Here is a 53,842-nt window from a genome sequence, read left to right as displayed (position 1 = left end):
ATACCCTAGAGGCTGCCTAATGAAACGACCTGTCTAACTTTCGGGGGTCACTTCAAAAGTTATGCTGACTGTTTTTTTAGCTCTTTCACATATGAATCTACACTTTGAAAAGGCACTGTAATTTTAAAAGCATCTTTTTGCTCGTAAAATTGTTTTTCATTATAAGGACCAAATCGTTTATTATGCTTTACATCGATAATCCAATAATGTTCACTTTTTTTATTTGTAATTGCTGCGTCAGGATTATTTGGATCTGATTTTTCCTCAATTTGCTTTGTGATAATGTATTTATCGTCCCAAGCAATTTCTGTAATTTTTGCAGGGATGTATTGTGTAGCATATACAGCATCCTGCGATGGGAAAAGTTCAAATGCATCTCCAGAAGTATGTATGAGTTCATATTCATCGTTAATTGTATAGGTTAAATGGTTTGTATTGCCTGTGCAACCTGTTAATAAGAGTGCGGCAAATAGGATTATCCATCTTTTCAATATGGGAACCTCCTTTATAATGCTGTTGTAACACATTGTACAAGAAAAGTAAGCGAAACGCCAGTTTACAATGTTTTTTAGAAGTGGTACGATGAAACGGGTAAAGAAGGATATGAAGGAGTCGACACAAAATGAAGTTAAAGATGCATCGTCCAGCGCTTGTAATGAATCGCATAGGTGCTTCCCTTATTGACATGTTTTTAATCTCGGTTACGTACGGTGCAGTAGTAGCTATTATTACAGGAAACTATAGTGCTATTTTTAATCGTTTTAATATAAGTTTAGGTGACTATAGATATGACCTTACACTTGTTTTCGTATTAATGGCTATAAATTTTATTCTGTTACCTTTTCTTTGGAACGGTTCTACACTTGGTAAAAAGGTAACAAGAACAAAAATAATCTCGTTAACAAGTGAAAAACTAACGTTACAAACATTAATAATACGATTTTTGGTATTATTATTACCAAGCATATTATTACTTGGAGTTCCATTAATATGCAATGTATATATGATGTTATTCCGCAAAGATAATTGTGGCTTCCATGATTTAATTGCAAAGACAAAAGTGATGAGTCTTGTATAATTAATATTTAGAGTATACGTGCTACTAATGAAATAAGACTTTTTATTGTTTGTATATAAAAAGTCTTATTTTTAATTTCATGAAAAATTCCATCATTATCTTATTTTTTGGAAAATTAGATAAATGGAATTGATATAGGGCGGATATTTCCTATATAATACCCTCCATATTATTGATGGATGTTTAAAGAAGCTGTAGCTAATTCAAACATCCTATTTTCGTTTTAAATAGATTGAAAATTAAGAGAATGTTATAATGGGTATAAATAATATCGTTATATAACAAAGGGGGATTTGGAATGACTGGAGGTAGCTTAATATTTTGGGGAATTCTTATTTTTATTGGTTTAACCTTCGATCAATATAATAGTAAGAAAAAAAAAGAAATAAAAAAGTAATCGCTTACAAGATGTAGAGTGAACTTTTCCTGCTTGCAGACTAATCTAATAAAGGAGTATACTGAATGACGGTAAGACTTATAGAAGGGGTAATGAAAATGAAGCTTGCAGGAAAGGTTGCCATTGTAACTGGTGGTGGCATCGGTATTGGACGTAGTACAGCTCTTTTGTTGGCTAAGCAAGGCGCAAAAGTAATTGTGACGGACATTGATCAAGAAAGTGGACAAGCAACAGCTGAGGAAATTACGGATTTAGGCGGAGAAGCACTTTTTGTATCCTACGATATGGGGAAACAAGGAGATTGGCAACGTGTTATTAGTTTTGCTATGGAGGCATATAGTCGTATTGATATGCTTTTTCAAAATGCTGGTCTATATAAAATAGATTCTATTTTTTCTCGCCAACAAGAGAACGATTCCAATGTACTTTGTATTAATGACGTTTGGATAGAGATAAAACAATTAACGTCATCTTTTATGAAACAGCAAGAAGAAGTGGTGCTTAGTGATTTACCTGTTTTTGGTATTATTAGCACGAGAGGACAATCATTTCATACAATAGAAGCCCTAGTATAATAATGGAAAACCGCCCCCAGTATATATGTGGACGGTTTTTTTGTATGTTCTATTATAGAACTTTATTTTTTAACGAATACGTTGTTCGGTTTGGCTATCAAAGAAATGTGCTTTATTCATATCAAAAGCAAGTTTAATTTGGTCACCAGGTGAAAAAGTATGTCTTGCATCAACACGTGCTGCAAAATCTTGATTTCCAAGTTTCATATATAAAATGGATTCAGCCCCTAACAACTCTGCAACTTCAATTTTCGTTGTGAAAGTAGTAGCTTGTGAAGCTTCTAAAAATAATAGTTCATCATGAATATCTTCTGGACGAATACCTAAAACAATTTCTTTATTTACATAGCCTTGTTCGCGTAATAACTTCATTTTTCCTTCAGATACTTTAAACTTTAGTGAACTGTCTATAACGAAATCGGTTTCAGTTAATTTTCCACGGAAAAAATTCATTGCGGGTGAACCGATAAAACCACCAACGAAAATATTTTCAGGTGTTTCATATACTTCTTTTGGAGTTCCAATTTGTTGGATTTTGCCGTCTTTCATAACAACAAGGCGTGAAGCCATTGTCATTGCCTCAGTTTGATCATGTGTTACATAAATTGTCGTTGTGCCAAGGCGGTGGTGTAATTTAGAAATTTCTGATCGCATTGCAACACGTAGTTTAGCGTCTAAGTTTGATAATGGTTCATCCATTAAGAAGACTTTTGCGTCTCGAACAATTGCTCTACCTAATGCAACACGTTGACGTTGTCCACCTGATAAAGCTTTCGGTTTTCTATCTAAATATTGTTCAAGTCCTAAAATTTGAGCTGCATGTTTCACTCGACGGTCGATTTCATCTTTCGGTATTTTTCGAAGTTTTAATCCAAATGCCATATTATCATACACACTCATATGTGGATAAAGAGCGTAGTTTTGGAAGACCATTGCGATATCTCGATCTTTTGGAGGAACATCGTTCATTAGCTTACCATCAATTGAAAATTCTCCTTTTGAAATATCTTCAAGTCCAGCTACCATTCGTAGTGTTGTAGATTTTCCGCATCCAGAAGGACCAACGAATACGATAAATTCTTTATCTTGAATGTGTAAGTTAAAATCTGTTACGGCTGTTACATTATTATCATATATTTTATAAATATTTTCTAATTTAAGTTCTGCCATGATATTTCCCCCTAGAAAGTTTATGCAAACGTTTTCTTTGAATTTATTATAAACGAATAGATTCAAAAAAGAAATAAAAACACTATAAAAAAATAAAACGTTTTCATTATTCCTATGAATATATAATAAGTTTCACATGTTTTATTAGAAAAGAAAATAAATATTGTAAGCGCTATTTTAAATTTGGATAGAATCTGTTATCATTCAGTAATGAAAACGTTTGCGCCTTAAAAAAAGAAAAAAATCAATAGTATAGATGAAATGGGGTAGCATAATGGGAAAACAATGGTGGAAAGAAAGTGTAGTATATCAAATTTATCCTCGTAGTTTTATGGATAGTAATGGTGATGGTATAGGTGACCTTCGTGGTATTCTTGCGAAGCTAGACTACTTAAAAGAATTAGGTATTGATGTAATTTGGTTATCACCAGTCTATGAATCTCCAAACGATGATAATGGTTACGATATAAGTGATTATTGTAAAATTATGAACGAGTTCGGAACAATGGAAGATTGGGATGAACTATTACATGAAATGCATAAACGTAATATGAAACTTATGATGGACTTAGTTGTTAATCATACTTCAGATGAACATAATTGGTTTATTGAATCATGTAAATCGAAAGATAATAAATATAGAGACTATTATATATGGCGCCCTGGAAAAGAAGGGAAAGAGCCGAATAACTGGGGAGCAGCATTTAGTGGATCTGCATGGCAATATGATGAGATGACAGATGAATATTATTTACATTTGTTTTCTAAAAAACAGCCAGATTTAAACTGGGATAATGAAAAGGTAAGACAAGATGTTTATGACATGATGAAGTTTTGGTTAGAAAAAGGAATTGATGGGTTCCGTATGGATGTTATTAATTTTATTTCTAAAGAAGATGGCTTACCAGCTGTTGAAACGGATGAAGAAGGATATGTTTCAGGGCATAAACATTTTATGAACGGTCCGAATATTCATAAGTATTTGCATGAAATGAATGAAGACGTATTGTCTCAGTATGACATTATGACGGTTGGGGAAATGCCTGGTGTAACGACAGAAGAGGCTAAATTGTATACAGGGGAAGCTAGAAAAGAACTACAAATGGTATTCCAATTTGAACATATGGATTTAGATTCCGGAGAAGGTGGGAAATGGGATGTAAAACCATGCTCACTTCTTACTTTGAAACAAAATTTAACAAAGTGGCAAAAAGCATTAGAACAAACAGGATGGAATAGCCTTTATTGGAATAACCATGACCAGCCTCGCGTTGTATCTCGTTTTGGTAATGATGGAGCTTATCATACTGAATCAGCGAAAATGTTAGCGACAGTACTTCATATGATGAAAGGGACACCATATATTTATCAAGGAGAAGAAATCGGAATGACAAATGTTCGATTTGAATCAATTGATGAATACCGAGATATTGAAACACTAAATATGTATAAAGAGAAAGTTATAGAGCGCGGCGAAGATATAGATAAAGTGATGCAGTCTATATATATAAAGGGCCGAGATAATGCTAGAACTCCGATGCAGTGGGATGATAGAGAACATGCTGGATTCACAACGGGTGAGCCTTGGATTGCGGTAAATCCTAACTACAAAGAGATTAATGTGAAACAGGCAATCCAAGATGAAGAATCAATTTTTTATTACTATAAAAAATTGATTGAATTACGTAAAAACAATGAAATAGTTGTGTATGGAACATATGATTTAATATTAGAAAATCACCCTTCTATTTTTGCTTATGTAAGAACATATGGAGAAGAAAAGCTTCTGGTGATTGCAAACTTTACTGCAGATGAATGTGTATTTGAATTGCCTGAGGACATTATTTATAGTGAAGCAGAGTTATTAATACACAATTATGATGTAGAAAATGTATTGATAGAAAACATTACATTACGACCATATGAAGCAATGGTATTTAAATTGAAATAAGAAAAGCCTTATGCCACCCTGGCATAAGGCTTTTACTATTACCATTTTAAAATAGAGAATCCATACGGTGGAAGTGTAACTTGTAATACACTTGCTTCCGCTGAAAATTCTTCGTTTGTATAAATGTTAATTATTTTCTTCCTGGTAATATGAAGAGGGAGTGAAGTTGTAACTTCACTGTTAGTAGGATTTAAAACGAAAAAGATAGTTTCATCTTCATATGTTTTTGTATAAGAAATATAATTATGTTCATCATTTGCCTCAATGAATTGAAAAGTACCATTTCCTCCAAATGCTTTATGTTGTTTCCGTAATGAAATTAATGTTTGTATATGTGTAAATAAAAGAGTATCTTGTTCTTTTTCATCCCATATCATACATTTGCGGCAGTCAGGGTCCATTCCACCATCCATACCGATTTCATCGCCGTAATAAATACAAGGAGAACCGATGAAAGAAAGGTGAAATACATAGAGTAACTTTAACTTATTTTTATCCCCGTTACATGTTGCTAAAATTCTAGGTGTGTCATGACTGTCTAATAAATGAAATGCCGCTTCATTTACATTCATAGAGTAGGAATGTAGAGAATCGGTAATTTGTTTCATAAATTCACTTGCATGAATGGATTCGTTAGCAAAGTAAGAAAGCAGAGCGTTTGTAACAGGATAGCTCATTACAGCATCAAATTGGTCACCTTGTAGCCATGGGAGTGCATCGTGCCAAATTTCACCTAAAATATATACTTCAGGATTTAATGCTTTTATTTCACTTCGGAATTCTCTCCAAAAACTGTGATCGACTTCATTTGCTACATCAAGGCGCCAACCGTCTATATTGAATTCTCTTACCCAATAACGCCCTACTTCAAGTAAATATTCTTTTACATCTGGGTGTGCTGTATTTAATTTAGGCATATACGGTGTAAATGCGAAAGTATCATAATTAGGAAGTGGTTCGGTTATAATTGGAAATTCATGAATATGGAACCAATCTTTATAGGCGGAATTTTCACCTTGTTCCAGCACGTCTTGAAATTTATCAAAGAAGTACCCGCTATGATTAAAAACAGCATCGAGCATTACTTTTATACCACGTTTATGACACGCTTCAATGAGTTCTTTGAAAGTTTCTTTCGTCCCAAATTGTGGATCGATTTCCATGTAATCAATTGTGTCATATTTATGATTCGAATGAGCTTTGAAAATAGGAGTGAAATATATTCCGGAAATTCCAAGCTTCACAAGGTAATCAAGGTTTTGAATAATACCAGCAAAATCTCCGCCGAAAAAATTAGTTGGAGTTGGTTCGGTACTTCCCCAAGGAAGGGTGTTTGCAGGATTTAATGTGCTATCCCCGTTAGCGAATCGTTCCGGGAAAATTTGATACCATACTGTGTCTTTAATCCAGGATGGTGCTCTGAAAACGTCTTTTGCATGAATGAATGGAAAGCAGAAAAAGTTACCGACATCGTCATTTGGAATATTAGAAAAAAATCCTCTTTCTGTATAAATAAGAGTTTCTACGTCGTTTTTTAATTCGAATCCATAACGTAAGCGTTTAAATTTCGGTTTGATTGAAACCGACCAATAATCAAATAACTCAGTAGATCCGGTTTTTTTCATTGGTGTACTTGCTGTAATCCATTTCCCGTCCTGCCATTCGTACGGATCCCCGTAGATGAGAGCGGCGCTGTGAACATCATCTCTTTTTGTGTGTATTCGGATGTGAATTGTTTTTTCGTCGTAAGCGTATGCATAATTATCTTTTGGCCTATGATAGATCGCTTCTTTAAGCATATAGAAAATCCCCCTTTAATATCTCTATACATATAGTTCCCGTAAATGAAATAATAAAGATTATGTTGCAAACGATTGCCTTCCACATAACTTTAATATTGCTTATAAGAGTAGTATTCATTTTATGTAAAGTCAATGAATAAAGAGTGTGATAAGATTATTTTGAAAATTAATATTTGCAAAATGAATAAAAGGATGTATAATGATAGACAAATAGCGCAAACGTTTTCATAGATTTAGATATTGTTTGCGCTTCTATTAAACAATTAAATGCAAACGTTTTCAATTAAAGAGGTACATAGACAATTTAGGGAGGTTTTTGGGATGAAGAAAGCATTATCACTATTAACGATTTCAGCATTGTCAATTGGCATGTTATCTGCATGTGGACCGAAAGATTCAGGAAAAAAAGAGGAAAGTAAAGCGAAGAAAGACTATGATCTTCTCGTTTGGGAAGATGATAAAAAAGGTGTTGGTTTAGAACCAGCAGTGAAAAGCTTTGAGGAAAAATATAAAGTAAAAGTAAAAGTTGTTGAAATGCAAATGACAGATCAAGTGAAGAAGTTACGTCTTGATGGACCAGCGGGGACGGGACCAGATGTTGTAACATTGCCACACGATCAAATCGGAAATGCAGTAACAGAAGGCTTACTTTCTGAAGTAAAAGCAGATGATGCTGTGAAGAGTAAATTTACTGACTTATCAATAAAGGCACAAACATACAACGGGAAATTATATGGTTTACCAAAAGCAATTGAAACACCAATTTTTATTTACAATAAAAAATTAATGCAAAAAGCTCCAGAAACGATGGACGAGCTATTTAACTTCTCAAAAGACTTTACGAAGGATGGCAAGTACGGATTTTTAACATTAGGAGATAACTTCTACTTTGCTAACGCGTTTATGGCAGGTATGGGCGGATATGTATTTGGTGAGAAAGACGGAAAGCCAAATGCAAGTGATGTTGGATTAAATAATAGCGGAGCAGTACAAGGTGCTGAATATCTTCAAAAATGGTACAAAGAAAAGTTATTCCCGAAAGGTATTATCGGTGAATCTGGTGGACCTGCTGCTGATGGATTATTCAATGAAGGAAAAGCAGCATCTATTATGAACGGACCGTGGGCGTTCCAAGCGATGGAAAAGAACGGAATTGATTATGGTGTTGCTCCAATGCCAAAATTACCAAATGGTCAACCGATGAAAACATTTGTTGGGGTAAAAGGATGGCATGTAACAAGCTTCTCTAAACAAAATGATTTAGCTACAAAATTCACTGAGTGGGTAACAAATGAAGAAAACGCAAAAATTAGATTTGAGAAGACAAAAGAGATTCCTCCAGTAAAATCAGTAATGGAAGATCCAATTATTAAAGATAATGAAGCTGCAAAAGCAGTTGCAACTCAATCAGAAAATGGAATTCCAATGCCGAATATTCCAGAAATGCAAGAAGTATGGAAACCAGCTGGAGACGCGCTTCAGTTAGTAGTTACAGATAAAGAGGCACCAAAATCCGCGCTTGATAGTGCAGTGAAACAAATTAAAGGAAATATTGAGGCAAATCATAGTAAGAAAAAATAAGGTGAAATTCGTGCCTCTATAGGAGAGGCACGAATTCTCTCCCTTCCAAGTAGGAAGAAAAAAGGGGGAAGGAACATGCAAACATCTATGGAACCAATGAAAGATATGAACGGTTCGAAACATAGGAAAATGGCGACCATGTTATCTATTATTCCAGGCATGGGCCAAATATATAATAAACAATTTGTAAAAGGCCTTATTTTTCTAGTATTAACAGGTTCATTTATTGTAGCATTTGCTGATTTGTTAAATATGGGATTATGGGGAATTGTAACGCTCGGTACAGAAGTTCCACGTGACCATTCTGTCTTTCTATTAGTAGAAGGGATTTTGGCACTTATCGTCATAGTGTTTGGACTCGGAATATATGGATTTAACTTATATGATGCATACCAAAATGGGAAGAAACGTGATATAGGAACACCATTAAATTCAGTAAAAGAGCAATACCGTAACTTATTAGATCAAGGTTTTCCATATTTAATGGTTTCACCAGGATTTCTATTACTAATCTTTGTAGTTGTATTTCCAATCATTTTTGTAATTTTAATTGGATTTACGAACTATGACTTATATCACTCTCCTCCAGCTAAATTAGTAGATTGGGTGGGCTTTAAAAACTTTATTGATATTTTCACATTACCAATGTGGAGAGAGACATTTTTAAGTGTATTTTCTTGGACTGTCATTTGGACATTTGTTGCAACAACATTACAAGTTGCACTTGGTATTTTCTTAGCAATTATCGTAAATCAGCCTGGTATTAAAGGTAAGGCAATTATTCGAACAATCTTCATTTTACCGTGGGCTGTTCCAGCATTCGTATCTATTCTTGTCTTCTCGGGTATGTTTAATGAAACATTTGGAGCAATTAATAATCAAGTATTAGCTTTATTCGGGATTGAAAAGATTGCTTGGATGACAGATCCGTTTTGGGCGAAGATTGCTTTAATTATGATCCAAACGTGGCTCGGTTTCCCATTCGTCTTTGCAATGACAACAGGTATATTGCAATCGATTCCAGGAGAATTATATGAAGCTGCTACAGTAGATGGAGCAACTGCTTGGCAACAGTTCCGCAAAATTACATTGCCACTTGTTTTATACGCAACAGCACCAATTTTAATTACACAATATACGTTTAACTTTAATAACTTTAGTATCATTTATCTATTTAACGGCGGAGGTCCTGCTGTAGCGGGGCAAGATGCAGGTGGAACGGATATTTTAATTTCATGGATTTATAAGTTAACGATGACTTCAGCGCAGTACGGAAAAGCAGCAGCTCTTACAATGATTTTATCGTTAATCGTTATTACAGTTGCATTATGGCAATTTAAGAGAACAAAATCATTCCAAGAAGAGGATATGATGTAAATGAATATTAAACGACAAAAGATGTTACGTCTTTCATTAAGTTATTTAGTTATCTTCATAATGTGTGCGATTATTTTCTATCCATTACTATGGATTATTGGTTCATCGTTTAATCCAGGAGATAGTTTGTCTGGTTCTAGCATTATTCCAAAAAATGCTACGTTAGATCATTATCGTAAGCTACTTGATCTTGATTCAAGTAAGTACTTACTTTGGTATAAAAATACGTTAAAAGTTAGTGTTATGACGATGATTTTTTCGGTGTTAGCAATTAGCTTTACTGCTTATGCATTTTCGAGATATCGTTTTGTCGGAAGAAAAAATGGTTTATTAACATTTTTAATTCTACAAATGATTCCGAACTTTGCAGCGTTAATCGCACTATATGTATTAGCGCAGTTAACAGGATTAATTGATACACATCTTGCATTAATTTTAATTTATGTAGGTGGAGCAATTCCAATGAATACTTGGCTTATGAAAGGGTATTTTGATACGATTCCGAAAGAGTTGGATGAGTCAGCCCGCATGGATGGAGCAGGACACTTCCGTATTTTTTGGCAAATCATTATGCCGCTTGCAAAGCCAATCGTAGCGGTTGTAGCATTATTCACTTTCATCGGTCCATTTACAGATTTCATTTTAGCAAGTATTATTTTACGCACGCCGGAAAATTACACTTTAGCAGTTGGACTCTATGAAATGGTAGCGAAGAAATTTGGTAATGAATTTACGACGTTTGCGGCTGGTTCCGTATTAATTGCAATCCCGATTTCGATTTTATTCTTATCACTACAAAAATACTTTATTTCTGGTTTAACAGCTGGAGGTACGAAAGGATGAGAAATGGGACATTATGTCCCATTTTTCTTTTCATCTCTCTATAAAAAAATTATAGAGAGATGAAAAGAGATTTGACATCGCATATGAAAAGAAGTGAAATAAATAGTATATTATAGTATAGGAAAAAAGAGCTATATCCCTTACAATACATGGAGAGGGAGAATATGATAAGTTTTGCAAGATAGAATAAATAAATGACAGTTTATGACTTCTCCTATGACTTGCAACGGGTGCAAGATAAAATATATGAAAAATGGCAGAGAAGTGAGAGGAGGGGATTTTTATGACAGTTACAATTAAAGATGTGGCGAAGCAGGCAAATGTTGCACCATCAACAGTTTCTCGTGTAATTGCTGATAATCCAAGTATAAGTGAAAAGACAAAGCGCCGTGTTCGAAAAGTGATGAGTGAACTGGGATATCATCCTAATTTAAATGCAAGAAATCTTGCGAACCAAACGACGAAGACACTTGGTCTTGTTATGCCGAGTTCTGCAAGTAAAGCTTTTCAAAATCCATTTTTCCCAGAAGTTATAAGAGGAATTAGTTCATTTGCACATGTGGAAGGGTATGCGCTTTATATGTCGACTGGTGAAACGGAAGATGAAATTTTTAATGGTGTTGTAAAAATGGTACAAGGGCGTCAAATCGGTGGTATTATTCTTTTATATTCAAGAGAGAACGATCGGATTATTCAATACTTGCATGACCAAAACTTCCCGTTTGTTTTAATTGGAAAACCATATGATCGAAAAGATGAAATTACATATGTAGATAATGACAATTATACAGCTGCAAGAGAAGTAGCGGAATATTTAATTTCATTAGGCCATAAACAAATCGCATTCATCGGCGGTGGATCAGATTTACTTGTAACGAGAGATCGTTTGGCGGGGATGAGTGATGCTTTGAAACTAGCAGATATTCTATTGCCGAAAGAGTATATTTTACACTTTGATTTTTCAAGAGAGAGTGGTCAACAGGCTGTTGAGGAATTAATGGGACTAAAGCAACCACCGACGGCAATTATGGCAACGGATGATTTAATTGGACTTGGCGTGTTAAGTGCGCTTTCTAAAAAAGGATTTGTTGTACCGAAAGATGTTTCGATTGTAAGCTTTAACAATGCTTTATTATCAGAAATTGCTAGTCCACCACTTTCGACAGTTGATGTGAATATTTATCAATTAGGTTATGAAGCGGCAAAAGCTTTAGTTGATAAGGTGGAGCATTCTGAATCTACTTCAAAATGCATTATTATTCCGCATAAATTATTGAAGCGTCAAACTTGTGATCATTATGCAACAAAAAGCTAAGAGTTTAACTCTTAGCTTTTTTCTTTAGAAAGGCTTCTAAACGGTCACAGCCTTCTTTTAAAGTTTCAATATTGTAAGCATAGGAAAGGCGAAGGTAGCCTTCACCGTATTCGGAAAATGCGGTTCCAGGAACAACGGCTAGCCCAGCTTCTTTTACAAGATCAAGTGCAAAATCAAATGATGAAGATGTTAAATGTCCAACATATGGGAATAAATAAAATGCACCTGTTGGCTTCTCAACCGTTAAACCCATTTGAATGAGTCTATTATATACGTAATCACGGCGTTTTTTGTATTGATAGCGCATCATCTTCGGGGCATCTTTAGCAGCTGTTAAAGCTTCGATTGCAGCATATTGAGCAATTGAAGTAGCACATGTAACATTGTATTGATGAACTTTTAATACGTGTTTTGCTAAATATTCTGGAGCAAATAAAAGTCCGATACGCCAGCCGGTCATAGAATGTGATTTTGATAAGCCGTTAATGACAATCGTCTTATCACGCATTTCTGGGAAATGAGCGATAGATGTGTGTTTTTCTTCATATACAAGTTCACTATAAATTTCATCAGAAAGAACGAAAATATTTTTATCTTTTAAGATAGATACAATATCTTCTAATTCTTCTTTTGATAAGGTAACACCAGTTGGATTAGAAGGATACGGTAAAACGACGCATCTTGTTCGTTCTGTAATTGCATGTTGCAATGCTTCAGCTGTTAAACGAAATTCAGTTTCGCGAACATCTATAAAAATAGGCGTTGCACCACATAGTCGAATAATCGGCTCGTAACCAGGGTAAATAGGAGCAGGCAAAATTACTTCCGTTCCTGGTTCTAAAATAGTTCGGAATGCAACATCGATCGCTTCACTAGCACCGATTGTAACAATGGTTTCGTTTTCAGGTGAATAATGTAAATTGTAGTTGTCCTTTACAAAGTTACAAGCTGCCTTGCGTAATTCTAGTAAACCAGCGTTATGTGTATAGCTTGTATAATTTTCTGTAATGGCCCGTTTAGCTGCTTCTTTTACTAGAGAAGGTGTAGGGAAATCGGGTTGCCCAATTGTTAAAGAGATAAGATTATCATAGTTTTGAATCATATTAGAGAACTGACGGATTCCAGAAATTTGGATGTCCTTCACTCTAGGGTTAATGAATTGTTCCATTGTATCTCCCTTTCTTCCGTTTGAAAATTAAGTCCATTTTATCATATTTTCTATGATTACGCTTTGCATATGTTATTTAGAAAGAGAGAAAAGAAAAAAGCCGCTGCAAGCGACTTTTTAATAACCGTATTCCCAATCTATTTCATCTTCGTTCCAAAGTACGGAAGATACTTTGCCAAGATGGACAACGGATTCATTTACAGCACATGTACAGTCTTCGTCCCCTGCTTTATGTTGCAATTCTTCGTATACTGATTTTTCAACGTTTTCTAGCACAACCAAATTTTCTTCTTTTAAAACAAGCGTAGTACCCGCCATATTTATCTTCCTCCTACTAAAGTAATGATCACTTATTTGTAAACATAGATAGTATGGATTATATGCTGTATTTTGCGATAGTTGTCCGTTTAGTGAAGTGTTTTTTATTTTCTTTGTAATCCGTATTCATTGTATACTGCACGAAGGAAATTTGGTACAGGATTTACAATCATTTCGGAAATTTGTAACATTTATTATTAGTTGTTAACAAATAATTAACAAAGATGTTAAGAAAAATCAAAATTTTAAAACAAATAGACTTATAAAATGATATAATCATATCAAAATACATATAGGGGATGAGAGGCTATGGAGCTGATTCGTGATTTAATGATCCAAATTGCCATCATTATTTTACCACTATTTTTATATGAAGCGATTCGTTTAAATCGTTATCAAGGAATGCTTCCGAAGCCTAATCGCTACTTTATTATGTTTTTATCTAGCGTTACACTCGTTCTCTCCATGACATACTCTATTTGTTTTGGTAGCGTTTGCGGATACAATTTTCATCCAGTCCCAATTGTTAGTGGTTTTTTATATGGTGGGATTGTTGGGCTCATCCCTGCCATTATTTATGTTGCCTATGAATGGATTTTTAAGGGGCTTAGTTGGTTGCCTATGGTAGAAGTTATATTTCTTTCGATAATTCCATTATTTTTGTCAAAGAAATGGTCTCTTTTTTCAAGAGATAAGAAGCTAATATTAGCTTTTATGATTGCATCATTTTATGTTCTTGTTTCATTAGTAGCCGGGATGTTGAATGTCCTTTTAGAAACAGGTTTTACACCGTACATATCTAATCTATATAGTGGGTATATATTTGCATCACTTATTATGGTTATGACAATGGTATTTCAAGTGTATTTGACTGAGTATTTAAACGAAAATGCATTATTGCGTACAGAAATGCAAAAATCAGAAAAACTTAATATTGTAAGTGAGTTAGCTGCAAGTGTTGCACATGAAGTTCGAAACCCTCTCACTGTTGTACGAGGGTTTATTCAATTGCTAGAGAGTACGGAAGACGTAAAAAACAAAGATTATATGCGTCTCGTATTAGCTGAACTGGATCGTGCTGAACAAATTATTTCAGATTATTTAAATTTAGCAAGGCCTCAAATTGAAAAAAAAGAACATATTTGTTTATCAGCACAATTAATTGAAATGACAACTCTTATGTCATCATTTGCAGCGATGCAGGGCGTTTATTTGCAAGTTGAGATTTCTGAGAGCCTTTATACTATCGGCGATAAGACGAAATTGAAGCAAGCTATTATGAATGTTGTTAAAAACGGTATTGAAGCAATTCAAGGAAACAAAGGGTATTTAAAAGTAACAGCTATTCAAAAAGATGAATTGATAATAATAAGAGTTAAAGATAGTGGTGTTGGAATGACAAAAGAACAGTTAGTAAGGCTTGGACAACCGTATTATTCTTTAAAAGAAAAAGGAACAGGATTAGGCCTTATGGTAACATTTAGTATTTTACAAGCGCATAATGGCACATTGGAATATAAAAGTGAAAGCGGAAAAGGAACTGAAGCTATTATTATATTGCCAGCTGTACGATATAAGGAATAAAAGTTACCGATAGAAGGTAACTTTTTATTTTTCGTGCATTAGAAAAAGTTACAAAATTTCATTCATTTATTTTTTCTTGTTTTGTTCGAACGAATAAACTTTTAAATGATTGAAAGAAGCTTTGCTCTTTTGAGGCGGCGACTAATCTTTTTGTTTCTTGAATTTCACGAATAACTTGCATAAGTTGTGTATCACGGTTGCTGTCTTTATTGTAAATTTGATTGACAAGTTTATTCATTTTTTCTTCTTGTTTGGATTCTCGCTTATACATATGATTCATTAATAAGTCCATCTTTTCTTTTTGGAGTGCATCTGTTTGAGCGGCGTGAACAACTAGATCTTGTAACATTTTTTCTTGTGAGCCTTCTTTTACATAAACTTGTTGCATTAGTTCATCTAATTTCTCGTCTTTTAAACGATTTTGTGTAATGAGAGTAGAGTTTTGATGAATAATTGCTTCATTCAATTGAGCAAGCATTTCAAGTTTTAGCATGAACTCCTCAAAGTTACGCCCATCTTCTTTTGGTTGCACTTCTTGTTTATCTTGAATAACAGGTACAGGTGGGGCTTCTTTTTCTTTTAAAATAATAGGTATTGTTTCTGAAATGTCCTCTTGTAATGTAGCAGCTCTTTCATGTATAGATTTCAATAGTTTTAAATCATCCAATTTATAAATACGAGCATCAGCTGTTTTTGAAATGATATAACCGTGTTCCTCTAAGAGTTGGCTATATTTTCGGACTATATGTTTTGGGATACCTGTTTTATTTGTAACATCTTTCGTTTTATAAATAGCTTCCATGATAGTTCCTCCCCAAAAAGTATCGTATATATCATTTCAACCTTTTATGTGGACTTCCTTTGAAAAAGAATGTCGGAAGGTTATTAGTTTTCTACAGCATTAGTGAAAAGATGAAGAAAAATGAATGTTTTTGGCGGAATGGAGAGGAAGAGCTAAAATAATGTCTGAAAACATACATAGAAGAAGTTTGTTATAATAACTGAGGAAAAGAAATTGGTAGGAACACGGAGGTACACATGAAGCAATTTAAAGGTATTATCATTTCAATTATTGCAATTCTTTCTCTTTTGGTAGCGGTATATGAAGTACTTGTGCCAGAGGAGACAAGTACTAAAAAAACAACTACGTATGATCAAATTCTAGAGTTCCCGAAAGAACGATATCCAGAGACCGGGAAACATATAACGGATGCTATAAAAGAAGGACATTCGGAAATGTGCACAATTGATCGTAATGGTGCAGCGGATAGAAGGAAATTATCGTTAGCGCCATATCCGACGAAGAAAGGTTATGATCGTGATGAATGGCCGATGGCGATGTGTAAGGAAGGCGGAAAAGGAGCTCATATTGAATATATAAGTCCAGCAGATAACCGCGGTGCAGGTTCTTGGGTAGGGAATAAGCTAGACAAATATCCAGATGGTACGCGTGTGAAATTTGAAGTGAAATAGTAATTGGCATACATTTCATAGTGGAGGAGAGGGATAGTTATGGAATTAACAATTTCATATTCGCAATTAATGATAATGAACTATGATGGTCAGCAGCCTTATGTAGATTGGACTCCTGAAGATTTTGAAAGAGGCTATGCTGAGGTGGATGGAGCTATTATTTTTGAAGCAATCTCTGACTATACTTGTGAAGTGGAAGTTACTTGTGGAAATCATATTGAGAAAGAAGAAGTGGTTAGAACGATATCAGTTCCTTTCACAGTGAAGAATGAAGAAGTATATATAACAAGTATTCTTTCTAATAAATATCATATTCCTATTCCGAACGGGGAATATATGATAGTCTTGCAGGCAACTCCTCTTGAAGAGCCATCAGACGATGAATTGTATAAAGTACAATACGACTTCTATTTTGAGAGTGTAGAATAAAAAAACGTGTTATCCTTTTTGAAGGATAACACGTTTTTTATTATGCGTTTGTTTTTAGGAGAGAACGAGCGTCTTTTGCTGCCTGAACCATGTGCTCTAAAGCAGGTATAACTTCCTCAGTTCTTCGTGTTTTTAAACCACAGTCTGGATTAATCCAGAAATATTTAGGGTCACATACTTGTAAAGATTGTTCTACGATTGTGAACATTTCATCTTTACTTGGGACACGTGGGCTATGAATATCATATACCCCTAGACCAATTCCTTTTTCATATGTTGTATGCTTTAATGTATTAATAAATTCTCCATGACTTCTTGATGTTTCGATAGAAATAACATCTGCGTCTAACGCTCGAATTGCATCTACAATATCTTCGAAGTTACTATAACACATATGAGTATGAATTTGTGTTTCATTTTCTACAGAAGATGTTGCTAAAAGGAATGATTGAACTGCCCATGTAATGTATGCATCCCAATCTTTTTCTTTTAACGGCATACCTTCACGAAGTGCAGGTTCATCGACTTGGATTACTCTAATTCCGGAAGATTCAAGTAATTCAATTTCATGACGAAGTGCTAATGCAATTTGATATGAAACTTCTTTTCTTGAAATATCATTTCGAACGAATGACCAATTTAAAATAGTGACAGGTCCAGTTAGCATACCTTTTACTACTTTCTCTGTTAAGCTTTGTGCATATACAGTTTCTTTAATAGTCATTCCACTTATAAAGGCAACATCACCATAAATAACAGGTGGTTTTACGCAACGAGAACCGTATGATTGTACCCATCCGTTTTTAGTAAAGGAGAAACCAGCAAGTCTTTCTCCAAAATATTCCACCATGTCAGTTCTTTCGAATTCACCATGTACTAGTACATCAAGACCAATATCTTCTTGGTAACGAATCCACTTTGCAGTTTCTTTTTCAATGAATTGATTATATTGTTCATTTGTAATATCGCCGTTACGCCACTGTTTACGTGTTTGACGAACTTCAGATGTTTGCGGGAAGCTACCAATAGTTGTTGTTGGTAACAACGGTAATTGTAAAGCTACTTGTTGTAGTTCATATCGTTTTTCAAATGGAAGAGGACGTGAGAAATCATCTTCTTTAAGTGATGTACGTGCCACTTTTACATCTTCACGATTACGTGCAGCTGATGAGCGGATTGCATGATGTGCATTACGATATGTTGTTAAATCGCTACTGATGCTTTCTACACCTTTAGTAAGAGCAGAATGGATAAGGACTAGTTCTTCTAATTTTTGATTAGCAAATGCAAGTGCATCAAATAATTCACTTGTTAAGTGCGTTTCTTCCGTTTTATCAATTGGAGTATGCAATAAGCTACAAGAAGGTTGAACAATTAAACCTTTTGCTGTGATTTGATTTTGTAATGTTGTAAATAAAGAAAGTACATCATCAAGATCAGCTCTCCAAATGTTACGGCCATCTATACAACCGATAGCTAAAATTTTATCAGCTGGGAATCCGTATTTTGAAATAGCATTTACATTACCTTCTTTGCCATGAACAAAGTCTAATCCAATACCAGAAACAGGGAATGCAATAATTTCTTCATAGTTCTCTTCTACACTATCAAAATATGTTTGTAGAAGAAGATTAGCATTTGGAACCTCTTTATGAATAGCTTCGTAAAGTTCTTTCGCTTGATTAATTTCATCTTTTGTTAAAGATGCGAAGATTGGTTCGTCAACTTGAATAATTTGTGCTCCAGCTGCGTGTAATTCAGAGAATAATTGTACATAAGGTGCAACTAGCTCTTTTAAAATAGTGGCAAATTGCTCTTCGTTATAACCTTTTGCTAGTTTTAGGAATGTATAAGGGCCTAAAATAACTGGTTTTCCATCAACACCTAACTCTTTTTTCGCTTCTTCATATAAACGAAGAGGACGATTGTCTTTTAAAGAGATTTGTAATCCTTCTTCATATTCAGGAACAATGTAATGATAGTTTGTGTTAAACCATTTTGTCATTTCAGAAGCAACGTGATCTTTAGAGCCGCGTGCCATTGCAAAATATACATCAAGGTAAGAGGTAAACTCTGAAAAACGTGACGGGATGAATCCTAACATGTAGGCCGTATCCAGAACGTGGTCATAATATGTAAAATCGCCAACTGGAATTAATTCAATTCCCTTTTCTTGCTGTACTTTGACGTGTTGAAGGCGAATTTCTTTCATTGTCGTTAAAAATTGTTCTTCATCAATTTTATTGGACCAAAAAGCTTCCAATGTTTTTTTCCACTCTCGTTGTAGTCCGATACGTGGATAACCTAAGTTACTTGTTTGAATTGCCATTTTAAATTCCTCCCTAATTGAAAGTAAGCATTTCCGTTTACTCGGAAATACCTATAACAAAAAGCATAAAGGCATAGAAAAATAAGCCTTCCTTTTTGTTCTTAACACCTCATCATCATCCGTGAGTCTATCAGTGTTGTTAAAATAGGCAGGTATCCTGACTTATGCTTCATATAATTTCTTTCACCTTCCCGTTTTCACAGTGGCACAAAAAAGAAATCTCAGCATTTACAGTGGCGGGACCGTGTTGGAGTTTCACCAAACTTCCCCTTTAAACACGAAGTGAAATATTCGTGTACCTATTTTCCTTTTGAAAGGAATTTAACAAGCGATATGATATTGAAACAAATTCTAACACAATTTTCGGAATTTTGTCCACTGTTTTAAAATAAGAAAATTCTAAAGTTTTTTATTCTTATCATTCGGATTATTCTGATTTTTTCAAGAGGGAAGAGAGGTTGGGGAAATTGAAATGAAGTGCGATTAAACTTGTAAAGAAGTGGATATCTGTACAGAGATAAGATGCCATTTATGTTATTCAACAATTGGCTCATCTTATGTCGAACCTAAAACAAGCATACCCCCTTCCTAAATTAGAACGGGGGTATGCTTGTTTTAGGTTTTACAATGAAATAACTTTATTGTCTTTTTACAGTTTCTTCTTTATAAGTTCAACCTTCATCTATATCAATTTCTGAAAGTCGTCCTGCAACTGCATCTGTAAGGAGGGTGTTTAACCATTGCAATTCAACTGTAATATGTTCAATAACGCTTTGTAAAATATATAGTTGTGCACGAGGAATGTGTCCTTTGCTACAATCATAAATAGTTTGCATTTTATGTAAATATTGAACGGTATCATTTTTCTTTTTTTCTAAAATAGGAATTAACTCTTGATCATCACCAAAATGAGCGAAAGAGAGTGCCGAATAAATTGGTTTATATATTTGATTTTTTGCCTCAAATTGTTTTAATAGTAACGTGTGAAATAACCGTTTACCTTCTTCTGTTATATGAAAGATTGTTTTATCGGGTCTATTCGTATCTCGAACAATCGTGGTAATACGAATTGCACCCTGCTTTTCTAATTGTTCGAAGGCGTAGTAAAGTGATCCTTTTGCATATTTAATATAACAATCCATTTGTCGTTCTTTCATGATGTGCTGCACTTCATATGGATGTTTATCTCCTTCAAGTAGCAAGCCGAGAATGACTAATTTCATGCTCATGCTGTCTCAACTCCTATAAATAAAAACTTTATACATATTATAAACGGCATATCCGTTTTCATAAAGGGATATGCCGTTTCTTTTCTCTATATTAACTTACTTGCTTTTGTTTTTGTTTCGTTTTTGGACCTGTAAAGAGGCGTTCATTTCCCATAAGTAAAATACAAATAATACTTAGTACAGCCGGGATCAGTGCCCAGAAGAATGTACTGGCAATAGAGGTAGCGAGAGCATCTTTAATACCAGTTAATATTTCAGCTGGAATCTTATCGGTAGCACCTTGTGATAATAAGAAACTTGTGTCTCCGCCTTTTGGAGCTAATTTAGCTAGTTCAGGAGGGAACACAGTGTTTAATTTAGTAGTAAAAATATGGTTTTGAATTGTACCGAAAATCGTTACACCAAGAGTCATACCGAGTGAACGGAAGAATGAGTTTGTTGATGTAGCAGAACCACGGTCTCGCATTTCTAACTTGTGGATAGAAGACATACTTAAAACTGAGAACGAGAAACCAACTCCAAGTCCAGTGAGAACCATAAATAGCGTTACAAGTAGACGAGGTGTATCCATTGTTAAAGTGCTTAGTAAATAAATACCAATTACGAAGAAAACACCAGATACCATCATGATGTTACGATAACTTGTTCGAGAAGCTAACTGTCCACCTGTTTGACTTCCAATTACAGAGCCAACCATCATAGGTGTTAAAATTAATCCAGCATTTGAGGCTGAACCGCCGAGAACACCTTGAACGAAGATTGGGATATAAACTGTACAGATAATAAAAGCGGCACCATAGAAAAAGGCAACGCCTTGGCTAGCTGCGAATAAAGGTTTTTTAAATAGATGGAAAGAAATGATAGGCTCAGTTGCTTTTCGTTCTACGAAGAAGAAAATAATAAGCATAATAACAACTGTTGTAAATAAACCGATAATTACAGTGGAATTCCATGCGTATTCTTTACCACCAAGTTCTAAGGCGAACATTAAGCAAACGATACTAATAACAAGTGTAATAGCGCCAGCCCAATCAATTTTTTGTTTTCTAAATTCTAGAGATTCACTGTAGTATTTAGTAATGAAGAAGAAGGAGATAATTCCTAATGGAATATTAATATAGAAGACCCAATGCCAACTTATATAGTCTGTAATATAAGCACCTAATAAAGGGCCAAATACACTAGATGTCCCGAAAACCGCACCGAATAGCCCTGTCATTTTTCCGCGCTTTTCTGGTGGGAATATATCGTACATAATCGTGAAGGCGATAGGCATAAGAGCGCCGCCACCAATCCCTTGAATTGCTCTATAAATACTTAGTTGCTCAATACTAGATGCTGTCCCGCAAAGTGCAGAACCGAATAAGAAAAGAATGAGGCCACCAATATAAAAGCGTTTCCGTCCGTACATATCAGAAAGTTTTCCGAAGATAGGCATCCCAGCCATTGTTGCTACCATATATGCAGACGTGACCCAAACGAACTTGTCAAATCCTCCTAGGTCTCCAACAATCGTAGCCATTGCTGTTGCAACGATTGTATTATCCATTGCCGCCATTAAAATACCAAGTAATAAACCTGCAACAACAAATTTTGTATTGTTGGAGTCTTTTTTTGATAATTGAGATTCCAAATATAACCCTCCTTTAATAATAAGTAAACTATATGAAGTTTTGAGTGCAGCGCATAAAAATTTGAAATATAGTTTTTTAAATCAATTTACACAAGTGCACTGACAAAGCCATAAAGAATATTATAGTCAAATTTGACTAAAAGGCAAACTTTTTCTTCCGTCAAAATATTCTGTTGTATGGACAGAGAAAGAGTGAGCGATACTTAGTAGTGGTGTAAAGTCAATGAAGGAAATTGTAAAAAAATATTTCAGTAAGAATACCTTCTGTTAACAGAGGAAAAATGGTTTTTTCTTTATATTGTCGAATAGGATAAAAGGAAGAGTAATAACTATATATCGTTTGTAACAAGCTTTATTAATATTGTGTGGAGAGGCAGAATAAGGTCGTATGGATATGATGCATCTGAAATGGGGTGAATATTATTATGAAAATATGGAAACGGATTTCGGATCAAGGAAGGCGTTCAATACCGTTACAACCGGTGTTATGGATTGATGGCTCAAAAAAGGAAAACGAATGTCCTAATGTAGCAGTTACATTGCAAATCCGTAGTATGTATAAAGAAAAATTTTCATATGAACTGACCTATGATGTAAATGACATACTTATTATTCGAATTGAAGTAGAAAATAAAGGAATGGAAATGATTTCACGAGTTGTAGTAAGTCATATGATTCGAGATTATTTTGCATATATCCCAAATTCATTAAAGGCTGATAAGGGGATGAGCGAGTTTTTGTTCCAGCTTGTAAGGTGGCGAATCAATAATTTATTACCGAATGAGAAAGTAGAACTAATTTGTAAAATAAAAGCAAATAAAGATAAAGCAATCAAAAACGCATTATTTCAGGCTACATATACATTTCAATATAAAGAAGTATCATATGGTCCGCTGCAAACAAATGAAGTTGTTGTGCGGCAATGATAAAAAGGAACCTGTAAGAAAGGTTCCTTTTTTAATGAAGGTTGTGTTTTTTGAGTACTTTTTTTTGCTCGATTCCTTTTTTTCCTACATAATTATTTTTATAACCAAAATATAAAATGAACAGAAAGGAAACGACATTTACAATAGCGTCAATTTGATCGTTTGTAATAAAGTTCACTCCGAAAGAATTAAATAATAATTTTAATGATAGCAGAAACCCTGCTAGTAAACGTATAATATCTGATAGATTTTCTTTTTGTAGCATATAAGTCACCTCTTCCTAAAAACGATATATAGTATATATATGAAATAGAATAGAAATGGTATACAAGCTTAAGCGGAAATGTACACTCAATGTGTACATTTTTTATTTTGTAGAAAAACATAATTGTTATAGAAACATATATTGGTATAGAAAGGAGGAGAAATATGAAACATAAAGGTAAAATTAGTGGGTTATTACTTGGGAATACAGTGGCAGTTACAGAATGGATTGCGCTTCAGGATGTAATTACAAAACTGGATTCGCGATCATTTTATACCGTCTTTATTATTTATATATTGCAAATGATACTCAGCTATTATTTTGGACATTGGTATGATAAAAGAGCGAGTGGGCGTATGGATACGGAAGTAGGGGGAATGGCAAGTAATGATTTTGTAGTTGATTTCTTTGAGAAAGTAGCTGCTTTATCGGAACGGGATTCTCATAATATTACAGTGTACATTCTTTCAGTGAAAGAATGGAAAGAACTAAAAGAAACAGTACAAGAAAAAAAATTGGAGGTGTTAGTACAAAAATTGGAGAGTACGATTGTAAAGACAATTCGTAAAGGGGATGTCGTTACTAGGTGGGATGAAAATAAGTATGTTATTGTGGCGATTGATAACGGACATGAAAAGTCGACAATAACAAACCGATTAATGAAAAATATTGAAAATGAAATAGAAAATAGTTTGTTAAGTATGACGCTATTATTTGGAGCTGCTAGTTATCCAATAGAAGGAAAAACCTTTGAAGAATTGTTAAGAAAGGCACAAAATCAATTGTACCAGCATAGGGATTTGTAAGAAAATGAGTGAAACTTCGATTTGAAGAAATATGATATGAAGAAGTTTTGAATGTAACATTTTTTTGACTTTTATTACAAAAAGAACTTTTATTGTAATAAAAGTCTTTAAAAATATATGGAATAAGCATATAATTATGTTGGATGTGTCAATGCATTTTGCACAATGTGTTTCATTTTTAAAGTGTAGAGGAAAGCATGCTCTACACTTTTCCTTTTTAGGGAATGACAAGAATAATTGTAAGTTGTTGCAAGATGACATTTACACTGTGTAAAATGAACAAAGAAATTATTTGATAGAAAGCGGAAAGGAAATGATAGAATGATAGACGTGACAGAACAACGACCATCTTTTATCAGGTGAATTATTACTGTTGTTCTCCAAATTATTATGGCTGTGATGAATTCCGTTGTACTTTTATGTAATACATAGTATAAACAGGTTTTAAAAAGTGCCAAGTAAAAGGTAGATATGAAACTGCTATTTAGTTCAAAAATGTAATTTTGAGTAATACAATTTGTACAAGCATTATAAACAATATGAATGATTTTCGTAAAAAAGGTGCGAGTGTGGAGTTAATAAAAGGATAAATAATTTCATAGCTTTTTACACGATTATCGTATATAAGTAGGAGGAAAAAGATGTTGAAGTATAGTAAATTAGCAATTGTAACTGCATTATCAATGACTTTACTAGCGGGTTGTTTCGGGCCGAAACCAGAAGAGGAATTATATGTTGCATTTGAAAATGCTGCAAAACAAGAAAAAACAATGTTTGAAGATGCGAAGAAACTTGAAACTTTAGAAAAAGAGGGACAAGAATTATATAATCAGATTGTTCAAGAAGGAAAAGATAATAATCAAACTGTTAAGGAAAAACTGAACCAAGCAGTGAAAAATACAGATGAACGAGAAAAAGTGCTTAAAAAAGAAAAAGAATCTTTAAATAAGGCACAAGAAGAAGTGAAGTCAGCAGATAAATATGTGAAGAAAATTGAAGATAAGAAATTGAAAGATCAAGCGGATAAAGTGAAAAGCACATATGAGAAACGACACGATTCATTTAACAAAATGTATGATAGCTATAATAAATCGTTAAAACAAGAAAAAGAATTATATACAATGTTACAAGATAAAGGTACAAAATTAAAAGATATTAGTGAAAAAGTAAAAGTGGTAAATCAGTCTTATAAAGATATTGAATCAGAAAAAGACAAGTTTAATGAATTTACAAAAACTTATAATACAGAAAAAATAGCTTTTTATAAACAAGCAAATATTAAAATTAAAGAAGAGAAAAAATAAAACAGTTTGGCCTAATATTAGGCCAAACTGTTTTATTTTTTTGTATAGGTACGGCTATACCATGGAACTGGTTCGCTTAATTTTTTTTCTTGTTTCAGTGCTTCAGGACCAATATAATCTTGAAGTGTTTTTTTGGCTACTGTTAAAGATAAGGTTGTTTTCGGATTTCGATAGGAGGATTCAAGGTGACCAAGATGCGGTAGGGTGCGAAAATCATCTTTCGTAGGAGGGATATGGAAAAAATAATCACCTAAACGTATAAGAACATCGGATTGTTGTTGACTAAAACGTGGATTTCTAGAAAAATGTAATCCTTCTTTGATAGCCTTTTTTTCAGTAATTAAGCGTTCTAAAGCAGTCTTTTTTAACCAATATAAGTACTTAGGGTTAGTTGCAGCTTTAGCATGACGATTCACAACGAAAATAGATTGAGCTAGTCTATTAATAGAATGTTGATTATGCAATGGAGATTGTGGTTGTGAAGGTTTCATATTGACTCTCCTTTCAATTTTTCCTTATTATAGCATAAATAAAATGGGTTTTTATTATATGCAAAAAGTAATTGTATATATTTTCAATATTAAAGCAATATTGTTACAAAAAACAACTATTTTGTATAATAGTGATAGAATATGTTTCAGAAATTTGATAATGAAAGAGTGAGAAGTTTGAAAGAAATATTAAAATTACAATATGCCATTATAGATATTGGATCTAATACAATGCGTTTAGTTATTTATGAAAAGCAAAATGGAGGTTTTTATAAAGAAATTGAAAATACGAAAGTGGTTGCTCGGTTAAGAAATTATTTAATCGATGGTGTTTTGAATGAAGAAGGTAAAGAAGTATTGTTACAAACATTATTTCAATTTCAAGAAAGTACAAAATTCCATCAGTTGCATCATGTACTTTGTGTTGCAACGGCAACAATTAGACAGGCTGAGAATCAAGAGGAGATTAAAAAACTTGTTGAAGGACAAACAGACTTTACTCTTAGAGTATTATCAGAATATGAGGAAGCACGTTACGGCTATTTAGCAGTTATGAATTCTACTTCGTTTTCGGAAGGAATAACAGTAGATATTGGTGGCGGAAGTACGGAAGTTACATATATTAAAAATAGAGAGATTTTAGAGTACCATAGTTTTCCTTTTGGTGCGCTTTCTTTAAAACATCTATTTATTAAAGGTGATATTCCTACTAAAGATGAATTAGAGGAAATTCGAGAGTATTTAGAGTGTCAATTTCGAACGTTACCATGGTTAATTGATAAGAAATTGCCTCTTATTGCAATTGGTGGTAGTGCGAGAAACTTAGCGAAAATCAACCAAAATTTAACAAACTATCCTATAGCGGGAGTACATTTATACAAAATGAAAGAAGAAGATATTGAAAATGTAAAAGGTGCATTGGAAAAACAATCGTTTATCGAACTTCAGAAAATGGAAGGATTAGCAAAAGATCGAGCTGATACAATTATTCCAGCGGTTGAAGTATTTCATAAACTTGTAAATATTACAGAAGCAACGGCATTTGTATTAAGCAAAAAAGGATTAAGAGAAGGTGTTTTCTATGAAGAGTTGACGAAAGATTTAGGGATTTCATATTATCCGAATGTAGTTGAAGAAAGCTTACATTTGTTATCACACGAATATGAAATGGATATGGAATTTGTCATTCAACTTATTAAACATGGAAGATTGATTTGTAAACAACTCGAAGAAATGGGACTGATTTCTGTTTCAATAAAAGACTGGGAAGCATTCCATCAAGCAGCGAAAGTATTTAATATTGGAAAATATATAGACGAAGAAGCGAGTCGTTTACACACGTTTTATTTATTGGCAAATAAAACAATTGACGGCATGATGCATAAAGATCGAGTGAGGTTAGCGCTTATTGCATCTTATAAATCAAAAATGCTATTTAAACAACATTTATCTCCATTTGAAGGTTGGTTTGATAAAAGCGAACAAAAAAAAATCCGCCTATTAGGCGCTGTTTTACAATTTTCAGCTGCTTTAAATGTAAGACAAAGATCGCTTGTTGATACGATATCCATAACAGAAAATAAAGAAGGATTAACGTTTAGAATTTTATGTGAGCAATCGGCATTAGCAGAAAAAGTACAAGCTGAAAAACAAAAAAAGCAGCTAGAAAGAGTATTGAAAACAAATATTCACTTATCATTCGAATCAAAACGTTAAGTTGTACGGATGTCTTTACAGAAAATTAACACTTTGGAATATTGTAATTTGATAAAATAAAAGTAACTAAATTATAGTGAAAAAGTTTCAAAGGGAAGTGTGAAGAGAATGGAATTGCTAAAGGGGAATTTAGTAAATTTAAATGATACAGCGTATTATAATAATCGTGAATTAAGCTGGCTAGCATTTAATGAACGTGTACTACAAGAAGCGCAAGATGAAAATAATCCACTATTAGAAAGACTAAAGTTTATTAGTATTTTTAGTTCGAATTTAGATGAATTTTTTATGGTGCGCGTAGCAGGTTTGAAAGATCAAGTAAGTGCGGGATTTAATCAGCCAGAAAATAAAGCAGGTTTAACACCAAAGAAACAGTTAAATAAGATTGCGATAAAATCGCATGAGTTAATGACTGTGCAGTATGAAACGTTTAAAAATTATGTATTGCCAGCGCTTGAACTAGAGGGGATTGAGCGTTTAACATTTCATGATTTGACGAAAGAGCAAAGGGAATTTATCGAGGAGTATTTTGATGAACAAATATTTCCGGTTTTAACCCCTGTATCTATTGATGCGTATCGTCCATTTCCAATGTTATTAAATAAAAGTTTGAATTTAGCTACTATTTTATATGATGAGCAACAGGCTGAGGAAGAAAATCGTACGAAGTTAGGAATTGTACAAGTGCCTTCATTACTGGAGCGTTTCATATTTTTACCGAGTGAAGGGCAAAAACATAAATTTATTTTATTAGAAGATGTAATTAGTGGTTTTACTCATAAACTATTCACAGGATATAACGTATCACCTGTTACTCGTTTCCGTATTACACGTAATGCGGATTTAACGATCCATGAAGAAGGTGCACGCGATTTATTAAAAGTAATTGAAAAAGAATTGAAAAAGCGTAAGTGGGGAGCTGCCGTTCGTTTAGAAGTTGGTAAAGAACACATTGATGAAAGAGTGTTAGCGTTATTGTATGATGTGTTAGAAGTAAAAGATGAAGATGTGTACATGATGGATGGACCGTTAGATTTAACATGTTTATTCTCCTTATATAAAAAATTAGCGCCTTTATATGAACATCTAGTATATCCGGCTCTTATTCCTCAACCTCCTCAAGATTTAGGTGATGAGGAAGATGTATTTGAAAAAGCGATAGAACATGATATTTTATTACACCATCCCTTTGAGTCGTTTCAGCCAGTCGTTGATTTTGTCCGTGATGCGGCAGATGACTCGAATGTACTTGCGATCAAACAAACATTATATCGTGTAAGTGGAGATTCTCCAATAATTCAGGCGCTGAAGGTAGCAGCTGAAAAAGGAAAACAAGTGACGGTATTGGTTGAGTTAAAGGCAAGGTTTGATGAAGAGAATAATGTTCATTGGGCTAAAGAATTGGAACAGGCCGGATGTCACGTTATTTACGGAGTAAGTCACTTGAAAACGCATAGTAAAATTACGTTAGTTGTAAGAAGAAGAAATGGAAAAATTGAAAGGTTTGTACATCTTGGAACTGGAAATTATAATGATGCAACAGCGAAGTTGTATACCGATTTTGGATATATTACATCGCGAAAAGACTTTGGTGTAGATGCAACAAATTTTTTTAATTATTTGAGTGGTTATACAAAAAAACCGCATTTTCATCATTTATCTGTTGCCCCGTTTGATATAAGAGAGCAGTTTATGGAGTTAATAGATGAGGAAATCCGTTATCATAGACAATATGGAAATGGATATATTATCGCTAAAATGAATTCGTTAACAGATAAACCGTTAATAAAAAAAATGTATGAAGCATCACAAGCTGGGGTAAGGGTAGAGCTCATCGTTAGAGGGACATGTTGTTTAAGACCTGGGATTCCGAATGTAAGTGAAAATATTCGTGTAGTTAGTGTTGTTGGAAGATATTTAGAACATAGTCGTATTTATTATTTCCATCATAATGGAGATGAAAAAATATATTTATCTTCAGCTGATTTGATGACGCGAAATATGGAAAAACGAGTAGAAATATCCTTCCCAATTTTAGATATTGAAATGAAAGCGAGAATAAAGGCAATTTTACAGCTGGTTTTAGCTGATAATGTGAAAACACGTGAACAAAATAAAGATGGTGACTATTATTATATAATTAATAGTAGTATAGAAGAAATTGATAGCCAAGTGAATTTATTTAAGATGGCGTATCAAAATACAGACGCTGAATAGTGTGAAAAAAGTAAAAACCTCTTATTGAATTTAAGAGGTTTTTACTTTTTTTCTCTACTCATATATTCTCAAAATGGAAGGATGAGTAGAGAGAATAGTTTTTATTATAGGCGTGTGATGAGTTGGTTCGTTGAGAGAAAAACATTAGAAGAATGGTTGGTTTAAATTAATAATAGTATGGTTGTTGACAAGGCCCTCCGTAACAAGGAAAAGGTGCTGGTGGTGGGAAAGGCGGTGGATAAGGCGGATAAAACGGTCTAGGCCCGAAAGCTAATGCTCCGCCTAGCAGTCCGCCAGCAATTCCAGCTAGAAATGGAACACCGAAAAATGGAAAGAAGCGTGAGTCGCCTGCTGGGCCAAAAGGTGCTGAACGAACTGGGATCGGTTGATAATATGGATACATGAACAAACCTCCTTTACTGGACTCATTTTTATCATATGGTGGACCAAGCGTGGATGAGCGCGTACAAGGAAGGATATGTAAGGAAATAGGCGAATTGTTACGAATGTTGTAGGATGAAGAGTGTAATTTCAGGTTTTGACATAAAGCGGAATGGGACACGTGTTCTTCCAATACCTCGATTGACATAGAGAGTCAAACCTTGAATGTTATAGAAACCTTCAATATATTCTTTTGCAAGCGACGGGGTAATAATAGCACCTAAAAAAGGAATTTGTACTTGTCCGCCATGGCTATGACCAGAAAGTTGAAGATTGATTGGATATGTAGCGATTTGTGGCGCGATATCTGGTTCGTGAACGAGAACAATTGTATAAATATTTTGTTTTGCATGTTGTAAAGTTTCCGCTATTTTTGGTTTACCCAGTAGCATATCATCGAGTCCGAAAATAGAAATTTCACTATTATCCAGTAAACGAATTCGCTTTTCGCTATTTTGCAAAAGTTCAAATCCAGATTCGCGCATGATGTGATCATAGTATTCAGTTCCATATCCGCCATGATCGTGGTTACCATAAATAGAAAATTTACCGAAGGGTGCCTGTATATTCTTTAAAATGGATGCAACAAAAGAAGCCTCGGTATATGTTTGGTAATCATCAATGAGATCACCAGTAAAAAGGACAATATCTGGCTTTTCAGCATTAATCTTGGAAACGATTTGAGATAAATGTTGGAGAGAGAAATAGTATCCTAGATGTAAATCGCTAAATTGAAGGATCTTCATACCATGAAAACCTTTTGGTATGAGCGGTGATTTAAGTGTGTGTTGCGTAAAAGAAAGCAAATAGGGCTCTATATATTTAGCATAATAATAGCCGATACTTGCGGTTATAAATGAATATAGACAAGTGCGTATTCCAGATTTTAAAAAATTTCTTCTTGTAATTTTCTTCATATACAGGTTACTCGAACCACCCTTCAATTTATTTAAAATATATTTTAAATACTAAAAAAGTAGTATAGATTACGAAAAAAATGAACGAAAAGAAACCTCTTTACGTTAAAATATCAGAAAAATTGAAAAATATAAAGATTTCTATCAAATAAAGTGATAAAATGAATGTGTATTCATTTTTTGGAGGGGATGTATGTGAAAGAGAAGGTAGTTATTATAACAGGTGGATCAAGTGGAATGGGAAAAGGGATGGCGATACGTTTTGCGAAAGAAGGGGCACGTGTTGTTATTACAGGGCGTACAAAAGAAAAGCTAGAAGAAGCAAAGTTAGAAATTGAACAGTTTCCAGAGCAAGTATTATCCGTACAAATGGATGTACGAAATACTGATGATATTCAAAAAATGATTGAACATATTGATGAGAAGTTTGGACGAATTGATATTTTAATAAATAATGCAGCTGGAAACTTTATTTGTCCAGCAGAGGACTTATCTGTGAATGGCTGGAATTCGGTAATTAATATTGTATTAAATGGTACATTTTATTGTAGTCAGGCTATTGGTAAATATTGGATTGAAAAAGGTATAAAAGGAAATATTATTAACATGGTGGCAACATATGCATGGGATGCAGGCCCAGGGGTTATCCATTCGGCAGCAGCTAAAGCTGGTGTATTAGCGATGACAAAAACTCTTGCTGTTGAGTGGGGACGTAAATATGGAATACGAGTTAACGCTATCGCACCAGGACCAATTGAACGTACAGGTGGTGCCGATAAATTATGGATTTCAGAAGAAATGGCTAAGCGTACATTGCAAAGTGTTCCACTTGGTAGAATGGGTACACCAGAAGAAATTGCGGGTCTAGCTTATTATTTATGTTCAGATGAAGCTGCATACATAAATGGAACTTGTATGACAATGGATGGTGGCCAGCATTTGCATCAATATCCATTTTAAAAGGGATGAAAAAACGAATGATTTATTCATTTCTTTGTGGTAAAATATGACGAAATTGTGACACTTAAAAGAAATGTGTTTACAAGAGGGGATATATACGTTATATTTAAGACCTCTTTTTTCTTCATAGTAGAATTGCTAATTCCCCTTAGCATTTTACCCCTCTAATCCCTTCAGGAAAACTGAAGGGATTTTTTATTATTTTTCCGTAAATATCGTGTTATAATTTTTGAAAAGTAAAGGGAGGGAAGCACGTTGATAGATGCATTAGATGTAATGAGTAACTTGGATAAAGTCCTTCCTTATTATCAAGCTATTTTTAGTGCTGATGAGCATACAGTAATTGGATATGAAGTTGTAGGACGTATTCAAACAGAAGAGGGCATACAAAGTTTAGCATCTTTCTTCCATGATGATTCTATTCCGAGTGAGTTCCAACTTGAAGCGGATAACATCATCGTAGAAAAAGCGTTAAATAGGTATTTAGAAACGGATCAAAAATTATTATTATTTATACATCGGAATGCGAATGTATTAATGAATGATGAAGATGAAAGTTTACTTCAACTTTTGCTGATGTATGAAGAACAAGGTTTGAACTTACAACGCATTGTTCTGGAAATAACAGAACATGAATGTAAAGAAGATATAGAACAATTTAATCATTTACTCATGTATTATCGTACATATGGTATTCAAATTTCGATTAATAAAGTCGGAACGGGTACAAGTAATTTAGAGCGTATTAGCGTGTTAGCACCGGATATTTTAAAAGTAGATTTAACAAATTTAAGGCAAACTGCACTTTTACAATCTTATCAAGATATTTTATATTCCTTATCTTTACTTGCTAGAAGAATTGGTGCGACATTGTTATATGAAGAAATTGATGCTTTTTATCAACTACAATATGCTTGGAAAAACGGTGGTAGATATTATCAAGGTAATTATTTGAAAGAATGTTTACCTGATTTTATTGAAACGAATGTTTTAAAAGAGCGACTTGGTAATGAATGTCATCAATTTATTCTGCATGAGAAGAAGAAGTTGCAAAAAATTTATAATTTAACAGAGATGTTACGTGATCGAATTGGTGATGTTCTGTCAAAACAAAAAAAGAATGAAGATATAAATGATTGGTTATTACAATTTAGCCAAAGCATATCACAATATAGTTTTCGGATATTTATTTGTAATGAAGATGGTTTTCAACAATCGGGTAATATTATGAAAAAAGATGGTGGATGGATCATTATGCCAGAGTATTATATGAAGAACTGGAGCTGGCGCCCGTATTTTCTAGAAAATATAATGAAAATGCGTTTTGAGAATAAGGCAAGACTTTCAGATTTATATGCTGATATCGAAACTGGTGAAATGGTACGAACATTTTCATTCCCGATTGATGATGAAAACTTTTTATTTATAGATTTATCGTACGAATATTTATATGAAGAAGATGTTTTATTTTAATGCACGAAGAAATTCGTGTATTTTTTTGTTTGTTTTTATCATAAATTGGTAATAGTGAAAATGATGATGAAAATGCTGTCTATCGTTGTAAAGATTTTACGAACGAAATCATCCCTTTCTTTGCATAATCATTGTTACAATGAATACTACAAAGACAAGCTCTTTTAAAAGGAAGGTGAAAAAATGAAGAAATATGGAATATGGTTTGTTCTATTTATATGTGTTGCCTTTCTAGTTGGATATAGTGTCACAACTGTCTTAGGAAAAGAAGAAGTGAAAGTGGATCGGAAAGAAGTGTTTACAACGATACAAAAAGGTTATGAGACGCAATTTTCAATCCGCGGGAAGCAAATACCTACGAATAAGATGATAGAGACGTTATCACCATATTTTACAAATAATTTCCTTCAAGTTTTTACAGATGAAAACAGTAGAAATGAAAAACAAAGTGGTGAATATTTACTTCCAGCAAAAGAAGCTCCATTTTCTTTTAATTCAGAAACAAAAATGTCTTATGATGAAGAACATAAAAATTTATATGTCTATGAGCGGACAAAGAGTGGACAATATCAAATTGTGACATTGCAAAAGGATAATGGAAAATGGAAATTAGCAGGGTATCATGAAAGTCAGGAACTGTTGACTGAAATAAAAAGGTTACAACAATTATGAGAATAGGAATAGGTGTCGCCTATTCCTATTCTATACCGAGTAGCTGTTGTAATTTTTCAATTTGAAAACCTGCCACAACTTCTTCGTCAATTACAACTGTTGGAGTTGAATAGGATTCATAGTCATATAAAAGACGATTGCGTGCAGCAGCGTCTTTTTTTATGTCAAATTCTTCATATACAACGTTATTATGTTTTAAAAATTCTTTTACAATGGTACAAGGCGGACAATCAGGTTGTGTATAAACCTCAATTTTTTTCATTGTAATTCCTCCCTTTTTCTGTTGTTTATTATATTCTGCCAGTATAAAAAGCGCAATAAAGAAGTAAAAAGATGCTCTTTCATCTTTTTACTTCTTATTTCGACAAATTTTAGTTGAGTTTCTTGCCAAGAACCTTTATCCTAGATTGTGGAACGTTTTTTCTGTTATGACGGATAGAATGAGTATAGCTGTAAAACCTATTGGTAGGAAGATCAGAGAAAGGAGAGATTTCATGTCTCTACTCCAAGGAATTTTAACTCGACTTGTTAGTCTACAAGAACAAGCTGAAAGCGGTGAAGTAGCACAACGCTATTTTGAAGTGAACGGTGAGCGCAAATGTAGCGTGAAATTTTTCGATAAAAGTGAAATGTATGAGTTAGAAGTGTATCAACAAGGTGAAAAACCTCAAGTGTATCAATTCGATAACATCGATATGGTTGCAATTGAGATTTACGATATCATTTCTTGATACATATAAAAAAGGTACTGCCAAATGGCGGTACCTTTTTTAGTTATATTAATTAATGGGCTATATAGGTAGTAGAAGTTTCAATTTAAGTCGCGATTAAATAAAAGAGTTTTTATAAATGTATATGTATAGGAATTTTTCATTTTTCCTACAATGATAGTAAATATTAATAGGAGGTGCAAAGGATGGAACGCTTACCGATTGTTATTTGTCCTAATTGTCACAGTCATGCTGAAATTAATCATGTATTAACTGCCCAGTCTAATCAAAATGTAATTTATACATGTAAGTTTTGTAATTATGTAATTCGAAATATTGAAACGAATAAAGGGTAGTAAGTTATAATTTTTGTTTTTGTCCCATACAATGAGAATACGAAAAGTCTGTCTAATTGAAAGGACGTGACTATGTGGACGGTGAGCATACATTTTATAATGTTTCAGAGAGACATTTGAATTTTGATATGGTATTTAACCGTATTTGTAGTTTCATTGAAAAGGATCCGCGAAATTTATATCGATTATCTATTGGGACAGACTCACAAGCGCATCAAAAGGATACGAGGTTTATTACAGCGATACATATTCATCGTGTTGGAAAAGGAGCATGGGGATGTTTGCATCATAAATCAGTGAAAAATAAGCCAGCAACGTTGCGAGAGAAAATATATTTAGAAACACAGTTTAGTCAAGAAATCGCCTATCTATTTACTCCCAATCATATACAAGCGATATGGGATTTATTGCACCCATACGCTCAAGATGGAGCAGGATTCATAATGGAAATTCATTTAGATATCGGGAATGATGGTTTAACAAAAGAATTTATTTTAGATATGACGATGAAAATTCAAGCAATGGGATTAACAGCAAAAATTAAACCAGATGCTTATGCGGCATTTAGTTACGCAAACAGATATACAAAATAATGTGAAATGATGTCTATATATTCGCAGTCGTTAAGTATTTCTAACAAAAACTGAATATTACATCTGTTAAATAGACTGAAAAATTTATATAATGAGAGTGATGATGCGAGTGCAAGGAGAGGAGCATATGGAAAAGGAATTTGTTTTAACAAGAGAAGAAGAAAATTTATTGTTGGATATTCTGTTTCAGCAAAATTACGCGAGCGAAATTTTAGCGGTGGAGCTTACAGACATTGAGAATGGTTTAAAACAGACAGATGTGACGCAATATAAAAAAATCACAAGATTGTTTTACCGATTAAAAAATAAAGGGTATTAAGGACTACCGGAATGGTAGTCTTTTTTTTATGTTATATGCTAAAATAGTTATGTATTTTTATTTTTATTAGAAGAATGTCAGGACAAAATAATAATATGAAAACGCTATCATAAAATGGGAATAGGATCGGAGAATATTAGCAGGAAAAAGGGAAAATGGGGGATGTAACATGATTAGTATTCCGAAAGACGAGTTTCAACAAATTCTTGTGAAGGATTTAATGATTTCATCAGATAAAGTAGCACATGTACAAATAGGGAATGGTCTAGAACATGCTTTACTCGTTCTTGTGAAATCTGGATATTCGGCGATTCCTGTTTTAGACCCTATGTATAAATTACATGGGTTAATTAGTACTGCTATGATTTTAGATGGTATTTTAGGATTAGAGCGCATTGAGTTTGAAAGACTTGAGAATATGAAAGTGGAACAAGTGATGAAGGAAGAGATTCCAGTTCTTATGTTAGAAGATTCTTTTGCAAAAGCTTTAGAAATGACAATTGATCATCCTTTTATTTGCGCTGTCAATGAAGAAGGTTACTTCGAGGGTATTTTAACACGTCGGGCTATTTTAAAATTGTTGAATAAAAAAGTGAGACAGCATAATCGATAACGTAGGGAAAGTGACTTCACAGAAAAGACGAAGTCACTTTTTTTCGTGCATATCAGTTGTGTATGTATTATATTTAAAAAGACATAAAGCATAAGAAAAGTTTGAACTAACAAACCGTTCTAATGTATAAAAGTATGCAATTAAATTAAGGATGAAATACTTATTAAAATTAGGTGTATGGAAGCTAAGGAAAGAGGGAGAAAGTTGCAAATTGATGATTTTCAAATGATGGTTGTGTTAGCTCAGGAATCAAATATGAGAAAAGCGGCGGAACGTTTATTTGTTTCCCAACCTGCGCTTAGTCAACGATTACAATCTATGGAGAAACAATGGGGAATGAAATTTTTTATTCGTTCACAAAAAGGATTAACAATTACACCTGAAGGGGAAAAAGTTGCAAATTATGCAAAAGAAATGTTACAACGGGAAGAGGGTATTAAAAGTGAACTGGCTCTTTTTAGAACCGAAACATACGGTACGTTAAAAATAGCTGTTGCATCAGTCATTGGGCAATATTGGCTTCCACCTGTTTTGAAAAAATTTGTGCATAAGTATCCTTCTGTGAAGATATCTCTGTTTACTGGCTGGAGTAGTGAAGTGCAAAAGCAATTTTATGAAGGAGACGTTCATGTTGCTATACTGAGAGGATCACAAGAATACAAAGGGCAGAAACAACAATTATTTGAAGATGAATTATATTTAGTTGATAAAGAAATAAAAGATATTTCGATGTTAAAAGAGACAAATAGACCATTTATTCAATTTAAAAGTGATTCGACCTACTATGGACAAATACAAAATTGGTGGTATGGATTATTTTCAAATCCACCTAAGCGAACGATTGTAGTTGACCAAATTGAAACGTGCAAACAGCTTGTTTTAAATGGAATAGGTTATGCTCTTTTACCTTCGACTGTTTTAAAAGAAGTGCAGGAAAATATGTATAAAACACCTGTTCAATTAACGAGAGAAACATGGTTATTGACGAGTGACTCGGCAAGGCAGTTGAAGCAAGTACAAGCATTTTTAGAAATTATAGAAGAAATTCAAATGGGAAAATAAGATTATTGTCTTGCTACTGGCTCTATCGTTTGGTAGAGTAACATTATAAATGGATTTAGGAGGCAACAAGAATGAAAATGATGGACGCTAACGAAATTATTTCGTTTATTCAAAACAGTGAAAAGAAAACTCCTGTAAAGGTATACATAAAAGGGGATTTAAAAGAGGTAACATTCCCTGAAACAGTACAAGCATTTGTAAATAAAAAATCTGGTGTATTATTCGGAGAATGGTCTGAAATTAAGACAATTCTTGATGAAAATAACAAGCACATTGTTGACTATGTAGTTGAGAATGACCGTCGTAATTCTGCAATTCCAATGCTTGATTTAAAAGGTATTAAAGCTCGTATTGAGCCAGGCGCGATTATTCGTGACCATGTAGAAATTGGTGACAACGCTGTTATCATGATGAATGCAACAATTAACATCGGTGCTGTAATTGGTGAAGGTACTATGATCGACATGAACGCAGTGCTTGGTGGACGTGCAACAGTTGGTAAGAACTGTCACGTAGGTGCAGGTGCTGTACTTGCCGGTGTTATTGAGCCACCTTCTGCAAAACCAGTTATCGTTGAAGATGATGTTGTAATTGGTGCAAATGTAGTTGTTCTAGAAGGCGTTACAGTAGGTAAAGGTGCAGTTGTAGCAGCAGGAGCTGTTGTAACAGAAGATGTGCCTCCATATACAGTTGTTGCGGGAACTCCGGCACGTGTAATTAAAGAAATTGATGAGAAGACAAAAGCAAAAACTGAAATTAAACAAGAGCTTCGTCAATTAAACCCAGAGAAATAAAAAATAAAAAGCGTAAGAGCATGAATGTGCTCTTACGCTTTTTATAGATAGAGGTGCAAAAATGACAGTAAGCAAATTTGTCCAAGTTCGTAGAGATTTACATAAAATTCCGGAGTTTGGATTTAAAGAGTGGAAAACACAACAGTATATTTTAGATTATATAGGAACGCTTCCTAATGAATATTTGGAAGTGAAAACATGGAAAACAGGTGTAATTGTTAAAGTAAATGGAAAAAATCCAGAAAAAATAATAGGTTATCGTGCAGATATAGACGGTCTACCAATTACAGAGGAAACTGGATATGAATTCTCTTCTGTCCATGAAGGAATGATGCATGCATGTGGACATGATTTGCATGCAACAATCGGTTTAGGACTTCTAACAGCGGCTGTAAGCGAAAGAATAGATGATGATCTTGTGTTTATATTCCAACCAGCTGAAGAAGGTCCAGGTGGTGCACTTCCTATGTTAGAAAGCGATGAGTTAAAAGAATGGAAGCCTAATATGATTCTTGGACTTCATATTGCGCCTGAATACTCTGTGGGAACAATTGCTACAAAAGAAGGTTTATTATTTGCGAATACATCAGAGCTATACGTTGATTTAAAAGGAAAAGGTGGACATGCTGCATATCCGCATACAGCAAATGATATGATTGTTGCAGCGAGTCATCTCGTTACACAACTTCAATCAGTTATTAGTCGTAATGTGAACCCTCTTGACAGTGCGGTAATTACAATTGGGAAAATTACAGGTGGTACAGTTCAAAACATTATCGCAGAAAAGTCTCGTTTAGAAGGAACAATTCGAACGCTATCAGTGGAATCAATGAAACGTGTTAAAAGCCGAATTGAGGCAATTGTTGCGGGAATAGAAGCTTCTTTTCAATGTGAAGCTGTTATTGACTACGGAGCGATGTATCATCAAGTGTATAACCATGAGGAGCTAACGAGAGAGTTTATGCAATTTACACGTGAACAAACGACTATGGACGTAATTACGTGTACGGAGGCAATGACAGGTGAAGACTTTGGTTATATGCTTCGAGAGATACCTGGATTTATGTTTTGGCTTGGAGTAAATTCAGAATATGGTTTACATCATGCGAAATTAAAACCAGACGAAGAGGTTATTGAGAAAGCAATTGTATTTTTAAATCAATATGTGAAGTGGAAGGGAAATAGAAAGTGAACTTACTCGCTAATTGTGCAATAGTTTAGAGTGGGGACTTCTTAGTTCAGAGACGAAAACATCTTTCGTATTCGTTCGTGTTAGACATCTTCATACAAATGAGTAAAGTTAAATTTGACGTCTTAATAATGAGCAGGGGGTTTTTAGCCACTGCTCATTATTAATTATTGCTAATAGGGAAGATAATTATTTAACTACCCTATATATGTTTACTTTTAGTATGAAAAGTGTGTAAAATCAATGTGATACATAGAAAAAGGGTGGGGAATTACGTGCAAATTAGCAGTGCGATTTTATGTTTCGTCTTATATGCATATGTTATTATTGCGGCGGTTTATTTTGGGATAAGTTTTTACGCCTATCGTTTAGCAAATAATAGTGAATATGAAGAAACATACAAATGGGTGAAAAGATATTTGTCACCTGTACTAGAAATTATGAATGGATTTGTTCTTTTTTTATTTATTGGATTAATTGCTTTCTCGACGAGTTTAGTAGGGAATAAGACTACGTTATTTGTACTAGGTATCATTATTTTTATGCTATTAGGAATTCGGATTGGTAATACGGTGTTTTGGAACGAAAGAAAAATAGATGGTTGGACAGGGATGTTTATTCCATGTATGTTAGCTGCAATTGTGACGAATATAGAACATGAATATTATCAATTACATTTTTGGCTTATCATTGTTTTAACAATCCTCTCTGTTTTGTATATAAGTACTGTCGTGCTAACATACATCGCAAATGAAAAAGGAGATGCAAAAGGTGCGCACTTCTTTAGAGGGCGTGCATTATTATGGAGTGTGCCGACGATGGCAGTTATAGGAATTATTGCGATATTAGTAAATGGATATCAATTTACTAATTGGCAATTGTTTTTAGAAACTTGGTGGATCTTCATTGTTTCGCTTGTAGCTTTTTTAGGCGCAACACATTATTTATTCCATCAACATCATTACATATTGGCACTGTTATTCGCATTTACACAACTTTTATTTGCTTTTTTCGGACAAGAAACGCTATTGTTCGTTTTTGAAACATTTAGTTCATTTGGAAATATATTTGTATTTGGTATGTTAATTTTCGGTATCGCGTTTTATTTACAACAGTATTTTTATATGCAAAAACAAAAATAAGAAGTATATACAGGTTTTTGTAGCGAATTTAAAGTATGTTACAATAAAAGTACATAGTATTTGATGTTATTGGAGGAATTCCTGTGGGCGAAAAAGAGAAAGAATTTGCTGTTATTGGGCTTGGCCGTTTTGGTGGAAGTATTTGCCGTGAATTAGCTCAATTAGGTATGGAAGTAATGGCAATTGACTCAGATGAGGATAAAATTAATGAGTTTGCAAATATAGCTTCGCATGCTGTAATTGCAGATTCAACAGATGAGATGGTATTAAAAAGTCTTGGTATTCGTAATTTTGATCATGTAGTCGTTGCTATTGGAGATAATTTGAATTCAAGTATTTTAACAACGTTAATTTTGAAAGAATTAGGTGTGAAAAATATTACTGTAAAAGCTCAAAATGACTATCATGAAAAAGTGTTAAGTAAAATAGGGGCAGATCATATTGTGCATCCAGAACGAGATATGGGAAAAAGGATTGCTAATAATATCGCATCAAGTAATGTGTTAGATTACCTAGAGCTTTCAGATGAGCATAGTATTGTAGAGATTATCGCAAATAAAAAAATTGATGGGCACTCTTTAATTGAATTAGATATTCGTGCGAAGTTTGGTTTGAACATTGTAGCAATTAAACGTGGAAAAGAAGTTATCGTATCCCCTCGAGCTACAGAAAACGTTCAGGCGGGAGATATATTAATTGTAATTGGTCATGACGATGAAGTAGATCGTTTTAAGCATTTTTTAAGATAAGAGAAAAGGACAATGCCGAGGAGGCATTGTCCTTTTTCTTATATTTCCATAATGATTGGTAAAATCATTGGACGACGTTTCGTTTTTTCGTATAGGAATGGTGCTAATGTGTCTGTAATCTCATTTTTAATTTCAGACCATTGTGTTGTTTTTCGCTCCATTACTTTTTCTAAATGTGTTGTAATTAATGTTTGAGCATCGTTGATTAAATCGCTGCTTTCACGCATATAAACGAAACCACGCGAGATGATATCAGGTCCTGCTGCAACTTTAAATTCTTTCATATCAATGCTTACAACTACAATAACAAGTCCTTCTTCAGAAAGAATGCGACGATCACGTAATACGATATTACCGATATCTCCAATACCATTTCCATCGATATAGACAGAGCCAGATGGGATTTTCCCAGCTACGCTTGCTTCATCAGAACGTAAAGCAAGAACATCTCCATTATCCATAATGAAACAATTTTCTTCTGGAATACCACAATCATTCGCTAATTTCATATGCATACGTTGCATACGATATTCACCATGAATTGGCATGAAATATTTCGGCTTAATAAGACGTAGCATTAACTTTTGTTCTTCTTGTCCACCGTGTCCACTCGTATGAATATTTGAGAGTTTACCATGGATTACATCAGCACCAGCGCGGTACAACATGTTAATTGTACGACTTACACTAATTGTATTGCCTGGGATTGGTGAAGAAGAGAAAACAACTGTATCGCCAGGGATAATTTGAATTTGACGATGTGTACCATTGGCAATACGTGAAAGTGCTGCCATCGGCTCCCCTTGACTACCTGTACATAACATAACAACTTTATTAGCTGGTAGGCGGTTTAGCTGAGATGTGTCTATGAATGTATCCTTTGGACACCGGATATAACCAAGGTTTTGTCCGATTTCAATAGCCGCTTCCATACTTCGACCGAATACAGCTACTTTACGATTGTTTTCAACAGCAGCCTCAACAACTTGTTGTAAGCGATGGATATTCGATGCAAAGGTTGCGAATATAATGCGACCGTCTACTTTGCGGAATATATCTTGAATACTATCACCAACGCGGCGCTCAGACATCGTAAAGTTTGGCACTTCACTGTTTGTACTATCAGATAAGAGACAAAGTACACCGTCTTTTCCGATTTCGGCCATTTTTGTTAAATCTGCTGGCTCACCTACTGGTGTGAAATCAAATTTGAAATCACCTGTATGAACGACTTGTCCTTGAGGTGTTTTCACAACAACTCCGTATGAATCCGGAATACTGTGAGTTGTACGGAAGAAGGAAACAGATGTCTTTTTAAATTTAATAACATCATCTTCTTGAATTTCATAAAGTTTTGCTTTACGAAGTAATCCGTGCTCTTCTAATTTGTTTTTTATTAGGGCAATTGCTAATTTTCCGCCGTAAATTGGAATGTTTACTTGACGTAATAGATAAGGAATTCCACCGATATGATCTTCGTGACCATGTGTAATGAATAACCCTTTAATTTTATCTTCGTTTCGCACAAAATAAGTGTAATCTGGTATTACATAATCGATCCCGAGGAGTTCGTCTTCTGGAAATTTAATTCCAGCATCAATTATAATAATTTCATCTTGAAATTGAACAGCATATGTATTTTTACCGATTTCACCAAGACCACCGAGGGCAAAAACGGCAGCTTGATCATTTTTTAGGAATTTCATATGACTATACGATCTCCGCTAATATTAAATCAGCGTTTTGTTTTTCATATTCAAGATGAGCACCAGTAACAGACTGAACGAACTCGATATTATATGCGAACTTATTTAATTTTTTACGAACATCCTTTTGAGACGTAGCCTCTAAATATAAAACTTTTGTATTTTCACGTACTGGGACCTCAGTTAATTTTTCTTGATAAAATACTTTAAAAATCATTGGGAAAACCTCTCCTTGTCTATGTTTTGCATTATCTGTTACTTATTATAAAGCAAACAGTCACGATTTTCATGTTTTTTCGAATGAGAATGAAGAAAAAGCCCGAAATGGGCACAATTTAAGCGATTGTCTTCTTACGGACTAAATCGTTTAAATAACGCTTGAGCTTTTTCTTCAGCTTCTTCAGCATGATTACTCCTTCCTTTCCTTATTTAAAACATGCATATTACTAATGATAACTCTGTCTCCCATACAAGAAAGAAGATTAGAAGTGAATAGTGAATCTTGTTCTTTTTAGTATAGTGTAAGTTATCTTGTAGTAACGATTAGTAGCCGTTAGTTATAGATATAGTATGAGGAAGAATAGAAAAGAAAATTCATCCGAACAAGTATCCACATTTTTTCACTAATAGTATATGCACATTTCATAAATAAGGTCAGAAAGTGAACGCTTTCTTCACAGATGTTTAATATGTTATACTTTTTTTTGAAATTTGAAAAGTGATAATCAAAATAGGAATATAGAGTGCCAGAAAGGATTTTGACAAATGAATGATAAAATTGTCTTTTTTGATATTGATGGAACATTATTAGATCATGATAAGAAAATTCCGCAATCTACAAGAGATGCAGTAAGAGATTTACAAGAAAAAGGTGTGCATGTAGCGATTGCGACAGGGCGTGCGCCATTTATGTTTGAAGATATTCGTGAGGAACTCAATATACATAATTATGTTAGTTTTAACGGGCAGTATGTTGTATTTGAGGATGAGGTATTATTTAATAATCCATTACATCCTGATGCTCTACATAAGTTTACTCAGTTTGCAAAACAAGAAGGATATCCACTTGTATATCTTGACCATCAAGAAATGAGAGCGTCAGTGGAATATCATGATTATGTAAAAGAAGGTTTTGGAAGCTTACAATTCGAGCATCCGGCATATGAACCTGATTTTTATGAGAAACGCGATATTTATCAAACGCTTCTTTTTTGTGAAGTAAACGAAGAAGAAAAGTTTATTCATCATTATCCAGATTTTCATTTTATACGCTGGCATGCATATTCAATGGATATTATCCCTAATGGTGGTTCTAAGGCAAAAGGGATTGAGAAGTTTATTGAGAAAATAGGATTTAATCGTGAACAAGTATATGCATTTGGGGACGGATTAAATGATTTAGAAATGATTGAAGCAGTAGGAACGGGCATTGTGATGGGGAATGGTCATGAGGATTTGAAAAAACTTGCTAATTATGTGACAAAAGATGTTAATGAAGACGGTATTTATCACGGATTAAAGTGGGCTGGCTTGTTATAAGTAAGTGTGGAACCCATTTCATATAATAAAAAGGCGGAAGGTTAACTTCCGCCTTTTTACTATTATCGCTCGAGAGGTTTTGAATCATCGGGAGCCACAAATGGATTGTCTTTATTAATATGGTCATAGAACATAACACCGTTTAAATGGTCGATTTCATGTTGGAATACAATTGCTGGTAAACCTTTTAATCGCAGTTTTACGTCTTCACCGTTAATCGTTGTTGCCTTTACTGTAATTCTCGTGTAACGAGGGACATAACCAGGTACTTCACGGTCTACAGATAGACAGCCTTCACCATTTTGTAAATATGTACGTTCAACAGAATGACTAATGATTTTTGGGTTAAATAATGCGTAGCTATATAACGTATCGTTCGTATCAGTTACATGAACCGCAATCATTTTCTTTGAAATACCGATTTGCGGAGCCGCTAATCCGATTCCGGGGCGTAAATTATATTTTTCAGCCATTTCAGGGTCCTGGCTATTTATTACAAATTCAATCATTTCTTTAAGAGTATTTGTATCTTCCTCGCTAGCAGGTAAGGAGACCTCTTCTGCGACGTCGCGCAAAATAGGATTTCCTTCACGAATTACCTCATTCATTGTAAGCATATGTAATCTCTCCTTTCTCCTTTAGTCTACCAAAGGAGATAAAAAAAGTCATCGGCAAGTAAGGAAGAGCTACTTGGAAACAAATCTTCTACAGATAAGTTATGTAATAAAAAGAAAAGACGGCAAAGCCGTCTGTTTCTTTCCATAGTTGTTTCATTTTACATTAATTAGCGAATGCAAGCAGCACCAACGATAATTAAAAGGATAAACAACACAACGATTAAGGCGAAGCCGCTTCCAGATCCGCCACAAGAACCGCCATAACCGTAGGAAGGATATGAACAAGTTGTTGGATAGCAATATGAGTATCCGTACATGAGATGACCTCCTTTATCATTTCCCGCTAATACTGCGGTTACTATAATGTATGGAGGAATGATCAGAAATGTATAGGTATTTACCTATAAAAGGAAGAAGTGTTTGTATAATTTTCTTGAGAAGAGAGAAAAACTAAGGAGAATTAAATCGTTTACATATTATTCTAAGAGAAAAAATAAGTTAAAAAGGGAATAATATAACAGCAGGTTATTGCTTACTAATACAGATGTGAAAAATAAAAACACGTTTGTGTAGAGGAAACCGGCATATTATTTATAAAAAAACGTATTCAAAGTAATTGACATCGTAATTAGAATAGTTGTAAACTAAAAAACGTGATCAAGATTGTATTAATATGTTTTTGAAAAAACATTAGTACAGATTGTTAGGTACACAAAATTATTCTCAACCGACAAACAAATTTGTTGGTTTACATTGTTGCGCTTTCAGTCTAGCTAATAGATAGTGAAAGCGTTTCAGAATATGGTTCAAGAGAGGAAGAGGTGAACGGAATGGGTACTAAAACAAAAAAGACCCTATTTAATGTTGATGAGCAAATGAAAGCTATCGCAGCTCAATTTGAAACATTACAAATTTTAAATGAAAAAGGCGAAGTTGTGAATGAAGCAGCTATGCCTGAATTATCTGATGATCAATTAAAAGAATTAATGCGCCGTATGGTGTATACTCGCGTACTAGATCAACGTTCTATTTCTTTAAACCGTCAAGGACGTTTAGGTTTCTACGCACCAACTGCTGGACAAGAGGCTTCTCAATTAGCAAGTCATTTCGCACTTGAAGCAGAAGATTTTATCTTACCAGGATATCGTGACGTTCCACAATTAGTGTGGCACGGTCTACCATTATACCAAGCATTCTTATTCTCTCGTGGACATTTCATGGGTAACCAAATGCCTGAGAATGTAAATGCACTTGCTCCACAAATCATTATCGGTGCGCAAATCATCCAAACTGCTGGTGTTGCGTTAGGTATGAAATTACGTGGTAAAAAATCTGTTGCAATTACTTACACTGGTGACGGTGGTGCTTCACAAGGTGACTTCTACGAAGGTATGAACTTTGCGGGTGCATTCAAAGCTCCAGCAATCTTCGTTGTACAAAACAACCGTTATGCAATCTCTACTCCAGTAGAAAAGCAATCTGCAGCTAAAACTGTAGCACAAAAAGCAGTAGCAGCAGGTATTTACGGAATTCAAGTAGACGGAATGGATCCATTAGCTGTATACGCAGCAACTGCTTTCGCTCGTGAGCGCGCAGTAAATGGCGAAGGTCCTACTTTAATCGAGACTTTAACATTCCGTTATGGTCCACATACAATGGCTGGTGATGACCCAACTCGTTACCGTACAAAAGATATCGAAAACGAATGGGAACAAAAAGATCCAATCGTACGCTTCCGTGCATTCTTAGAAAACAAAGGCCTATGGTCTCAAGAAGTTGAAGAGAAAGTTATCGAAGAAGCAAAAGAAGATATCAAACAAGCAATTGCTAAGGCTGACCAAGCTCCAAAACAAAAAGTTACTGATTTAATGGAAATCATGTACGAAAAAATGCCTTACAACTTAGCTGAACAATATGAAATTTACAAAGAAAAGGAGTCGAAGTAAGCCATGGCTCAAATGACAATGATTCAAGCAATCACTGATGCTTTACGCGTTGAAATGAAAAATGATCCTAACGTACTTGTGTTTGGTGAAGACGTTGGTGTAAACGGCGGAGTATTCCGTGCTACTGAAGGTTTACAAGCTGAATTCGGTGAAGATCGTGTAATGGATACTCCACTTGCAGAGTCTGGTATTGGTGGACTTGCAGTTGGACTTGCACTTGAAGGCTTCCGTCCAGTTCCAGAAATCCAATTCTTCGGTTTCATTTATGAAGTAATGGATTCAGTTTCTGGTCAATTAGCTCGTATGCGTTACCGTTCTGGTGGACGTTGGACTGCTCCAGTAACAATTCGTTCTCCATTCGGTGGTGGTGTTCATACTCCTGAACTACATGCTGATAGCTTAGAAGGATTAGTGGCACAACAACCTGGTCTAAAAGTTGTTATTCCATCTACTCCATACGATGCAAAAGGTCTTTTAATCTCTGCGATTCGTGACAACGATCCAGTTATCTACTTAGAGCATATGAAATTGTACCGTTCATTCCGTCAAGATGTACCAGAAGGTGATTACACAATTGATTTAGGCAAAGCTGACATCAAACGTGAAGGTACAGATGTATCTGTTATCGCTTATGGTGCTATGGTTCATGCTGCATTAAAAGCTGCTGAAGAACTTGAAAAAGAAGGTATCTCTTTAGAGGTTGTTGACTTACGTACAGTTCAACCATTAGATATCGAAACAATCATCGCTTCTGTTGAAAAAACAGGCCGCGTAGTTGTAGTTCAAGAAGCTCAAAAACAAGCTGGTATTGCAGCTAACGTTGTAGCGGAAATTAACGACCGTGCAATCTTAAACTTAGAAGCTCCAGTTGTACGTGTTGCAGCTGCTGATACAGTATTCCCATTCTCTCAAGCTGAGAGCGTATGGTTACCAAACCATAAAGATATTGTTGAAGCTGTTAACAAAGTAATGAACTTCTAATTTTTAGTTTTTCATGTGCAAAAGAAATCAGCACATGCTGGTTTCTTTTGTACATATTCCATAATAATGAAATGAATCAGGGGGCTGAATTCCGTGGCATTTGAATTTAAACTACCAGATATCGGTGAAGGTATCCACGAAGGTGAAATCGTAAAATGGTTTATTAAACCAGGCGATGAAGTAAATGAAGACGATGTACTTCTTGAAGTACAAAATGATAAAGCAGTAGTAGAAATCCCTTCTCCTGTTAAAGGTAAAGTACTTGAAGTACTTGTAGAAGAAGGAACAGTTGCAATTGTAGGAGATACATTAATTAAATTTGATGCTCCTGGATACGAAAACCTTAAATTTAAAGGTGACGATCATGATGAAGCTCCAAAAGCTGAAGAAGTAGCAGTAGAAGCTCCAGCAGCGGAAACTACTCCAGCAGCAACTGCAGAAGTAGTAAATGAGCGTGTAATCGCTATGCCATCTGTTCGTAAATATGCTCGTGAAAAAGGTGTAGATATTCATAAAGTAGCTGGTTCTGGTAAGAACGGCCGTGTTGTGAAAACTGACATCGATGCATTTGCAAATGGTGGACAAACTGTAGCAGCAACTGAGGCTCCAGCAGCAGTAGAAGCTACTCCAGCAGCAGCAGCGAAAGAAGAAGCACCAAAAGCACAACCAATCCCAGCTGGTGAATATCCAGAAACTCGTGAGAAAATGAGTGGTATCCGTAAAGCGATTGCGAAAGCAATGGTTAACTCTAAGCATACAGCTCCTCACGTAACATTAATGGATGAAGTAGATGTAACAGAACTTGTTGCTCACCGTAAGAAGTTCAAAGCTGTTGCAGCTGACAAAGGTATTAAATTAACTTACCTTCCATACGTTGTAAAAGCTTTAACATCTGCATTACGTGAATTCCCAATGTTGAATACTGCTTTAGACGATGCTTCTCAAGAAATCGTTCATAAACATTACTTCAACATCGGTATCGCAGCTGATACAGACAAAGGTCTATTAGTACCAGTTGTTAAAGATACAGATCGTAAATCTATCTTTACTATTTCTAACGAGATCAATGAACTTGCTGGTAAAGCACGTGATGGTCGTTTAGCTCCAACTGAAATGAAAGGTGCTTCTTGCACAATTACAAACATTGGTTCTGCAGGTGGACAATGGTTCACTCCAGTTATCAATCACCCAGAAGTAGCAATCCTTGGTATCGGCCGTATCGCTGAGAAACCAGTTGTGAAAAACGGTGAAATCGTTGCAGCTCCAGTATTAGCATTATCTCTAAGCTTTGACCATCGTTTAATTGACGGCGCAACTGCTCAAAAAGCATTAAACCAAATTAAACGTCTATTGAATGACCCACAATTATTAGTAATGGAGGCGTAATAACAATGGTAGTAGGAGATTTCCCAATTGAATTAGATACAGTCGTTGTTGGTGCAGGTCCTGGTGGATACGTTGCGGCAATTCGTGCAGCACAATTAGGTCAAAAGGTAGCGATTATTGAAAAATCTAACCTTGGTGGCGTATGCTTAAACGTTGGATGTATTCCTTCAAAAGCGTTAATCAATGCAGGTCATCGTTATGAGAATGCAATGCATTCTGATGACATGGGTATCACTGCAGAGAACGTAAAAGTTGACTTTACAAAAGTTCAAGAATGGAAAAACGGCGTAGTTAAGAAATTAACTGGCGGTGTTGAAGGCCTTCTTAAAGGTAACAAAGTTGAAATCATTCGCGGTGAAGCTTACTTCGTAGATGCTAATACATTACGCGTAATGACTGAAGATGCAGCACAAACTTATACGTTTAAAAATGCTGTTCTTGCAACTGGTTCTACACCAATCGAAATTCCAGGATTCAAATACTCTAAACGTGTTATCAACTCTACAGGCGCTTTAAGCTTACCTGAAATTCCTAAAAAACTTGTTGTAATCGGCGGCGGTTACATCGGTATGGAATTAGGTACTGCATATGCTAACTTCGGTACAGAAGTTACTGTAGTAGAAGCTGGCGACGAAATCTTAGCTGGTTTCGAAAAAGCTATGAGCTCTGTTGTTAAACGTGCTCTACAGAAAAAAGGTAACGTAAATATCCATACAAAAGCTATGGCTAAAGGCGTTGAAGAAACAGAAACTGGCGTAAAAGTTAGCTTTGAAGTTAACGGTGAAATCCAAACTGTAGAAGCAGATTACGTATTAGTAACTGTAGGTCGTCGTCCAAACACTCAAGAAATCGGTCTTGAGCAAGTTGGAATTAAAATGACTGACCGTGGCATTATCGAAATTGATGAGCAATGCCGTACAAATATTTCAAACATCTATGCAATCGGTGATATCGTTCCTGGACCACCATTAGCTCACAAAGCTTCTTACGAAGGTAAAGTAGCTGTTGAAGTAATTAGTGGCCATGCATCAGCAATCGATTACATCGGAATTCCTGCAGTATGCTTCACTGATCCAGAATTAGCATCTGTTGGTTACACTAAGAAACAAGCTGAAGAAGCAGGAATGACAGTAGCTGTATCTAAGTTCCCATTCGCTGCAAACGGTCGTGCGTTATCATTAAACAGCACTGACGGTTTCTTACAACTTGTAACGCGTAAAGAAGATGGTCTTCTTGTAGGTGCACAAGTTGCAGGTGCAGGTGCTTCTGATATTATCTCTGAGATTGGTTTAGCTATCGAAGCTGGAATGACAGCTGAAGATATCGCTCAAACAATCCATGCTCACCCAACATTAGGTGAGATCACAATGGAAGCAGCTGAAGTTGCTCTTGGAATGCCAATTCACATTGTAAAATAATTTAAGTAATGTAAATACCCCATCTCTTATTTAAAGAGATGGGGTATTTTTATTTTCATAAAATGACTTGCAAGGTCTTTATATGTACTTGTCGAATGAATATATAATACTTTAAATGAACCGTTAGCATATATGCCGTTATATAATATGTAATTGATTCAAACTTAATCCCATATATTAATAAAATAGAGCATGTCAAAGGAGAAGGTTCCATGAGAATATTACATGTTATATTTTATCATTTTCTATTATGGAGTGGTTTTTCCATTGTATTAACATTATCGAATGGTGATAAGTTTCATTATAAAGTAATTCTCTTTTTCGTATTTCTTTATTTGGCATATGTGATTGCATGTTTTGTATTACACGTAAGAAAGCAGGCATTATTCCTTACGTGTTCAAATTGCATACTTTTTTTAATCATATTCTCTATTTTTTAAATTAACGTTTATAGAAATACATTGTTCTTCCATTAAATAGTTGTAACTCTCCTTCTAATTTCTTCGCTAGAAAACGGCTAAATTCATTTGCTTTTCCTTTATCACCAAATGTTGCTGTAGTAGGCAAAGAAACCTGAATAAAAGATTGTTCCTTTTCTATTCCAATCCCAACATAAATAGAATCATATCGATCGTGACTCGATTGGAGTTTTAATGTTGTTGCTGATGTATCTAATATTTCATAAGGAAAAGCTGTATTTGTATAAGCATAATTAATTTGATCACCAGTCTTGGAAGTAACGGTTTTATAGTTATGAAAAAGGTGTTTAACATCTTCTATTGAAACAGATTGTTGATTGGATTTAGGTACAAGTGTGATAAAGGCGTGTTGCATACAAATTCCCCCTTAGCTTAGTAGAATAATATCATTCTACATCCTACTGAATTTTTTGACAATTAAAAGGAGTATTACTTTTTTTGTTTAATATATTAATGAGTAGGAAGTGTTATTTAGAAAGGTGGAAACTCATGTTTGAAAAATTGTATGATGAGCATGAAAGTGTGAAGGTACGATTTTTAGGATTTATGACGCATGATACACGTTATGATTTTGGAGTTATTTATACAAATATGTTTTTTGGAAAGCCACTTATTGTTTGTATGCAAACAGGGAGATCTACTTTGCTTGGGAGAGATGATGTAGAAAATGTTCCATATATACAGGAAACTTTTAAGTTAGGATCGGAAGAGGAGGCGGAGGAGTTAGCTCAGTTTTTTAAATTTCTTGTTCCGTCTACTTCTTTGCATGCGGAGTATGAAGAATAATTAACAAGAAACAGTCGTACGTATGAGATATGGCTGTTTTTTTGTGTTAATATCGCATACTAATTTAATTTTAAAATATTTAATGTGTTATACTAAAAACCTATTGACGTAAAAAGTATAACATATTAAAATAAAGACAGAAAGTTAAGCGGTTACAAAAGTTTTTGGGATTATAAACTTAGGGGGAAATGAAAAATGGGAACAATCGTATGTCAAGATTGTGAAGGTACAATTGCACACTTCGAGGATGAGAAAGTAACGGTACTTTACGGGAAATGTGGATCTTGCGGATGTGATCACACAGAACATACAAAAGCCCAATAATTGATAGGAAATTGACAGCTAAAAGTTTTTAGGACCATAAACTTAGGGGGAAATGAAAAATGGGAACAATCGTATGCCAAGTTTGTGAAGGAACAATCGGACATTTTGAAGATGAGAAAACGACAGTACTTTATGGGAAATGTGGTTCCAATTGTGACTGTGCTAGTAGAGACAATGCGAAAGCTTAATCATATATAAGTAGATTATTCTTTAAACTCAGGGGGAAATGAAAATGGGAACAATCGTATGCCAAGTTTGTGAAGGAACAATCGGACATTTTGAAGATGAGAAAACGACAGTACTTTATGGGAAATGTGGTTCCAATTGTGACTGTGCTAGTAGAGACAATGCGAAAGCTTAATCATATATAAGTAGATTATTCTTTAAACTCAGGGGGAAATGAAAATGGGAACAATCGTATGCCAAGTTTGTGAAGGAACAATCGGACATTTTGAAGATGAAAAATCAACAGTACTTTATGGGAAATGTGGATCTCATTGCGAATGTGACCATACAGAACATACAAAAGCTTAATAATTAAGAAAAAACGCCTACACTGCAGTGACCCCTGTCAAGTAGACAGTATTTAAAAAGCGCAACTAAGCAACCTGAGTTCTATATTTATATGGACTCAGGTTATTTAATTTCTTTTGAAATCTTTGATGGTTATAAAAGTGCATATATTTACGCACG

General features: G+C 34.4%; 60 protein-coding genes and 1 riboswitch. Of the genes, 40 read left to right on the top strand and 20 right to left on the bottom strand.

Annotated elements, in window-relative coordinates; genetic code table 11:
• Positions 1 to 59: 59 nt before the first annotated feature.
• A complete protein-coding gene (locus tag CQ058_RS25860; protein WP_105590046.1) occupies positions 60 to 491 on the bottom strand; it encodes a DUF3997 domain-containing protein in 432 nt (143 codons plus the stop codon).
• Positions 492 to 622: 131 nt separating this feature from the next.
• Here CQ058_RS25860 and CQ058_RS25855 point away from each other — a divergent pair, with 131 nt between their 5' ends.
• From CQ058_RS25855 to CQ058_RS25845, 3 genes are all read left to right on the top strand, one after another.
• Positions 623 to 1,078, top strand: a complete 456-nt coding sequence (locus tag CQ058_RS25855; RefSeq protein WP_002138152.1) for an RDD family protein — start codon at positions 623 to 625, stop codon at positions 1,076 to 1,078.
• 298 nt (positions 1,079 to 1,376) lie between these two features.
• Positions 1,377 to 1,475, top strand: a complete 99-nt coding sequence (locus CQ058_RS25850; RefSeq protein WP_002111552.1) for a hypothetical protein — start codon at positions 1,377 to 1,379, stop codon at positions 1,473 to 1,475.
• Positions 1,476 to 1,540: 65 nt separating this feature from the next.
• Positions 1,541 to 2,050 (top strand): SDR family NAD(P)-dependent oxidoreductase, encoded by a 510-nt coding sequence (locus tag CQ058_RS25845; protein ID WP_002066937.1) that lies wholly within the window; start codon positions 1,541 to 1,543, stop codon positions 2,048 to 2,050.
• A gap of 69 nt (positions 2,051 to 2,119) precedes the next feature.
• On the opposite strand, the gene CQ058_RS25840 is transcribed toward CQ058_RS25845, so the two are convergent.
• Positions 2,120 to 3,220 (bottom strand): ABC transporter ATP-binding protein, encoded by a 1,101-nt coding sequence (locus CQ058_RS25840; protein WP_002066938.1) that lies wholly within the window; start codon positions 3,218 to 3,220, stop codon positions 2,120 to 2,122.
• A gap of 274 nt (positions 3,221 to 3,494) precedes the next feature.
• Here CQ058_RS25840 and CQ058_RS25835 point away from each other — a divergent pair, with 274 nt between their 5' ends.
• Positions 3,495 to 5,171 carry a glycoside hydrolase family 13 protein gene (locus CQ058_RS25835; protein WP_105590045.1) on the top strand — a complete coding sequence of 559 codons (1,677 nt, stop codon included), beginning with the start codon at positions 3,495 to 3,497 and terminating at the stop codon, positions 5,169 to 5,171.
• A gap of 38 nt (positions 5,172 to 5,209) precedes the next feature.
• Here CQ058_RS25835 and CQ058_RS25830 read toward each other — a convergent pair whose 3' ends face one another.
• Positions 5,210 to 6,970 (bottom strand): alpha-glycosidase, encoded by a 1,761-nt coding sequence (locus CQ058_RS25830; protein ID WP_078175407.1) that lies wholly within the window; start codon positions 6,968 to 6,970, stop codon positions 5,210 to 5,212.
• Positions 6,971 to 7,294: 324 nt separating this feature from the next.
• On the opposite strand from CQ058_RS25830, the gene CQ058_RS25825 reads away from it, so the two are divergent.
• The 4 genes from CQ058_RS25825 (at position 7,295) to malR (ending at position 12,089) form a co-directional block, all read left to right on the top strand.
• The gene (locus tag CQ058_RS25825; RefSeq protein WP_002088369.1) at positions 7,295 to 8,554 is read left to right on the top strand and encodes an extracellular solute-binding protein; all 1,260 of its coding nucleotides are present in this window, start codon (positions 7,295 to 7,297) and stop codon (positions 8,552 to 8,554) included.
• Between the two features lie 75 nt (positions 8,555 to 8,629).
• Entirely contained in the window at positions 8,630 to 9,931 is a 1,302-nt protein-coding gene (malC, locus tag CQ058_RS25820; RefSeq protein ID WP_002088367.1) for a maltosaccharide ABC transporter permease MalC, read from the top strand.
• Positions 9,932 to 10,774 (top strand): maltosaccharide ABC transporter permease MalD, encoded by an 843-nt coding sequence (gene malD, locus CQ058_RS25815; RefSeq protein WP_002160656.1) that lies wholly within the window; start codon positions 9,932 to 9,934, stop codon positions 10,772 to 10,774. It begins immediately after the preceding gene.
• 283 nt (positions 10,775 to 11,057) lie between these two features.
• Complete coding sequence (gene malR, locus CQ058_RS25810; protein WP_088034426.1) at positions 11,058 to 12,089, top strand: maltose operon transcriptional repressor MalR; 1,032 nt, start codon at positions 11,058 to 11,060, stop codon at positions 12,087 to 12,089.
• 4 nt (positions 12,090 to 12,093) lie between these two features.
• On the opposite strand, the gene CQ058_RS25805 is transcribed toward malR, so the two are convergent.
• Positions 12,094 to 13,257 (bottom strand): aminotransferase A, encoded by a 1,164-nt coding sequence (locus CQ058_RS25805; protein ID WP_105590044.1) that lies wholly within the window; start codon positions 13,255 to 13,257, stop codon positions 12,094 to 12,096.
• 117 nt (positions 13,258 to 13,374) lie between these two features.
• The gene (locus CQ058_RS25800; RefSeq protein WP_000929276.1) at positions 13,375 to 13,575 is read right to left on the bottom strand and encodes a hypothetical protein; all 201 of its coding nucleotides are present in this window, start codon (positions 13,573 to 13,575) and stop codon (positions 13,375 to 13,377) included.
• 309 nt (positions 13,576 to 13,884) lie between these two features.
• On the opposite strand from CQ058_RS25800, the gene CQ058_RS25795 reads away from it, so the two are divergent.
• Positions 13,885 to 15,159 (top strand): sensor histidine kinase, encoded by a 1,275-nt coding sequence (locus tag CQ058_RS25795; RefSeq protein WP_105590043.1) that lies wholly within the window; start codon positions 13,885 to 13,887, stop codon positions 15,157 to 15,159.
• 58 nt (positions 15,160 to 15,217) lie between these two features.
• On the opposite strand, the gene CQ058_RS25790 is transcribed toward CQ058_RS25795, so the two are convergent.
• Positions 15,218 to 15,961, bottom strand: a complete 744-nt coding sequence (locus CQ058_RS25790) for a DUF3967 domain-containing protein (RefSeq protein ID WP_002014816.1) — start codon at positions 15,959 to 15,961, stop codon at positions 15,218 to 15,220.
• 236 nt (positions 15,962 to 16,197) lie between these two features.
• On the opposite strand from CQ058_RS25790, the gene nucA reads away from it, so the two are divergent.
• Together nucA and comJ are read left to right on the top strand one after the other, a co-directional pair.
• Complete coding sequence (nucA, locus tag CQ058_RS25780; RefSeq protein ID WP_002014817.1) at positions 16,198 to 16,632, top strand: DNA-entry nuclease; 435 nt, start codon at positions 16,198 to 16,200, stop codon at positions 16,630 to 16,632.
• 39 nt (positions 16,633 to 16,671) lie between these two features.
• The gene (gene comJ / locus CQ058_RS25775; RefSeq protein ID WP_002088359.1) at positions 16,672 to 17,061 is read left to right on the top strand and encodes a competence protein ComJ; all 390 of its coding nucleotides are present in this window, start codon (positions 16,672 to 16,674) and stop codon (positions 17,059 to 17,061) included.
• A gap of 40 nt (positions 17,062 to 17,101) precedes the next feature.
• Here the strand turns inward: comJ and metE are convergent, their stop codons facing one another.
• The 3 genes from metE to CQ058_RS25760 form a co-directional block, all read right to left on the bottom strand.
• Entirely contained in the window at positions 17,102 to 19,390 is a 2,289-nt protein-coding gene (gene metE / locus CQ058_RS25770) for a 5-methyltetrahydropteroyltriglutamate--homocysteine S-methyltransferase (RefSeq protein WP_002014819.1), read from the bottom strand.
• Positions 19,391 to 19,520: 130 nt separating this feature from the next.
• Positions 19,521 to 19,708, bottom strand: a riboswitch (cobalamin riboswitch).
• Between the two features lie 353 nt (positions 19,709 to 20,061).
• Entirely contained in the window at positions 20,062 to 20,619 is a 558-nt protein-coding gene (locus CQ058_RS25765; RefSeq protein WP_000062071.1) for a PadR family transcriptional regulator, read from the bottom strand.
• A 91-nt stretch (positions 20,620 to 20,710) separates the two neighbouring features.
• Entirely contained in the window at positions 20,711 to 22,252 is a 1,542-nt protein-coding gene (locus CQ058_RS25760; protein WP_002192633.1) for an MDR family MFS transporter, read from the bottom strand.
• Between the two features lie 425 nt (positions 22,253 to 22,677).
• Between CQ058_RS25760 and CQ058_RS25755 the strand changes: the two genes are divergently transcribed.
• Complete coding sequence (locus CQ058_RS25755) at positions 22,678 to 23,178, top strand: hypothetical protein (protein ID WP_002192634.1); 501 nt, start codon at positions 22,678 to 22,680, stop codon at positions 23,176 to 23,178.
• Positions 23,179 to 23,209: 31 nt separating this feature from the next.
• On the opposite strand, the gene CQ058_RS25750 is transcribed toward CQ058_RS25755, so the two are convergent.
• Positions 23,210 to 23,443 (bottom strand): SPP1 phage holin family protein, encoded by a 234-nt coding sequence (locus CQ058_RS25750; RefSeq protein ID WP_000939453.1) that lies wholly within the window; start codon positions 23,441 to 23,443, stop codon positions 23,210 to 23,212.
• A 164-nt stretch (positions 23,444 to 23,607) separates the two neighbouring features.
• Between CQ058_RS25750 and CQ058_RS25745 the strand changes: the two genes are divergently transcribed.
• Together CQ058_RS25745 and CQ058_RS25735 are read left to right on the top strand one after the other, a co-directional pair.
• Positions 23,608 to 24,249, top strand: a complete 642-nt coding sequence (locus tag CQ058_RS25745; protein WP_105590042.1) for a diguanylate cyclase domain-containing protein — start codon at positions 23,608 to 23,610, stop codon at positions 24,247 to 24,249.
• A gap of 641 nt (positions 24,250 to 24,890) precedes the next feature.
• Positions 24,891 to 25,553, top strand: coding sequence for a YkyA family protein (locus CQ058_RS25735; protein WP_105590041.1), 663 nt, complete (start codon positions 24,891 to 24,893; stop codon positions 25,551 to 25,553).
• Positions 25,554 to 25,585: 32 nt separating this feature from the next.
• Here CQ058_RS25735 and CQ058_RS25730 read toward each other — a convergent pair whose 3' ends face one another.
• Entirely contained in the window at positions 25,586 to 26,044 is a 459-nt protein-coding gene (locus tag CQ058_RS25730) for a YkyB family protein (RefSeq protein ID WP_105590040.1), read from the bottom strand.
• A gap of 141 nt (positions 26,045 to 26,185) precedes the next feature.
• Here CQ058_RS25730 and CQ058_RS25725 point away from each other — a divergent pair, with 141 nt between their 5' ends.
• Positions 26,186 to 27,760, top strand: a complete 1,575-nt coding sequence (locus CQ058_RS25725) for a Ppx/GppA family phosphatase (protein ID WP_088034433.1) — start codon at positions 26,186 to 26,188, stop codon at positions 27,758 to 27,760.
• Between the two features lie 108 nt (positions 27,761 to 27,868).
• Entirely contained in the window at positions 27,869 to 29,977 is a 2,109-nt protein-coding gene (locus CQ058_RS25720) for a polyphosphate kinase (RefSeq protein WP_002014829.1), read from the top strand.
• Positions 29,978 to 30,143: 166 nt separating this feature from the next.
• Here CQ058_RS25720 and CQ058_RS25715 read toward each other — a convergent pair whose 3' ends face one another.
• Both CQ058_RS25715 and CQ058_RS25710 read right to left on the bottom strand, forming a co-directional pair.
• A complete protein-coding gene (locus CQ058_RS25715; protein WP_002014830.1) occupies positions 30,144 to 30,380 on the bottom strand; it encodes a hypothetical protein in 237 nt (78 codons plus the stop codon).
• Between the two features lie 97 nt (positions 30,381 to 30,477).
• Entirely contained in the window at positions 30,478 to 31,335 is an 858-nt protein-coding gene (locus CQ058_RS25710; RefSeq protein WP_002014831.1) for a metallophosphoesterase, read from the bottom strand.
• A gap of 195 nt (positions 31,336 to 31,530) precedes the next feature.
• On the opposite strand from CQ058_RS25710, the gene fadH reads away from it, so the two are divergent.
• From fadH to CQ058_RS25695, 3 genes are all read left to right on the top strand, one after another.
• Positions 31,531 to 32,295 carry a 2,4-dienoyl-CoA reductase gene (gene fadH / locus CQ058_RS25705; RefSeq protein ID WP_105590039.1) on the top strand — a complete coding sequence of 255 codons (765 nt, stop codon included), beginning with the start codon at positions 31,531 to 31,533 and terminating at the stop codon, positions 32,293 to 32,295.
• Positions 32,296 to 32,550: 255 nt separating this feature from the next.
• Positions 32,551 to 33,768 (top strand): EAL domain-containing protein, encoded by a 1,218-nt coding sequence (locus CQ058_RS25700; protein WP_002128891.1) that lies wholly within the window; start codon positions 32,551 to 32,553, stop codon positions 33,766 to 33,768.
• Between the two features lie 183 nt (positions 33,769 to 33,951).
• Positions 33,952 to 34,440: a DUF3993 domain-containing protein gene (locus tag CQ058_RS25695; protein WP_002128890.1), complete on the top strand. Its 489-nt coding sequence runs from the start codon at positions 33,952 to 33,954 to the stop codon at positions 34,438 to 34,440.
• A 25-nt stretch (positions 34,441 to 34,465) separates the two neighbouring features.
• Here the strand turns inward: CQ058_RS25695 and CQ058_RS25690 are convergent, their stop codons facing one another.
• Positions 34,466 to 34,702: a glutaredoxin domain-containing protein gene (locus CQ058_RS25690; RefSeq protein ID WP_002014835.1), complete on the bottom strand. Its 237-nt coding sequence runs from the start codon at positions 34,700 to 34,702 to the stop codon at positions 34,466 to 34,468.
• 232 nt (positions 34,703 to 34,934) lie between these two features.
• On the opposite strand from CQ058_RS25690, the gene CQ058_RS25685 reads away from it, so the two are divergent.
• The 10 genes from CQ058_RS25685 to CQ058_RS25640 all read left to right on the top strand — a co-directional run bounded on the left by CQ058_RS25685 (position 34,935) and on the right by CQ058_RS25640 (position 41,967).
• Positions 34,935 to 35,171 (top strand): YkuJ family protein, encoded by a 237-nt coding sequence (locus CQ058_RS25685; RefSeq protein WP_000055151.1) that lies wholly within the window; start codon positions 34,935 to 34,937, stop codon positions 35,169 to 35,171.
• A 185-nt stretch (positions 35,172 to 35,356) separates the two neighbouring features.
• Positions 35,357 to 35,506: a hypothetical protein gene (locus CQ058_RS31920; protein WP_002160670.1), complete on the top strand. Its 150-nt coding sequence runs from the start codon at positions 35,357 to 35,359 to the stop codon at positions 35,504 to 35,506.
• Positions 35,507 to 35,580: 74 nt separating this feature from the next.
• The gene (locus CQ058_RS25675; RefSeq protein ID WP_002033829.1) at positions 35,581 to 36,099 is read left to right on the top strand and encodes a ribonuclease H-like YkuK family protein; all 519 of its coding nucleotides are present in this window, start codon (positions 35,581 to 35,583) and stop codon (positions 36,097 to 36,099) included.
• A gap of 127 nt (positions 36,100 to 36,226) precedes the next feature.
• Positions 36,227 to 36,418 carry an antirepressor AbbA gene (abbA, locus tag CQ058_RS25670; RefSeq protein WP_002145987.1) on the top strand — a complete coding sequence of 64 codons (192 nt, stop codon included), beginning with the start codon at positions 36,227 to 36,229 and terminating at the stop codon, positions 36,416 to 36,418.
• Positions 36,419 to 36,587: 169 nt separating this feature from the next.
• The gene (gene cbpB / locus CQ058_RS25665) at positions 36,588 to 37,031 is read left to right on the top strand and encodes a cyclic-di-AMP-binding protein CbpB (protein ID WP_002066926.1); all 444 of its coding nucleotides are present in this window, start codon (positions 36,588 to 36,590) and stop codon (positions 37,029 to 37,031) included.
• Between the two features lie 177 nt (positions 37,032 to 37,208).
• A complete protein-coding gene (locus tag CQ058_RS25660) occupies positions 37,209 to 38,093 on the top strand; it encodes a transcriptional regulator CcpC (protein ID WP_003191095.1) in 885 nt (294 codons plus the stop codon).
• 71 nt (positions 38,094 to 38,164) lie between these two features.
• On the top strand, positions 38,165 to 38,887 hold the full coding sequence (gene dapD, locus CQ058_RS25655; protein ID WP_002014841.1) for a 2,3,4,5-tetrahydropyridine-2,6-dicarboxylate N-acetyltransferase: 723 nt from the start codon (positions 38,165 to 38,167) through the stop codon (positions 38,885 to 38,887).
• A gap of 61 nt (positions 38,888 to 38,948) precedes the next feature.
• Positions 38,949 to 40,079, top strand: a complete 1,131-nt coding sequence (locus CQ058_RS25650; protein ID WP_105590038.1) for an N-acetyldiaminopimelate deacetylase — start codon at positions 38,949 to 38,951, stop codon at positions 40,077 to 40,079.
• A 272-nt stretch (positions 40,080 to 40,351) separates the two neighbouring features.
• A complete protein-coding gene (locus CQ058_RS25645; RefSeq protein ID WP_002014843.1) occupies positions 40,352 to 41,218 on the top strand; it encodes a hypothetical protein in 867 nt (288 codons plus the stop codon).
• Between the two features lie 83 nt (positions 41,219 to 41,301).
• Positions 41,302 to 41,967 (top strand): potassium channel family protein, encoded by a 666-nt coding sequence (locus CQ058_RS25640; RefSeq protein ID WP_000504033.1) that lies wholly within the window; start codon positions 41,302 to 41,304, stop codon positions 41,965 to 41,967.
• Between the two features lie 38 nt (positions 41,968 to 42,005).
• Here CQ058_RS25640 and rnjA read toward each other — a convergent pair whose 3' ends face one another.
• Together rnjA and CQ058_RS25630 are read right to left on the bottom strand one after the other, a co-directional pair.
• The gene (gene rnjA, locus CQ058_RS25635) at positions 42,006 to 43,673 is read right to left on the bottom strand and encodes a ribonuclease J1 (RefSeq protein ID WP_002014844.1); all 1,668 of its coding nucleotides are present in this window, start codon (positions 43,671 to 43,673) and stop codon (positions 42,006 to 42,008) included.
• Between the two features lie 4 nt (positions 43,674 to 43,677).
• Positions 43,678 to 43,890 (bottom strand): DNA-dependent RNA polymerase subunit epsilon, encoded by a 213-nt coding sequence (locus CQ058_RS25630; protein WP_000576436.1) that lies wholly within the window; start codon positions 43,888 to 43,890, stop codon positions 43,678 to 43,680.
• 548 nt (positions 43,891 to 44,438) lie between these two features.
• Here CQ058_RS25630 and CQ058_RS25620 point away from each other — a divergent pair.
• Positions 44,439 to 45,212, top strand: coding sequence for a Cof-type HAD-IIB family hydrolase (locus tag CQ058_RS25620; RefSeq protein WP_002014845.1), 774 nt, complete (start codon positions 44,439 to 44,441; stop codon positions 45,210 to 45,212).
• Between the two features lie 62 nt (positions 45,213 to 45,274).
• Here the strand turns inward: CQ058_RS25620 and def are convergent, their stop codons facing one another.
• Both def and CQ058_RS25610 read right to left on the bottom strand, forming a co-directional pair.
• Positions 45,275 to 45,829 (bottom strand): peptide deformylase, encoded by a 555-nt coding sequence (gene def, locus CQ058_RS25615; protein WP_002014846.1) that lies wholly within the window; start codon positions 45,827 to 45,829, stop codon positions 45,275 to 45,277.
• 167 nt (positions 45,830 to 45,996) lie between these two features.
• Positions 45,997 to 46,146 (bottom strand): YjcZ family sporulation protein, encoded by a 150-nt coding sequence (locus tag CQ058_RS25610; protein WP_002014847.1) that lies wholly within the window; start codon positions 46,144 to 46,146, stop codon positions 45,997 to 45,999.
• Positions 46,147 to 46,659: 513 nt separating this feature from the next.
• Here CQ058_RS25610 and pdhA point away from each other — a divergent pair.
• The 5 genes from pdhA (at position 46,660) to CQ058_RS25585 (ending at position 52,000) form a co-directional block, all read left to right on the top strand.
• Complete coding sequence (pdhA, locus tag CQ058_RS25605; protein WP_000536893.1) at positions 46,660 to 47,775, top strand: pyruvate dehydrogenase E1 component subunit alpha; 1,116 nt, start codon at positions 46,660 to 46,662, stop codon at positions 47,773 to 47,775.
• A 3-nt stretch (positions 47,776 to 47,778) separates the two neighbouring features.
• Entirely contained in the window at positions 47,779 to 48,756 is a 978-nt protein-coding gene (gene pdhB / locus CQ058_RS25600; RefSeq protein ID WP_000068162.1) for a pyruvate dehydrogenase complex E1 component subunit beta, read from the top strand.
• A 93-nt stretch (positions 48,757 to 48,849) separates the two neighbouring features.
• Positions 48,850 to 50,142 carry a pyruvate dehydrogenase complex dihydrolipoyllysine-residue acetyltransferase gene (gene pdhC / locus CQ058_RS25595; protein WP_105590037.1) on the top strand — a complete coding sequence of 431 codons (1,293 nt, stop codon included), beginning with the start codon at positions 48,850 to 48,852 and terminating at the stop codon, positions 50,140 to 50,142.
• A 5-nt stretch (positions 50,143 to 50,147) separates the two neighbouring features.
• Positions 50,148 to 51,560 (top strand): dihydrolipoyl dehydrogenase, encoded by a 1,413-nt coding sequence (gene lpdA / locus CQ058_RS25590; protein WP_002014851.1) that lies wholly within the window; start codon positions 50,148 to 50,150, stop codon positions 51,558 to 51,560.
• A 212-nt stretch (positions 51,561 to 51,772) separates the two neighbouring features.
• Positions 51,773 to 52,000 (top strand): hypothetical protein, encoded by a 228-nt coding sequence (locus CQ058_RS25585; protein WP_002088334.1) that lies wholly within the window; start codon positions 51,773 to 51,775, stop codon positions 51,998 to 52,000.
• Position 52,001: 1 nt separating this feature from the next.
• On the opposite strand, the gene CQ058_RS25580 is transcribed toward CQ058_RS25585, so the two are convergent.
• Positions 52,002 to 52,394 (bottom strand): DUF1885 family protein, encoded by a 393-nt coding sequence (locus tag CQ058_RS25580; RefSeq protein ID WP_002014853.1) that lies wholly within the window; start codon positions 52,392 to 52,394, stop codon positions 52,002 to 52,004.
• Positions 52,395 to 52,528: 134 nt separating this feature from the next.
• On the opposite strand from CQ058_RS25580, the gene CQ058_RS25575 reads away from it, so the two are divergent.
• The 5 genes from CQ058_RS25575 (at position 52,529) to CQ058_RS25555 (ending at position 53,683) form a co-directional block, all read left to right on the top strand.
• Positions 52,529 to 52,825 carry a DUF3055 domain-containing protein gene (locus tag CQ058_RS25575; protein WP_000462037.1) on the top strand — a complete coding sequence of 99 codons (297 nt, stop codon included), beginning with the start codon at positions 52,529 to 52,531 and terminating at the stop codon, positions 52,823 to 52,825.
• A 195-nt stretch (positions 52,826 to 53,020) separates the two neighbouring features.
• Positions 53,021 to 53,149, top strand: coding sequence for a GapA-binding peptide SR1P (locus tag CQ058_RS25570; RefSeq protein ID WP_000536778.1), 129 nt, complete (start codon positions 53,021 to 53,023; stop codon positions 53,147 to 53,149).
• A 59-nt stretch (positions 53,150 to 53,208) separates the two neighbouring features.
• Entirely contained in the window at positions 53,209 to 53,337 is a 129-nt protein-coding gene (locus CQ058_RS25565; RefSeq protein ID WP_002033839.1) for a GapA-binding peptide SR1P, read from the top strand.
• A 44-nt stretch (positions 53,338 to 53,381) separates the two neighbouring features.
• The gene (locus tag CQ058_RS25560) at positions 53,382 to 53,510 is read left to right on the top strand and encodes a GapA-binding peptide SR1P (protein ID WP_002033839.1); all 129 of its coding nucleotides are present in this window, start codon (positions 53,382 to 53,384) and stop codon (positions 53,508 to 53,510) included.
• A gap of 44 nt (positions 53,511 to 53,554) precedes the next feature.
• Entirely contained in the window at positions 53,555 to 53,683 is a 129-nt protein-coding gene (locus CQ058_RS25555) for a GapA-binding peptide SR1P (RefSeq protein ID WP_002111497.1), read from the top strand.
• Between the two features lie 65 nt (positions 53,684 to 53,748).
• On the opposite strand, the gene CQ058_RS32925 is transcribed toward CQ058_RS25555, so the two are convergent.
• Positions 53,749 to 53,841, bottom strand: coding sequence for an IS3 family transposase (locus CQ058_RS32925; protein ID WP_098110948.1), 93 nt, complete (start codon positions 53,839 to 53,841; stop codon positions 53,749 to 53,751).
• Between the last annotated feature and the right edge of the window lies 1 nt (position 53,842).

It is taken from the genome of Bacillus sp. MYb56 (assembly GCF_002976445.1).
GTDB lineage: Bacteria > Bacillota > Bacilli > Bacillales > Bacillaceae_G > Bacillus_A > Bacillus_A mycoides.
This window is presented reverse-complemented; position numbering and strand designations above follow the sequence as displayed.

What these genes read in the sequence shown, in the direction of transcription:
- CQ058_RS25750 (WP_000939453.1), bottom strand. Translation starts at nt 23,443, where the DNA reads ATGCTACAAAAAGAAAATCTATCAGATATTATACGTTTACTAGCAGGG.
- CQ058_RS31920 (WP_002160670.1), top strand. Translation starts at nt 35,357, where the DNA reads ATGGAACGCTTACCGATTGTTATTTGTCCTAATTGTCACAGTCATGCT.
- CQ058_RS25745 (WP_105590042.1), top strand. Translation starts at nt 23,608, where the DNA reads ATGAAACATAAAGGTAAAATTAGTGGGTTATTACTTGGGAATACAGTG.
- CQ058_RS25565 (WP_002033839.1), top strand. Translation starts at nt 53,209, where the DNA reads ATGGGAACAATCGTATGCCAAGTTTGTGAAGGAACAATCGGACATTTT.
- CQ058_RS25560 (WP_002033839.1), top strand. Translation starts at nt 53,382, where the DNA reads ATGGGAACAATCGTATGCCAAGTTTGTGAAGGAACAATCGGACATTTT.
- malC (WP_002088367.1), top strand. Translation starts at nt 8,630, where the DNA reads ATGCAAACATCTATGGAACCAATGAAAGATATGAACGGTTCGAAACAT.
- CQ058_RS25755 (WP_002192634.1), top strand. Translation starts at nt 22,678, where the DNA reads ATGAAAATATGGAAACGGATTTCGGATCAAGGAAGGCGTTCAATACCG.
- CQ058_RS25730 (WP_105590040.1), bottom strand. Translation starts at nt 26,044, where the DNA reads ATGAAACCTTCACAACCACAATCTCCATTGCATAATCAACATTCTATT.
- CQ058_RS25575 (WP_000462037.1), top strand. Translation starts at nt 52,529, where the DNA reads ATGTTTGAAAAATTGTATGATGAGCATGAAAGTGTGAAGGTACGATTT.
- CQ058_RS25685 (WP_000055151.1), top strand. Translation starts at nt 34,935, where the DNA reads ATGTCTCTACTCCAAGGAATTTTAACTCGACTTGTTAGTCTACAAGAA.
- CQ058_RS25585 (WP_002088334.1), top strand. Translation starts at nt 51,773, where the DNA reads ATGAGAATATTACATGTTATATTTTATCATTTTCTATTATGGAGTGGT.
- malR (WP_088034426.1), top strand. Translation starts at nt 11,058, where the DNA reads ATGACAGTTACAATTAAAGATGTGGCGAAGCAGGCAAATGTTGCACCA.
- CQ058_RS25695 (WP_002128890.1), top strand. Translation starts at nt 33,952, where the DNA reads ATGAAGAAATATGGAATATGGTTTGTTCTATTTATATGTGTTGCCTTT.
- CQ058_RS25660 (WP_003191095.1), top strand. Translation starts at nt 37,209, where the DNA reads ATGGAAGCTAAGGAAAGAGGGAGAAAGTTGCAAATTGATGATTTTCAA.
- CQ058_RS25630 (WP_000576436.1), bottom strand. Translation starts at nt 43,890, where the DNA reads ATGATTTTTAAAGTATTTTATCAAGAAAAATTAACTGAGGTCCCAGTA.
- abbA (WP_002145987.1), top strand. Translation starts at nt 36,227, where the DNA reads ATGGAAAAGGAATTTGTTTTAACAAGAGAAGAAGAAAATTTATTGTTG.
- CQ058_RS25620 (WP_002014845.1), top strand. Translation starts at nt 44,439, where the DNA reads ATGAATGATAAAATTGTCTTTTTTGATATTGATGGAACATTATTAGAT.
- rnjA (WP_002014844.1), bottom strand. Translation starts at nt 43,673, where the DNA reads ATGAAATTCCTAAAAAATGATCAAGCTGCCGTTTTTGCCCTCGGTGGT.
- dapD (WP_002014841.1), top strand. Translation starts at nt 38,165, where the DNA reads ATGAAAATGATGGACGCTAACGAAATTATTTCGTTTATTCAAAACAGT.
- CQ058_RS25710 (WP_002014831.1), bottom strand. Translation starts at nt 31,335, where the DNA reads ATGAAGAAAATTACAAGAAGAAATTTTTTAAAATCTGGAATACGCACT.
- malD (WP_002160656.1), top strand. Translation starts at nt 9,932, where the DNA reads ATGAATATTAAACGACAAAAGATGTTACGTCTTTCATTAAGTTATTTA.
- lpdA (WP_002014851.1), top strand. Translation starts at nt 50,148, where the DNA reads ATGGTAGTAGGAGATTTCCCAATTGAATTAGATACAGTCGTTGTTGGT.
- CQ058_RS25555 (WP_002111497.1), top strand. Translation starts at nt 53,555, where the DNA reads ATGGGAACAATCGTATGCCAAGTTTGTGAAGGAACAATCGGACATTTT.
- pdhB (WP_000068162.1), top strand. Translation starts at nt 47,779, where the DNA reads ATGGCTCAAATGACAATGATTCAAGCAATCACTGATGCTTTACGCGTT.
- CQ058_RS25830 (WP_078175407.1), bottom strand. Translation starts at nt 6,970, where the DNA reads ATGCTTAAAGAAGCGATCTATCATAGGCCAAAAGATAATTATGCATAC.
- CQ058_RS25800 (WP_000929276.1), bottom strand. Translation starts at nt 13,575, where the DNA reads ATGGCGGGTACTACGCTTGTTTTAAAAGAAGAAAATTTGGTTGTGCTA.
- comJ (WP_002088359.1), top strand. Translation starts at nt 16,672, where the DNA reads ATGGAATTAACAATTTCATATTCGCAATTAATGATAATGAACTATGAT.
- CQ058_RS25835 (WP_105590045.1), top strand. Translation starts at nt 3,495, where the DNA reads ATGGGAAAACAATGGTGGAAAGAAAGTGTAGTATATCAAATTTATCCT.
- CQ058_RS25570 (WP_000536778.1), top strand. Translation starts at nt 53,021, where the DNA reads ATGGGAACAATCGTATGTCAAGATTGTGAAGGTACAATTGCACACTTC.
- cbpB (WP_002066926.1), top strand. Translation starts at nt 36,588, where the DNA reads ATGATTAGTATTCCGAAAGACGAGTTTCAACAAATTCTTGTGAAGGAT.
- CQ058_RS25735 (WP_105590041.1), top strand. Translation starts at nt 24,891, where the DNA reads ATGTTGAAGTATAGTAAATTAGCAATTGTAACTGCATTATCAATGACT.
- pdhA (WP_000536893.1), top strand. Translation starts at nt 46,660, where the DNA reads ATGGGTACTAAAACAAAAAAGACCCTATTTAATGTTGATGAGCAAATG.
- CQ058_RS25850 (WP_002111552.1), top strand. Translation starts at nt 1,377, where the DNA reads ATGACTGGAGGTAGCTTAATATTTTGGGGAATTCTTATTTTTATTGGT.
- CQ058_RS25715 (WP_002014830.1), bottom strand. Translation starts at nt 30,380, where the DNA reads ATGTATCCATATTATCAACCGATCCCAGTTCGTTCAGCACCTTTTGGC.
- CQ058_RS25580 (WP_002014853.1), bottom strand. Translation starts at nt 52,394, where the DNA reads ATGCAACACGCCTTTATCACACTTGTACCTAAATCCAATCAACAATCT.
- CQ058_RS25845 (WP_002066937.1), top strand. Translation starts at nt 1,541, where the DNA reads ATGACGGTAAGACTTATAGAAGGGGTAATGAAAATGAAGCTTGCAGGA.
- CQ058_RS25805 (WP_105590044.1), bottom strand. Translation starts at nt 13,257, where the DNA reads ATGGAACAATTCATTAACCCTAGAGTGAAGGACATCCAAATTTCTGGA.
- CQ058_RS25650 (WP_105590038.1), top strand. Translation starts at nt 38,949, where the DNA reads ATGACAGTAAGCAAATTTGTCCAAGTTCGTAGAGATTTACATAAAATT.
- nucA (WP_002014817.1), top strand. Translation starts at nt 16,198, where the DNA reads ATGAAGCAATTTAAAGGTATTATCATTTCAATTATTGCAATTCTTTCT.
- CQ058_RS25765 (WP_000062071.1), bottom strand. Translation starts at nt 20,619, where the DNA reads ATGAGCATGAAATTAGTCATTCTCGGCTTGCTACTTGAAGGAGATAAA.
- CQ058_RS25690 (WP_002014835.1), bottom strand. Translation starts at nt 34,702, where the DNA reads ATGAAAAAAATTGAGGTTTATACACAACCTGATTGTCCGCCTTGTACC.
- CQ058_RS25790 (WP_002014816.1), bottom strand. Translation starts at nt 15,961, where the DNA reads ATGGAAGCTATTTATAAAACGAAAGATGTTACAAATAAAACAGGTATC.
- CQ058_RS25720 (WP_002014829.1), top strand. Translation starts at nt 27,869, where the DNA reads ATGGAATTGCTAAAGGGGAATTTAGTAAATTTAAATGATACAGCGTAT.
- def (WP_002014846.1), bottom strand. Translation starts at nt 45,829, where the DNA reads ATGCTTACAATGAATGAGGTAATTCGTGAAGGAAATCCTATTTTGCGC.
- CQ058_RS25840 (WP_002066938.1), bottom strand. Translation starts at nt 3,220, where the DNA reads ATGGCAGAACTTAAATTAGAAAATATTTATAAAATATATGATAATAAT.
- CQ058_RS25855 (WP_002138152.1), top strand. Translation starts at nt 623, where the DNA reads ATGAAGTTAAAGATGCATCGTCCAGCGCTTGTAATGAATCGCATAGGT.
- CQ058_RS25825 (WP_002088369.1), top strand. Translation starts at nt 7,295, where the DNA reads ATGAAGAAAGCATTATCACTATTAACGATTTCAGCATTGTCAATTGGC.
- CQ058_RS25725 (WP_088034433.1), top strand. Translation starts at nt 26,186, where the DNA reads ATGTTTCAGAAATTTGATAATGAAAGAGTGAGAAGTTTGAAAGAAATA.
- CQ058_RS25610 (WP_002014847.1), bottom strand. Translation starts at nt 46,146, where the DNA reads ATGTACGGATACTCATATTGCTATCCAACAACTTGTTCATATCCTTCC.
- CQ058_RS25795 (WP_105590043.1), top strand. Translation starts at nt 13,885, where the DNA reads ATGGAGCTGATTCGTGATTTAATGATCCAAATTGCCATCATTATTTTA.
- metE (WP_002014819.1), bottom strand. Translation starts at nt 19,390, where the DNA reads ATGGCAATTCAAACAAGTAACTTAGGTTATCCACGTATCGGACTACAA.